Source organism: Janibacter terrae NBRC 107853 (assembly GCF_001591405.1).
In the GTDB taxonomy this organism is placed as follows: domain Bacteria; phylum Actinomycetota; class Actinomycetes; order Actinomycetales; family Dermatophilaceae; genus Janibacter; species Janibacter terrae.
Genome location: NZ_BCUV01000006.1, coordinates 112,016 through 169,686, shown reverse-complemented (window position 1 = coordinate 169,686; position 57,671 = coordinate 112,016). Strand labels below are relative to the sequence as shown.

The window sequence follows — 57,671 nt, the reverse complement described above, 5'->3', positions numbered from 1 at the left end:
TGGCGGGGGTGCCGGAGCCGTCGCGGCGCCCCTCCGCCTCCGGGAGGGTGATCGCGACGCCGTTGGGCTGGGCGGCGCGAGCGCCGGAGCGGCCGACCCAGGCCGTGGTCAGGGCGTCCTCGCCCTTGAGGAACCTGTGGGCGCGCACGCCCCCGGTCGCCCGGCCCTTGCCCGGGTACTCGTCGAAGGGGGTGACCTTCCACGAGCCGGGGTCGGTGCCGGGCAGCGCGGCGGAGGAACCGGAGACGGTGACGACGATGTTGTCGTAGTTGAGGTCCACCGCCCCGAAGAAGACGACCTGCGCCCCGTCGGTCAACCGGACGCCGGCCACGCCGCCGCCGCCGCGGCCCTGCGGCCGCACGTCGCTGGCGGGGAAGTGCAGCAGGCTCGCCTGGCTCGTGACGAAGACGAGCTCCTCCTCGCCCGTGGTCAGCTCGACGGCCCCGACGACGCGGTCGCCGTCCTTGAGCGAGATCGCCTCCCAGGAGCTGCCCCTGGGGTAGTCGGTGCCCACCCGCTTGACGACGCCGTGGGCGGTGCCGAGCGCCAGGCCGGGGGAGTCGGGCGACAGGCTCATCAGGGTCAGCGGGGCCTCGTCGCCGGGCAGGTCGACGTAGGCCGCGAGCGGTGCGCCGCCGGAGAGGTTGGGGGCGCCGTTGGAGGGCGGCAGGGTGGGCAGCTCGAGGGCGCCCAGGCGAACGACCCGGCCGGTCGAGGTGACGACGGCGACCTCGCCGCGCGCGCTCGTGCGGACCGCGGCGACGATCGCGTCGTGCTTGCTGCGGCCGCCCTCGCGGCTCAGCGGCTCGTCCCCGCTCGTGCGCGCGAGGAGCCCGGTGCTCGACAGCAGGACCCAGCACGGGTCGTCGGCGACCTCCAGCGGGGACGTCGCGGTGGCCGGGGCACCCGCGGACTCGAGCAGCACCGTACGGCGCGGGTCGCCGTGCTCCTTGGCGACGGCGGCTAGCTCGGAGGAGATGAGGCGGGTCATGACCTTGGGGTCGCCGAGGATCTCCTCGAGCTCGGCGATCTGCTCGAGGAGCTCCCCCTGCTCCTTCTCCAGCTCGAGCCGGGAGAACTTCGTCAGGCGGCGCAGCTGCAGGTCGAGGATGAAGCTCGCCTGCACCTCGGACAGGTCGAAGACCGCCTGCAGGCGCTCCCGGGCGATCGTCGCGTCGTCGCTGGAGCGGATGACCTGGATGACCTCGTCGATGTCGAGGATCGCGATGAGCAGGCCCTCGACGAGGTGCAGCCGCTCGCGCCGCTTGGCGAGTCGGTACTCGCTGCGGCGGCGCACGACGTCCCGCCGGAAGTCGACGTAGACGGTGAGCAGCTCCTTCAGCCCCATGGTCCGGGGCTGGCCGTCGACGAGCGCGACGTTGTTGATGGAGAAGGAGTCCTCCATCGGCGTGAGCTTGTACAGCTGCTCGAGGACGGCGTCGGGGTTGAAGCCGTTCTTGATCTCGATCACCAGCTGCATGCCCGAGACGCGATCGGTGAGGTCCTTGACGTCGGCGATGCCCTGCAGCTTCTTGGACTGGACGGCGTCCTTGATCTTCTCGATGACCTTCTCGGGGCCGACGAGGTAGGGCAGCTCGGTGACGATGATGCCCTGGCGGCGGGGTGAGACCTTGTCGATGCGGGTCGTCGCCCGGGTGCGGAAGCTGCCGCGCCCGGTGAGGTAGGCGTCCCGGATGCCGTCGAGCCCGATGATCCGTCCGCCACCGGGCAGGTCGGGGCCGGGGACGAACTTCATGAGGTCGTCGAGGCTCGCGTCGGGGTGGGTCAGCAGGTGCCGGGCGGCACCGACGACCTCGACGAGGTTGTGCGGGGGCATGTTGGTCGCCATGCCGACGGCGATGCCGGTCGTGCCGTTGACGAGGAGGTTGGGGTAGGCGGCGGGCAGGACCTCGGGCTGGAGGAGCTGGTCGTCGTAGTTGGGGACGAAGGGGACGGTGTCCTCACCGAGCCCGGTGACCATGAGCAGCGCGGCCGCGGCCATGCGGGCCTCGGTGTAGCGGCTCGCCGCGGGGCCGTCGTCGAGCGAGCCGAAGTTGCCGTGGCCGTCGACGAGGGGCAGGCGCATCGAGAAGGGCTGGGCGAGGCGCACGAGCGCGTCGTAGATCGCGGTGTCGCCGTGGGGGTGGTACTTGCCCATGACCTCGCCGACGACGCGGGAGGACTTCACGTGGCCGCGCTCGGGTCGTAGGCCCATCTCGCTCATCGAGAAGAGGATCCGTCGGTGCACCGGCTTCAGGCCGTCGCGGGCGTCGGGGAGTGCGCGAGCGTGGATCACCGAGTAGCTGTACTCGAGGAAGGCATTGCGCATCTCGTCCGCGACGTCGATGTCGACGATCCGCTCGGGGGCGTCGGCGGGCGGAGTGGCGGCAGGACGGCGGGCCATGCGGGTGGGGGGCTCCTCGTGGGGATGGTGCTCGAACCGTCCCATCCTCCCCCCTTCGTCCCCGTACGGGCGGCACCGACACACGTGGGGGACCGACCACGCCGCACGGGAGCCCGTGGCAGGATTGAGCCATGACCGAGCTCCCCGCGGGCTACCCGGTGCTGGCCGAGGCCGATGTCGTCCTGCGCGACGGCTCGGTGTGCCGGCTGCGGCCCATCAGGCCCTCCGACGCGGACGCCGTGCGCCGCTTCCACGCCGGGCAGTCCGACGAGTCGATCTACCTGCGCTTCTTCGCGCCGATGCGCAACCTCAGCGACCGCGACGTCAAGCGGTTCACCGAGCTGGACTACCACGACCGCATGGCGCTCGTGGCGACGATCCGCGACGACATCATCGGCATCGGCCGCTACGACAGGGTGAGCGAGCACTCCGCCGAGGTCGCCTTCAACATCTCCGACCACTACCAGGGCAAGGGGATCGGCTCGGTCCTGCTCGAGCACCTCGCGGCGATCGCGCAGTCGCACGACATCACCGCCTTCGAGGCCGAGGTCCTGCCGCACAACCGCAAGATGCTGCGCGTCTTCTCCGACGCCGGCTACCAGGTCACCCGCCACCTCGAGGACGGCGTGGTGTCCGTCCACTTCGACATCGAGCCGACCGCGGAGTCGCTGTCGGTGCGCTTCGCCCGCGAGCACCGCGCCGAGGCGCAGAGCGTGCGGGCCATGCTCCACCCGCAGTCGGTCGCCGTCGTCGGCGCCAGCCGGCGCGAGCGCGCCATCGGCCACCAGGTGCTCAAGCAGATCCTCGACGGCGGCTTCACCGGCGCGGTCCACGCGATCAACCCCGAGGCCGGCGAGATCCTCGGTCTGGACGCCGTCCGGTCGGTGGGCGAGGTCGAAGGGGGAGTGGACCTGGCCGTCATCGCCGTCCCGGCGGAGCGGGTCCCGCGGATCGTCGGCGAGTGCGCGGCGGCCGGCGTCAAGACCCTGCTGATCATCTCCTCCGGCTTCGCGGAGGTCGACGAGCACGGCGCCCGGATGCAGCAGGAGGTGCTGCGGCTGGCCCGCAGCAACGGCATGCGCGTCGTCGGGCCCAACTCCTTCGGCCTCATCAACAACGACCCCGCGGTGAGCCTCAACGCGACCCTCACGTCGGTGATCCCGCGACCCGGCTACCTCGGTCTCTTCTCGCAGAGCGGCGCGCTGGCCATCGCCAACCTCGACTCGGCCGCCCGCCGCAACCTCGGCATCTCGGTCTTCGCCTCCGCCGGCAACCGGGTCGACGTCTCCGGCAACGACCTCATGCAGTACTGGGTCGACGACGAGCGGACCCACGCGGTCGGCCTCTACCTCGAGTCGATGGGCAACCCGCGCAAGTTCTCGCGCATCGCCCGCCACCTCGCCACCAACAAGCCGGTCATCGTCGTCAAGCCGGCGTCTGCGGGCTACGGCGCCCCTCCCGGGCACAAGGTGCGCAAGCCCAAGGTCAAGCAGCACGCCTTCGCGGCCATGCTCGAGCAGGCCGGTGTCATCCACTGCGAGAACGTCCACCAGATGTTCGACGTCGCCCAGCTCCTCGTGCACCAGCCGCTGCCGGCCGGTCGCCGCGTGGCCATCGTCGGCAACTCCAGCCAGCTCGCGGCGCTGTGCGCGGACAACGCCACCGAGCGCGGGCTCGAGGTCACCCACGGGCCGGTGGCCGTGCGCACCGAGGCGACGGCCGCGGAGTTCCGCGAGGCGGTCGGTGCGGCCTTCGCCGACCCCGAGGTCGACTCGGTCGTCGTGTGCTTCATCCCGCCGGTGGGTGCGCTCGACCAGGAGGTCGTCGAGGCCCTGCGCGAGGCCGCCTCCACCTCCGACAAGCCCTGCGTCGCCACCCTGCTCGGCATGCGCGGTGTCGACATGGCCGGCGACCCGAGCTTCCTCCACGAGCTCGGTGAGTTCCCGGACGACGCCCCGCGGCAGGCGGTGCCGCTGTACGCCATGCCCGAGGAGGCCATCCGGGCGCTCGCGGCCGCGACCGACTACGGCGCCTGGCGCGACAAGGACAAGGGCGAGACCGTCGTGCGCGAGGGCATCGACCGCTGGGCGGTGCGCCACCTGCTCGACCGGGTCCTCGAGGAGGACCCGGAGGGCCGTGCGCTCACGACCGACGAGGCCCATGAGCTCCTCTCCGCGTACGGCATCCAGGTGTGGCCGCGGATCGAGGTCGACAGCGTCGAGGAGGCCGTCGCCGCCGCGGAGCAGGTCGGCTACCCGGTCGTCGTGAAGTCGCTCTCGCCGCTCGTCCGGGGCCAGGCCGTGCTCGAGGGCATCCGTGTCGACCTGCCGGACGCCGACGCGGTGCGGGTGGCCTACGAGACCCTCGACCGTCGGCTCGCCCCGATGGACGCCAACTACCTCGTCGTGCAGCGCATGGCCGGTCCCGGCGTCGCGACCGTGCTGTCGACGATCGAGGACCCGCTCTTCGGGCCCGTCGTCTCCTTCAGCATCGCCGGTGCCCCGACCAAGCTGCTCGACGACATCGCCTACCGCATCCCGCCGCTCACCGACGTCGACACCCGCGAGCTCATCCAGGACATCAAGACCGCGCCGCTGCTCATGGGGCACGGCGGCGCCGCCCCCGTCGACCTGGCCGCGCTCGAGGACGTCCTCGGCCGGCTGTCGGTCATGTCCGACGACTTCCTCGAGCTGTCGTCCGTCGAGCTCAACCCGGTCATCGCGCACCCGAGCGGGGTGACCGTGCTCGGGGCAGACATCATGATCACGCCGGCCCACCGGCGCATCGACCCCGACGCGCGGAGCATGACCTGAGGCTGGGGCACAATGGCGAGCATGCCCGCTCCTTCCGACCTCACGGCCATCACGCTGCCTGACGAACTCACCGCCGACATCGAGCGCGCCGGCTACTACCCGGCGCTCGTCGCGGACGTCATCAAGGCGGCCGTGGGTGCAGAGGAGGTCCACGGGCACCTGGTGCACCAGGAGACGACCTTCGACCAGGACACGGTCCGGCGCCACATCACCGTCTTCGCCCGGACCGCGTCCCGACTCGTCATCGCACACGCCGACGACTACCCCGACCACTTCTCGGGTGCCCAGGAGATCGCGACGGCGACGACGGAGTGCATCCCGCTGTCGTCGGTGCGTGGCGTCATGCTCACCCACGTCGTCGGCGACCCCTCGAGCTATGTCCACGGCTCGCTCGGCCGCGAGCTGACGCTCACCGTCGGCTGGGGCGCGGTCAGCCGCGTCGACCTGCTCCCCGCCCAGTGCTCCGACCCGGACTGCGACGGGGGCGACCACGGCTACGAGGGCACGGTCACCAGCGACGACATCGCGCTGCGGATCAGCGCCGAGGCCGAGGGCCGGACGGCGCTGGACCGGGCCACCGAGTTCGCCAGGGACCTCTCGGCGAGCATCGGGCGCTGACGTCGTGGGCGCGACGCCGCTGCTCGTGACCACCCCGCGCCTCGACCGGCTCCTGCCCGCCGTCGCCACCAGCCTGGCGGTCCCTGCGCTGGCGAAGGGGGGAGACCGCCCCCTGCGACCCGCCCGCCGGTCCGTCGTCGTCCTCGTCGACGGTCTCGGCGCCCAGCTCCTCGCGCGCCGGGCCGGGCACGCCCCCTTCCTGCGCGGGCTGCTGCAGCAGCCGGACGCCGCGATGACCCTCGACTGCGGCTTCCCGTCGACCACGGCGACGTCGATGGGCACCTTCGGCACCGGCGCGCTCGCCGGCACGCACGGCCTCGTCGGCTACGAGGCCTACGACCCCGAGACGGACACCGTCTTCAACGAGCTGTCCTGGGAGGACGGGCCCGAGCCGCACCGCTGGCAGCCCGCCCCGACCGTCTTCGAGGCCGCGGACGCCGCGGGCGTCGCGGTGACCCGCATCGGTCCGGGCTACTTCGACGGCTCCGGGCTCACCGAGGCGGCGCTGCGCGGTGGTCGGTTCGTCGCCGCCCGCGGTCTGGCCGCCAGGGTGGACGCGACGGTGACCGCCGTGCGTGCGCAACCACGCTCGCTCGTCTACCTGTACTGGGGCGACCTGGACAAGATCGGCCACGTCCACGGCTGCGACTCGCAGGAGTGGGTCGCCGAGCTCGAGGAGGTCGACGCCCAGCTGGCGCGCCTGGCCGCGCTGCTCCCCGCGGACACCTCCCTGCACATCACCGCCGACCACGGGATGGTCGACGTGCCGCTCGACGCCCGCCCGGACATCGCGACCGATGGCGAGCTCGACGCCGGGGTGCGGCACGTCGCGGGCGAGCCCAGGTGCGTCCAGCTGCACGTGCGCCCCGGGGCCCTCGACGACGTGCTCGCCACCTGGCGGGCCCGGCTCGGGCAGGACGCCCTCGTCCTCACGGCGGACGAGGCCATCGCCGCGGGGTGGTTCGGGACGGTGAGCGAGACGGTGCGGCCGCGCATCGGTGACGTCATCGCCGCCATGACCGGCCCGATCGCCGTGCAGGACTCGCGCCGGCACCGACCGGAGCTGCGCGCCCTCCTCGGTGTCCACGGCTCGATCACCGCGGACGAGGTCGCCATCCCGTGGCTGGCGCTCGACGCCCGGGAGCAGTGACGTGGCCGAGCTGACCTTCTTCGCGGGGACGATGGACTGCGGCAAGTCGACCCTCGCGCTGCAGATGGACCACAACCACCGGGCCCGCGGACGCGTCGGGCTGGTCTTCACCCGGCTCGACCGCGCGGGGGAGGCCCGACTGTCCTCCCGGCTCGGGCTCGACGTCCCTGCGATCGAGGTCACCGAGGACCTCGACTTCTGGGAGACCGTCGTCGGGCACCTCACCGCAGGCGGTCGCGTGGACCACCTCATCTGCGACGAGGCGCAGTTCTACACGCCGGGTCAGGTCGAGCAGCTCGCCCGGGTCGTCGACGAGCTCGACATCGAGGTCTTCGCCTTCGGCATCACGAGCGACTTCCGCACCGAGCTCTTCCCCGGCAGCCGTCGGCTCATCGAGCTCGCGGACCGCACGCAGGCCCTGCAGGTCTCGGCGCTGTGCTGGTGCGGCCGCCGGGCGACGCACAACGCCCGGGTCGTCGACGGCGTCATGGTCGTCGAGGGCGACCAGGTGGTCGTCGGTGACACGGCCACGGTCGAGCCCGGGGCCGCGGAGCCGGAGGTCGAGTACGAGGTCCTCTGCCGCCGCCACCACATGCGCCGGATGAACTCCGTCGCCGCGCAGGCGGCCGCGCTCTCCGCCGATGTGCTGCCCTTCGACCTCGACGCCTGCCCGGTCCGGCCGCCGGGCTGACGAGCCGCGCTCAGTCGCGCGTCGTCCCGAACATCACGTCGTCCCAGCTCGGCACCCTCGGGCGTCCCTTGCGACCGCGCGCGCCCTTGCCCGCGTCGCTCGTGTCGTCGGCCGGCGCGTCGTCCCCGGACGTCGCCTCGGGCTGCGTCTTGGTCTTCGGCTCGGTGGTCTTCGGCTCGGTCTCCGGCTGCGCCTTCGCAGCAGCGGTCGCTGCCGGTTCCGCGACGGCCTCGGGCTCGGGCTCGGGTACGACCTCGGCCTCGGGCTCGGGATCCGCGGTCGGCATGGGCGTGGCCACCTGCTCCGGCTCGGCCTTCATCTCGGCGGCCGGGGCTTCCTCGTCGCGCTCCTCCGGCTCCGGCTCAGCGGCAGCGGGTGCGGGCGCGGGTGCGGGCGCGGCGGACGGGGCGAGGGTGGCCCCCTTCGCCTCCTCGAGGTCACGCGGGTGGGTGCCGCGTGCGGGCGGGGGGACCTCCTCGGCGGTCTCGAGCGGTAGCGGCTCCTCGGTGGACGTCGGTCCGGCCTCGGCGCGCGGTTTGCGCCGCCCGCCGCGACGACGGTTCTTGGCGCCCGAGTGCTCGCGCATCGAGGTGACGAGGTCGTCGGTGCCGACGCGGGTGGTGCGCTCGACCTTGGTCTCCTCGACCTCGACGTCGAAGACCGCGGTCGGTCGGTGCACGGCGGTCGGGACCGGGCCGGACGGGGTGTCGGCCTCGGAGAGCCACTTGGCCTCGTCGTTCCGGGCGACGACGCTCATGCCGGCGAGGTCGAACCACCACGTCGCCGTGCGCTCGCGACCGCCGGCGGCGAAGGTCGCGGACACCGTCCACTGGCCCTCCGCGTCGCGGGAGGCGTCCCACAGCACCGACGACGCCTCGACGCCGCGCCCGGTGAGCCGCGTCGCGGCGCGCTGCGCGAGCGTCTCGGGGGAGCCGGCCTGGTTGGTGCCGCGCAAGCGGACGGCCTGGGCGCGCGAGGCGACGTGCTCGCGCTCGGCGAGCACCGGACCCTCGAAGCGGGCGATCTTGTCCAGGTCCCACCCCGTGCGCGCGGAGACCTCGTCTGCGGAGGCGCCGGCCCGGATCATCGCCTGAACCTCGGCCGGGCGCACGTTGTTGTCGATGGCGATCTGCAGCTGACCCAGCCTGGGTCGGTCCCGCCGCGCGGCGGCACGCAGCGGCTCGTCGATCCGCAGCCGGAACTCCTCGCCGGTGTCGTCGGTCACGACGAGGTGCTCACCGTCGTCGTGCACCCCGATGAGTCGTAGGTCGCGCATCACAGATCCCTCTCGTCCAGCCGTACTGCCACGACTCTGCCACCTGCCCGGGGGGATCCGGCAACGCACACGCCGCGCGTTACCTTGTCTGCATGCCCAACGATTCCTCCGAGCACCCCCTCAGCCCCTATGACGGCGTGCTGCTCCAGTCCTTCGGTGGTCCGGAGGGGCCGGACGAGGTCCTGCCCTTCCTCCGCCGCGTCACGGCCGGGCGGGGTGTGCCCGACGAGCGCCTGGTCGAGGTGGGCTCCCACTACGAGCGCGTCGGTGGCGTCAGCCCGCTGCCCGCCCTCAACCGTCGGCTCGTCGCCGACCTGACCGCCGAGCTGGTGGCCCGCGAGTGCCCGCTGCCGGTCGTCCTCGGCAACCGCAACTCCGCCCCCTTCGTCACGGACGCGCTCGACGAGCTCCAGGCGCGGGGTGCCCGGCGGGTCCTCGTCGTGCCGACCAGTGCCTGGCGCAGCTACTCCTCCTGCCGCCAGTACCGCGAGGGCCTGGCCGACGCGGTCGACGGGAGGGACGGGCTCGTCCTGGACAAGGTCCGACCCTTCGGTGAGCTGCCGGGGTTCGTGGCGACCGTCGCGCGCGACACGGTCGCGGCGGCCCGCGCCGCGGTCGCCGACGTCGGTGCCGATGCCGTCGCCCTGCTCTACGTGACCCACTCCATCCCGGACGCGATGGACGAGACCTCCGGGCCGGGTGACGGTGACGGGCGCGCCTACTCGGGCGACCAGGCGGAGGCCGCCGCGGCGATCACCGCCGAGGTCGACTCGGTCCTCGGCACCGACCTGCCCGCGGGCCTCGCCTTCTGCTCGCGCTCGGGCTCCCCGCGCACCCCGTGGCTCGAGCCGGACGTCAACGACCGCCTGCGCGAGCTGGCCGACGAAGGGGTGCGCCACGTGGTCGTCGTGCCGATCGGCTTCGTCTCCGACCACATGGAGGTCACCCACGACCTCGACTTCGAGGCCGCCGCGACGGCCGAGGAGGTCGGCTTGGGCATGACCCGCGTCGCGACGCCGGGGACCGACCCCGCCTTCGTCGCCGGTCTCGTCGACCTGATGCTCGAGCGCGCGGCCCAGGCCCGCGGCGAGCAGCCGGTGCGTGCGACGTGGCGCGACCTCGACTCCCACCCGGCCGTCTGCCCCGTCGGGTGCTGCCCCAACCTGCGCGAGGCCCGCCCCGCGCTCTGCGGGTCGGACTGACGTGGACCAGCTGCCCGCCGGCGTGGACCCCGCCGAGCTCGCCGACATCGCCCTGGCGGTCGCCGTGGAGGCCGGCGTGCTCGTCGTCGACGACCGCCCCCGCGACCTCGGCGTCGCCGAGACCAAGTCCTCGGCGACCGACGTCGTCACGGTCATGGACCAGCGCAGCCAGGACCTGCTCCTGCGCCGGCTCGGGGAGCTGCGCCCGCAGGACGGCTTCCACGGTGAGGAGCGCGGCGCACGGACCGGTACCTCCGGGATCACCTGGGTCGTCGACCCGATCGACGGCACGGTCAACTACCTCTACGAGATCCCTGCCTACTGCGTCTCCGTCGCCGCGGTCCTCGGCGACCCCTCGGTCGACGGGGCGTGGCGCCCGGTCGCCGGCGCCGTCGTCAACCCGCTGACGGGGGAGCGGTACACCGCCGCCCTCGGTGGGGGCGCGTGGCGCCGTGTCGGGGACGGGCCGGCGCAGCGGCTCACGGTCGCCGACACCTCCCTCGACCAGGCCCTGTGCGGGACCGGCTTCGGCTACGACGCCGACCGGCGGGCGTGGCAGGCCGCGGTGCTCACCCACGTCCTGCCGCGGGTGCGCGACATCCGCCGGATCGGCAGCGCCGCGCTCGACCTGTGCCGCGTGGCCGACGGGAGCCTCGACGTCCACTACGAGCGCGGTCTCAACCCCTGGGACATGGCCGCCGGGTGGCTCGTCGCGACCGAGGCCGGGGCGGTCGTCACCGACCTCGACGGTGATGACCCGCGGGCGGGGTTCACGGTGGCCGGGCCGCCGGCCGCCCAGGACTCGCTGCGCACCCTCCTGCGGTCCGCCGTGGAGCAGGTCGGACCCGAATCGGCCCGTTAGCGCGGAACGAGGTGGCGTCCCGCCGGTGGATGGGGCACAATCCGGCGCGCCGGGCACAAATTCAGCACCTGCTGCGTTGATGACGGCGCACGACCCACACTGCCCCGCTGACCCCCAAGGAATCAGGAGAGATGGCGACCGATTACGACGCCCCTCGCAAGACCGACGACGACCTGTCCGAGGACTCCATCGAGGAGCTCAAGTCCCGTCGCGGTGACGCGACCTCCGCAAACGTCGACGTCGACGAGACCGAGATGGCCGAAGGCTTCGAGCTGCCCGGCGCCGACCTCTCCGGTGAGGAGATGTCGGTGCGGGTCGTCCCGCGCCAGGCCGACGAGTTCACCTGCACGAGCTGCTTCCTCGTCCACCACCGCAGCCAGCTGGCGAGCGACGGCAAGAACGGCCCGGTCTGCACCGAGTGCGCTGCGTGACCCGTGGCTGACGGACCCCGTCAGGTCGCGGTACCGGTGCAGCTGCTGCACCGGCACGCCGTCGTGCCCGCGTACGCCAAGCACGGCGACGCGGGCGCGGACCTCAGCTCCGTCGCGGAGCTGACCCTCGAGCCCGGGGAGCGGGCCCTCGTGCCCACCGGGGTCGCGCTCGCGCTGCCCCACGGGTGGGTCGGCCTCGTGCACCCGCGCTCGGGACTGGCCGCGCGCCACGGGATCTCGGTCGCCAACGCCCCCGGGACCGTCGACTCCGGCTACCGGGGCGAGGTCCTCGTCAACCTCGTCAACCTCGACCCTCGGGAGTCCTTCACGGTGCGGGTCGGCGACCGGATCGCCCAGCTCGTGCTCCAGCAGGTGGGCGAAGGGGAGTTCCTCCCCCTCGATTCGCTTCCACCCAGCCCACGGGGCGAGACTGGACATGGATCAAGTGGGGGCTTCGGCCCACCCTCGAGGACAGGACGAGAGTGATGTTCGGGCGCAAGAAGAAGACTGCCGATGCCGACGTGGTGTCGACCGAGCAGGACACGACCACGCAGACCGCGGCCACGAGCGAGCCGGGGTCCTCGTCGCAGCCGCTGACGGCCGGTCCGCACGACATCTCCGACGTCGCTGACACGAGCACCCGGGTCGACCTGGGTGCCCTGCACCTGACGCCCGCGCCGGGCACCGAGCTGCGGCTCGAGGTCGACCAGAAGAACGACGAGGTCTCGGCCGCCCAGGTCGGCGACGACCACGGCGCCGTCCAGCTGCAGGTCTTCGCCGCCCCCCGCTCCTTCGGCATCTGGGACGAGATCCGCGAGGAGATCGCCGAGATGATCGGCGGCAACGGGGGCACCGTCGAGGAGGTCACCGGCCCCTTCGGCACCGAGCTGCGCGCCCGGCTGGCCCAGCCCGGACCCCAGGGACGCACCGTCTTCGCCCCGGTCGTCTTCGCCGGCGTCGACGGGCCGCGCTGGTTCCTGCGCGCCGTGTACTCCGGCGCCGCCGCCGTCGACGAGTCGGCCCGGGCGGCCCTCGACGAGGTCGTGCGATCGGTGGTCGTCGACCGCGGCGAGGAGCCGCGCGCACCGCGCGAGATGCTGCCCCTGACCATGCCGAGCACCCAGCGCGCGGCGCGCCCCGCCGCGGACGAGCCGGCCGACGCTCCCGCCGAGGACGACCTCAGGCCCTTCGAGCGCGGCCCCGAGATCACCGAGGTCCGCTGATGTCCACCCTGCTGCGACGACTGGTCGACCTCACCCGGTCCGACGACGACCTCGCGGCGGGGGAGCTGCGCGAGGCCGCCCACGCCCACGGCTGCCGGCCCATCACCGACGAGACCGACCGCGAGGTGGTCACCGTGGCGGGCACGATCACTGCCGTCACGCTGCGCCCGCGGGCCACGGTCCCGGCCCTCGTCGCCGACCTCTACGACGGGTCGCACACCGTGCAGCTCGTGTGGCTCGGACGACGCAGCATCCGGGGGATCGACCCGGGGGCCTACCTCAAGGCCAGCGGCCTCATCTGCCGTCCCGAGGGGGAGCCGACGATCTACAACCCCGCCTACGAGCTGCTGACCCACCATGGCTGAGAGCGCCGGCGTCTCGATGCCGGCGCACCCGACCGTCGAGGCACTCATCCGCCATCGCCTCGGCGAAGCGCTCGGGGGGTTGCGCGGCTCGATCGAGACCGCGCTGCCGATGCTCGTCTTCGTCATCGCCTGGGCCGCGACGACGGACCGCGCCATCTCGCTCGGCTCGGCCGGGGCCGTGACGGCGGTGCTCGCCATCGCCCGGCTCGTGCAGCGGCAGACGCTGCAGTTCGTCCTCGGCTCGCTCGTCGCGACCGGCCTCGCAGCCTTCTTCGCCCTGCGCTCGGGGCAGGCTGAGGACGCCTTCCTGCCCGGCATCCTCACCTCGTGCGCCTACCTCGTCGGCTCGCTGCTCTCGGTCGTCGTGCGGTGGCCGGTCGTCGGGATCATGGTCGGCGTGGCCGACCAGGCGGCCGTCGCCGCGGGCGACCCCTTCCGCTGGCGGCGCAACGACGCCGCCGTGCGGGTCTGCACACGCCTGACGCTCGTGCTCGTCGCGGTCTACGTCATCCGCGTCGGGATCATGGGTCCGCTCTACCTCGCCGACAACCTCGCCGGGCTCACCGTGGCCAAGGTGCTCCTCGGCTGGCCCCTCTGGGCCGGAGCCGTGGCGGTCATGGGCGCGATGCTCCTCAAGGGGCACACGCCGATCGACCCCGACGACGAGCTCGTCCAGCCGGTCGACGTCCGCCGCGCCTGACCCTCAGGGGGCAGGACGCCGGCGCGCCTTGGCGCCCGGCCGCAGCATCGCCTCGAGCTCCGGCTCGGCCTCGGCGGTCGTGAGCAGCAGCAGCTCGTCGTGCGCCTCGAGCGAGTCGTCCGCCGTCGGGCCGAAGGGCCGGCCGTCCCGGATGATCCCGACGAGCAGCGTGTCCGCCGGGAAGGTGATGTCGCCGACGCGCCGACCGACGTTGGGGTTGTCCGCCGGGAGGGTGATCTCGGTCATCGACGCGCTGCCCTGCTGGAAGTCGAAGATCCGCACGAGGTCACCCACGCTGACGGCCTCCTCGACGAGCGCCGTCATCAGGCGCGGTGTCGAGACGGCGACGTCGACGCCCCAGGACTCGTCGAACATCCACTCGTTCTTCGGGTTGTTGACGCGCGCGACCGTGCGCGGCACGCCGAACTCGGTCTTGGCGAGCAGCGAGACGACGAGGTTGGCCTTGTCGTCACCGGTCGCGGCGACGACGACGTCGCAGCCCTGGATCTCGGCCTCCTGGAGGGTCGAGATCTCGCAGGCGTCCCCCGAGAGCCAGCTGGCCTGCGGCACCTTGGCGACCCGGGCCTCGTCGGCGTCCCGGTCGATGAGCAGGATGGCGTGGTCGTTCTCGAGCAGCTCCTTGGCGATGGAGCGGCCGACCGACCCGGCGCCGACGATGGCGACGCGCATCAGATCTCCTCCGTGGGGGCGGCGTCGAGGACGCGCTCGACGTCGTGGACGCGATCACGTGGGATGACCAGGTGCACGAGGTCGCCTTCCTGGTGGACGGTCTCGGGCGAAGGGAGCATCCCCTCGCCGAGTCGGGTGATGTAGGCGACCCGCGACCCGGTCGCCTCCTCGAGCGACGTGAGGCGGCGGCCGACCCACGCGGGGGAGACGTGGATCTCGGCGACGACGAGTCGCCCGGAGGCATCGGTCATCTCGGGGGCCTGGCCCTGGGGGAGCAGCCGGCGCAGCACCTGGTCGGCGGTCCACCGGACCGTCGCAACCGTGGGGATGCCGAGGCGCTGGTAGACCTGCGCGCGGTCCGGGTCGTAGATGCGCGCGACGACGTGCTCGACGCCGAAGGTCTCGCGGGCCACCCGGGCCGCGAGGATGTTGGAGTTGTCACCGCTGGAGACGGCGGCGAGGGCGTAGGCCTGCTCGACCCCCGCCTGGACCAGGGTGTCCCGGTCGAAGCCGACGCCGGCGACCCGGCGGCCGCTGAAGTCGCTGCCGAGGCGGCGGAAGGCCGCGGGGTCCTGGTCGACGACCGCGACGTCGTGCCCGATGCGTTCGAGTGAGCGGGCGAGCGAGGCGCCGACGCGGCCGCAGCCCATGATGACGAAGTGCACGGGACGACGGTACCCCCGGGAGCAGGCCTACACTCGCGTGGTGTCTTCCGGACGACTCATCAAGCGCGTCCTCGTCGGCCGCGCCATGCGCAGCGATCACCTCGGCGAGACCCTGCTCCCCAAGCGCCTTGCGCTCCCCGTCTTCGCCAGCGACGCGCTCAGCTCCGTCGCCTACGCCCCTGACGAGATCCTGCTGACCCTCGGCCTGGCCGGTGGGGCGCTGGCGATGACCCACTCGTGGCCCGTCGCGCTCGCCGTCGTCGCCGTCATGGTGGTCGTCGTCGCGAGCTACCGGCAGAACGTGCACGCCTACCCCTCCGGGGGCGGCGACTACGAGATCGCCAGCACCAACCTCGGCCCCCGGGCGGGTCTGACGGTCGCGAGCGCCCTCCTCGTCGACTACGTGCTCACGGTCGCGGTCTCGATCTCCTCGGGCGTGCAGAACGCCGCGGCCGCCTTCGCCTGGTTGCGTGGCCACGAGGTCCTGGCCGCCGTCGTCCTCATCGCGGCGCTCACCGCGATGAACCTGCGCGGCGTGCGCGAGTCCGGCACGGCCTTCGCCGTCCCCACCTACCTCTTCATGCTGTCGGTCCTCGCGATGGCCCTCGTCGGCATCGTGCGTCGCACGACCGGCACCCTACCGTCGGCCGAGAGCGCCTCCCTGACGCTGGCGCCCGAGCCGGGGATGGAGCAGCTGGGCACACTGGCGATGGCCTTCCTGCTGCTGCGTGCCTTCAGCTCCGGCGCGGCGGCCCTGACCGGTGTCGAGGCGATCAGCAACGGTGTCCCGGCCTTCCGCAAGCCCAAGAGCAAGAACGCGGCGACGACCCTGCTGCTCATGGGCGCCGTCTCGGTGACGATGCTGCTGTCGATGATCGCGCTCGCCAGGTGGACCGGCGTCAAGATCGCCGACGACCCGGCCCAGCAGCTGCTCCGGGACGGTGTGCCGGTCGGTGACGGCTACGAGCAGCACACGGTCATGGCCCAGGTCGCGACCGCCGTCTTCGACGGCTTCCCCGCGGGCGTCGTCATCGTCTCGATCGTCACCGGCCTGATCCTCGTGCTCGCCGCCAACACCGCCTTCAACGGCTTCCCCGTGCTCGGCTCGATCCTGGCGCGTGACGGCCTCCTGCCCAGGCAGCTGCACACCCGGGGCGACCGGCTCGCCTTCTCCAACGGCATCATCCTGCTCGCGGGCGCGGCGGGGTCCCTCGTCATCATCTTCGACGCCAGCGTCACCCGGCTCATCCAGCTGTACATCGTCGGTGTCTTCGTCTCCTTCACGCTCAGCCAGATCGGCATGGTGCGGCACTGGAACCGCCACCTGGCGGTCGAGAAGGACCGGGCAGAGCAGCGGGCGATGCTGCGCCGTCGGGCGATCAACGCCGTCGGTGCCGCGATGTCCGGCACGGTCCTCGTCGTCGTCATCCTCACGAAGTTCATGCACGGCGCCGGGTTCGCCATGGCGGCCATGGCCGTCCTCTTCGTCCTGATGAGCGCGATCAGCCGCCACTACCAGCACGTCAGGGAGGAGCTCGCCGTGCCGGAGGGGGACACCAAGCACCAGCTCCTCCCTTCGCGCGTCCACGCGATCGTCCTCGTGAGCACGATCCACCGGCCCACGCTCCGGGCGGTCGCCTACGCCTCCGCGACGCGCCCCTCCCGCCTCGAGGCGGTGACGGTCGACGTCGACCACGAGGCGACCAAGGCCCTGCAGGCCGAGTGGGACCGGCGGGGGATCCCCGTGCCGCTCAAGGCCCTCGACTCGCCGTACCGCGAGATCACCCGGCCGGTCGTGGACTACGTCAAGTCGATCCGCTCGGGCAACCCGCGTGACCTCGTCGTCGTCTACATCCCGCAGTACGTGCTCGGCCACTGGTGGGAGCAGGCCCTGCACAACCAGTCCGCGCTGCGGCTGCGCAGTCGGCTGATCTTCACCCCGGGTGTCATGGTGTCCTCGGTGCCCTGGCAGCTCGCGAGCTCCGAGGGTGCCGAGGACAAGATGGACGGCCCGGTGGCCGGCGACGTGCGACGAGGTGGACTGTGACGAGTGCGGACGAGCTCACGACGGGCGACGAGGTGGAGGTCGAGGTCGGGCCGGTGGCCCACGGCGGCCACTGCGTGGCGCGGTACGAGGGGCGGGTCGTCTTCGTGCGGCACTCCCTGCCCGGTGAGCGGGTGCGCATCCGGGTCACCGAAGGGGGGCCCGGCGACCGCTTCCTGCGCGCCGACGCCATCGAGGTCCTTCAGGCCTCGCCGCACCGGGTCCCGGTGCGCTGTCCCGTCGCCGGACCCGGTGGGTGCGGCGGCTGCGACTTCCAGCACGTCTCCACCGCGTACCAGCGCGAGCTCAAGGCCGACGTCGTCGCCGAGCAGCTGCGCCGCCTGGCGGGGGAGGAGCGCCCGGTCGTCGTCGAGCCCCTCGACGACGACGACGGGCTGCGCTACCGCACCCGGGTCGAGTTCGCGGTCGCCGACGGGGTGGTCGGCCTGCGCCGGCACCGCAGCCACGACGTCATCCCGGTGACCGGGTGCCCGATCGCCGTGCCGGACGTCGACGCGGCGCTCGCGGAGACCCTCGCCGAGCTCGCGGTCGCCCCGTCGCAGCTGCGCGGCATCAGCGCCCTGGACGTCGTCGCGGCGTCGGGCGAGGCCGACACGGTCGTCGTCGAGGTGCCGACGGACCAGCCGACGCCGCCCATCGACATCACCGAGGTCGTGCGCACCGACGCGGGGGAGCGCGCGATGGGCGTCGACGCCCGCGGCTTCTGGCAGGTCCACCGCGACGCCCCGCGCGCCTTCGTCGAGACCGTCCTCGCCGCGGCCGGTGTCCGCGAGGGCGAGCGCGTGCTCGACCTCTACAGCGGCGTCGGCCTCTTCTCCGTCCCCCTCGCCGAGGCCGTCGGCCGGGACGGCCAGCTCGTCGCCGTCGAGTCCGACCGGCGCGCGGTGGACCACCTGCGCGACAACCTCGCCGGCCACCCCTGGGCGCTCGTCGTGCCGGGCCGGGTGGACGACCTGCTCGGTGTGGCCCGCAAGGGCCGTCGTCGCGGGCCGCGCCGGCCGGCGCGCTCCGACCTGCTGCCGCCGAGCGCGGACGTCATCGTCCTCGACCCGCCCCGCACGGGGGCCGGCCGCGAGGTCGTCGCCGCGCTCACCTCCCTTCGTCCCCGCCGCCTGGTCTACGTGGCCTGCGACCCGGCGGCCCTCGCCCGCGACACCGCCTACCTCGCCGACCTCGGGTACGCGCTGGTGGGCCTGCGCGCCCTGGACGCCTTCCCGATGACCCACCACGTCGAGTGCATCGCGACCTTCGAGACGAAGGGGGAGGACGCGCAGCCGTGACGTGCGGCCGGGTTTGCGCAAGAGTGGCAGGGAGCGGCGGGCGGCCCCGGGGCCGTCGACGCCCTGTGATAGTTTTATCTTGACGTCAAGATAACCACGACAGAGGAGTCGACTGTGGCCAGTGCGAACACCTTCAACGCCAAGGACCAGCTCACCGTCGGTGACGAGTCCTACGAGATCTACCGGATCGACGCCGTCGAGGGGTCCAAGGACCTGCCGTACAGCCTCAAGGTCCTGCTGGAGAACCAGCTGCGGACCGAGGACGGCGAGAACGTCACCGCCGATCACATCACCGCGCTCGGGTCCTGGGACAAGGACGCCCAGCCGAGCACCGAGATCCAGTTCACGCCCGCCCGCGTGATCATGCAGGACTTCACGGGCGTGCCCTGCGTCGTCGACCTGGCCACCATGCGCGAGGCCGTCGCCGAGCTCGGTGGCGACCCGACGAAGATCAACCCGCTCGCGCCCGCCGAGCTGGTCATCGACCACTCCGTGCAGATCGACGAGTTCGGGACCGCCGGGGCCTTCGCGCACAACGTCGACCTCGAGTACGAGCGCAACAACGAGCGCTACCAGTTCCTGCGCTGGGGCCAGACCGCCTTCGACGACTTCAAGGTCGTCCCGCCGGGCACCGGCATCGTGCACCAGGTCAACATCGAGCACCTGGCCCGCGTCACGATGACCCGTGACGGCGTCGCCTACCCCGACACCTGCGTCGGCACCGACTCGCACACGACGATGGAGAACGGCCTGGGCGTCCTCGGCTGGGGCGTCGGCGGCATCGAGGCCGAGGCCGCGATGCTCGGCCAGCCGGTCTCCATGCTCATCCCGCGCGTGGTCGGCTTCAAGCTCTCCGGGGCCATCCCGGCCGGCGCGACCGCGACCGACGTCGTCCTCACGATCACCGAGATGCTGCGTGACCACGGTGTCGTCGGCAAGTTCGTCGAGTTCTACGGCGAGGGCGTCGCGGAGGTGCCGCTCGCCAACCGCGCCACCATCGGCAACATGAGCCCCGAGTTCGGCTCGACCGCCGCGATGTTCCCCATCGACGACGTCACCCTCGAGTACCTGCGCCTCACCGGCCGCTCCGAGCAGCAGGTCGCGCTCGTCGAGGCCTACGCCAAGACGCAGGGCATGTGGCTCGACCCGTCCGTCGAGCCGCGCTTCTCCGAGTACCTCGAGCTCGACCTGTCGACGGTCGTGCCCTCGATCGCCGGCCCGAAGCGTCCGCAGGACCGCATCGAGGTCAGCCGCGCCAAGGAGCAGTTCCGTGGCGACCTGAAGAACTACGTCGTCGACGGCAACGGCATCGAGAAGTCCTCGGTCGACCAGGAGCTCGTCGGCACCTTCCCCGCCTCCGACTCCCCGAGCCACGACGCGCTCGAGTCCTCCGAGAGCGCCGGACGGCCGTCGCACTCGCAGCCCCGGTCCAACGGTGACCGCGCCACCAACCCGGCGAAGGCCGTCATCGACGGCACCGAGGTCGAGATCGACCACGGCCACGTCGTCATCGCCTCGATCACGAGCTGCACCAACACGTCCAACCCGTCGGTGATGATGGCGGCCGCGATGCTCGCCAAGAACGCCGTCGAGCGCGGCCTGCAGGTCAAGCCGTGGGTCAAGACGTCGATGGCGCCCGGCTCCAAGGTCGTCACCTCGTACTACGAGAAGGCCGGCATGTGGCCCTACCTCGAGAAGCTGGGCTACCACCTCGTCGGCTACGGCTGCACGACCTGCATCGGCAACTCGGGCCCGATCATCGAGGAGGTCTCCGAGGCGGTCAACGCCAACGACCTCGCGGTGACCTCGGTCCTCTCGGGCAACCGCAACTTCGAGGGGCGCATCAACCCCGACGTGAAGATGAACTACCTCGCGTCGCCGCCGCTCGTCATCGCCTACGCCCTCGCCGGCACGATGGACTTCGACTTCGAGACCGAGGCCCTGGGCCAGGACCCCGACGGCAAGGACGTCTTCCTGCGTGACCTCTGGCCGGCCCCGGCCGACGTCCAGGGCGTCATCGACGAGGCCGTCAACCAGGAGATGTTCGTCGAGAAGTACGCCGACGTCTTCGCCGGTGACGAGCGCTGGACCTCGCTGGAGACCCCGGAGGGCAACACCTTCGAGTGGGCGCAGGAGTCGACGTACGTGCGCAAGCCCCCGTACTTCGACGGGATGACCAAGGAGGTCGACGCGGTCGAGGACATCTCGGGTGCGCGCGTGCTCGCCAAGCTCGGCGACTCGGTCACGACCGACCACATCAGCCCGGCCGGCGCGATCAAGGCCGACAGCCCGGCGGGCGTCTACCTCGCCGAGCACGGTGTCGAGCGCAAGGACTTCAACTCGTACGGCTCGCGCCGTGGCAACCACGAGGTGATGATCCGCGGCACCTTCGCCAACATCCGTCTGAAGAACCTGCTGCTCGACGGCGTCGAGGGTGGCTTCACCCGCGACTTCCTGAACGGTGGCGAGCAGACGACGATCTTCGAGGCCTCCGAGAAGTACATCGAGGCCGGCGTCCCGCTCGTCGTCCTGGCGGGCAAGGAGTACGGCTCCGGCTCCTCGCGTGACTGGGCCGCCAAGGGCACCCGTCTGCTCGGCGTCCGCGCCGTCATCGCCGAGTCCTACGAGCGCATCCACCGCTCCAACCTCATCGGCATGGGCGTCATCCCGCTCCAGTTCCCGGAGGGCCAGAACGCCGACTCGCTCGGCCTGGACGGCACCGAGACCTTCGACTTCACGGGCATCACCGAGCTGAACAACGGCTCGACCCCGAAGACCGTCAAGGTCACGGCGACCAAGGGCGATGCGGACGGGAGTGCTGTGACCTTCGATGCCGTCGTGCGCATCGACACCCCCGGCGAGGCGGACTACTACCGCAACGGCGGCATCCTGCAGTACGTGCTGCGCTCGCTCGTCGGCTGACGAGGCGCGCACGGCGAAGGGGGACGTCCATCGGGCGTCCCCCTTCGTCATGTCGCCACGACGGCGTACACTCGAACACATGTTCGATCAGCAGGTGCGTCCGCCCGTGCGGACCGCGCTGCCCGGGTCACCCGGCGCGCAGACCGCCGCGGCCGGGACGAAGGGGGGACCGCCCGGCTGGCCGGACCGGGTCCCGCCGCCCGGCGTCCGCGGGTGGCAGCCGGCGATCACCTCGTGGCTGCTCGACCTCTGCCCGTCCGAGTACCGCGGTCACGCCGTCCTGCGTCGGCACCCGGTCGCCCTGGCCTGGCTCGCCGAGCTGCACGTCCAGGCGCAGGTCGAGGCGATGCGGCAGGCGTACCGGACGGTCCGCGTCGACCTCGCCGAGGTGCTGCCCGACGGCACCGTCGACGCCCTGCTCGTCTGCCTCGAGCACGAGGGGCTGCGGCTGCGCTCGGCGCAGCGCTCGATCGTCCTCGTCCGGGAGGCGCTCGACGGCAACGTCTTCGTCGAGCGGTTGTGACCCCCTTCGTCCGATGCGGTGACAGGCTGGGCAGGTCACAGCCACTACCCAGCCCACGAGACGTAGACTCGGGCGGTCCCCGACACCGGAAGGAAGCCCAGCGTGGCAGTCCTCGAGACGATCACCTCACCCGCAGACCTCAAGCGGGTCCCCGCGGAGCTGCTCGACACCCTCGCGGAGGAGATCCGGGCCTTCCTCGTCGCCGAGGTCTCGCGCAGCGGTGGCCACCTCGGGCCCAACCTCGGGGTCGTCGAGCTGACGATGGCGATCCACCGGGTCTTCGACTCCCCGCACGACACGGTCGTCTTCGACACCGGTCACCAGACCTACGTGCACAAGCTGCTCACCGGCCGCCAGGACTTCGCCGCGCTGCGCACGCGCGGCGGGATCTCCGGGTACCCGAGTCGCGCCGAGTCCGAGCACGACGTCGTGGAGAACAGCCACGCCTCGACCGCGCTGTCGTGGGCCGAGGGCATCGCCACGGGTTACCGCCTGCGCGGCGAGGAGCGCCACGCGGTGGCCGTCATCGGCGACGGCGCACTCACCGGCGGCATGGCCTGGGAGGCGCTGAACAACATCGCCGCGGACAAGGACCTGCCGCTCGTCATCGTCGTCAACGACAACGAGCGCTCCTACGCCCCGACGATCGGCGGGCTCGCCGACCACCTGGCGATGCTACGCACCAACCGCCAGTACGAGCAGGTGCTCGACTGGGGCAAGGACCGGCTCAACCGCACCCCCGTCGTCGGCCGCGCGGTCTACCAGGCCTTCCACTCGATGAAGAAGGGCGCCAAGGACTTCTGGGCTCCGCAGGGGATGTTCGAGGACCTCGGCATCAAGTACCTCGGGCCGGTCGACGGCCACGACGAGCCGGCCGTCGAGCAGGCGCTGCGCCGGGCGCGGGCCTTCGGCGGGCCGGTGCTCGTGCACGTCATCACCCAGAAGGGGCGCGGCTACGAGCACGCGGTGGGCGACGTCGCCGACCAGTTCCACGCCGTCGGCAAGATCAACCCCGAGACGGGCCTCCCGCTGGAGATCGCCGGCAGGTCGTGGACCGACGAGTTCAGCGACGAGATGGTCGCGCTCGGCGCGGAGCGGCCCGATGTCGTCGCGATCACGGCGGCGATGATGATGCCGGTCGGGCTGCAGCCCTTCGCCGACGCCTACCCGGAGCGGATCTTCGACGTCGGGATCGCCGAGCAGCACGCGGCGACGATGTCCGCCGGCCTGGCCTACGCCGGCATGCACCCGGTCGTCGCGATCTACTCGACCTTCCTCAACCGCGCCTTCGACCAGCTCCTCATGGACTGCGCGATGCACCGGGCCGGGGTCACCTTCGTCCTCGACCGCTCGGGCGTCACCGGCCCGGACGGTGCGAGCCACCACGGCATGTGGGACATGTCCCTCGTCGCCCTCGTGCCCGGCCTGCGCCTCGCGGCGCCGCGCGACGGGTCCCAGGTCCGCCGCGCCCTGCGCGAGGCGGTCGGCGTCGAGGACGGGCCGACGGTGATCCGCTTCCCCAAGGGGAGCGTCGCCGCCCCGCTCGAGGCGATCGCCACGGTCGACGGCCTCGACGTCCTCGCCGGCGACCTCTCCGTCGACCCCGAGGTGCTCATCGTGTCGGTGGGCTCCATGGCCGGGACGGCGACCACCGTCGCCGAGAAGCTCGCCGCCGAGGACCACCCGACCCTCGTCGTCGACCCGCGCTGGGTGCTGCCGGTGCCCGACGCCGTCGTCGAGCTGGCTCGCCGCGCCGGTCGCGTCGCGGTCATCGAGGACAACAACGTCGCGGGCGGGGTGGGGGCCGAGGTGGCGCGGGCGCTCGACGAGGCGGGGGTGGCCGTGCCGGTCCACCGCTTCGGGCTGCCCAAGGAGTTCATCCACCACGCCTCCCGGGCCCAGGTGCTCGAGTCCGTCGGGCTCACCCCCGACCCGATCGTCGAGCGGTTGCGCAGCCACCTCTGAGGTGAGGGGGCATGGCCCCGCAGGACACCCCCTTCGCCCGAATGTGGTCTGACCTCACACACCTCGCTCGGGCTCCGACGGCTTGACTTCCCTCACCGGTCGGACGTCAACGGTTCTCGTTGCAGCAAAGGCGCGAGCGTCCGCCGGAGGTGGAGGTCTTCCCATGTCGACGAAGCGTTGGAGTCTTGCCCTCGCGGGCGCAGCCCTGAGCCTGTCCGTTGCCGCGTGCGGCACCCCCGGTCAGGCGGGAGGTGGCGGGGCGGAGGGTGACGGAGGCGCGGACGGGCCCCACAAGGTGGGCCTCGTCTACAGCAAGTCCGGGCCGCTCGCCCCCTACGGCGCGCAGTACAAGGCCGCCTTCGAGGTGGGCCTGGACTACGCCACCGACGGGACCGGCGAGGTCGGCGGGCAGAAGATCGAGATCACCGAGAAGGACGACGCGGGTGACCCGGCCAAGGCCGTCTCCGCCGTCACCGACCTCATCGGCCAGGACAACGAGATCATCGCCGGCTCGACCGCCTCGGGCGTCGCCCTGCAGGTCGCGCCGCTCGCCCAGGACAACAAGACCCTCTTCATCTCCGGGCCCGCCGCGGCCGACGCGGTCACCGGGGCCAACGACTACACCTTCCGCTCGGGCCGGCAGACCTACCAGGACGTCGCGACGGCCGGCACGATGCTCGGCGACGTCAAGGGCAAGCGGGTCACCGTCCTCGCCCAGGACAGCGCCTTCGGCACCGCCAACATCGACGCCGTCAAGAGCGTGCTCGGGACGAAGGGGGCGAAGGTCACCGCGATCGAGGCGCCGGCCGGCGCGAAGGACTTCACGCCCTACGCGACGAAGATCAAGAGCCAGAAGCCGGACCTGCTCTTCGTCGCCTGGGCCGGTGACAACGCGACCTCGATGTGGGGCACGCTCTCGCAGCAGGGTGTCTTCGACACGACGAAGGTCGTGACGGGCCTCGACATCAAGGCGACCCACGCGCTCTTCGGCGAGGCCGGGACCAAGATCGACTTCCTCTCGCACTTCTTCGCCGGCGCGGCGGACAACGAGGCGTACACCGCGCTCGAGGAGGGCCTGAAGGAGGACGGCGAGGAGGTCGACCTCTTCAGCACCGACGGCTTCGTGGCCGCGCAGATGGTCGTCCGGGCGCTCGAGGAGGGCGACGGTGACGTCGACAAGATGGTCTCCTCGCTCGAGGGCTGGAAGTTCGAGGGACCCAAGGGGCAGATGGAGATCCGTCCCGAGGACCACGCGATGCTGCAGCCGATGTTCACCGTCTCGCTGAAGAAGGAGGGCAAGCAGTTCGTGCCCGAGCTCGGCGAGACCATCGACGCAGCCGACGTGGCCCCGCCCGTCGCGACGAAGAAGTGATCGCCGCCACCGACGTCGGGTGGCGGGTCGGAGGGGCACGGATCCTCGAGGGCATCACCCTCGGCGTCGGGGCCGGTGAGCTGCTCGGCATCATCGGCCCCAACGGCGCCGGGAAGTCCTCGCTCGTCAACATCCTCTCCGGCGTCACCCGACCCACCGAAGGACGGGTCACGCTCGGGGAGCAGGACGTCACCCGGCTCAGCTCCACCCGCCGCGCGCGGCGCGGGCTGGCCCGGTCCTTCCAGACTTCGGCGCTCTTCGACGGGCTGAGCGCTCACGAGAACGTGCGCCTGGCGATCCAGGCGTCGGGCGCCGCGCCGTTCTCCCCCTTCCGGCCCGCGGGCTCGGTGGGCGGGGAGCGGATCGCGGAGCTGCTGACCCTGGTGCGGATGCCGGGCAAGGAGACGGTCCTGGCCCGCGACCTGTCGCACGGAGACCGGCGCAAGCTCGAGCTCGCGATGGCCCTCGCCTCCGAGCCGAGCGTCCTGCTGCTCGACGAACCGATGGCGGGGGTCTCGGCCGAGGACGTCGACGGGCTCACCGAGATCATCGGTGAGGTCAGGGACAGCGGGGTCGCCGTCGCCATGGTCGAGCACCACATGCACGTCGTGCTCGGCCTGGCCGACCGGGTCGCCGTCCTGCACCACGGACAGCTCCTCGCCGTCGGCAGCCCCACGGAGGTCACCTCCGACGACCGCGTGCAAGAGGCCTACCTGGGAGAAGCGCTGTGACCGACACCGACACGACGGGACCGAGAGCGGTCCTCGCCGTCGACGACCTGCACGTCCGCTACGGCGGCTCGCACATCCTCCAGGGCGTCTCCTTCGAGGTGCCGTCGACCGGCGTCACCGCCCTGCTCGGGCGCAACGGCGTGGGCAAGACGACGACGCTCAAGGCGATCCTCGGGCTCGCCCCGCGCACGGGTCGGATCGCCCTGCAGGGGACCGAGATCCAAGGACGGGCCACGACCCGGATCGTGCGCGACGGCATCGGCTACGTGCCCGAGGACCGCGAGGTCTTCGGCGGGCTGACCGTCGAGGAGAACCTGCGCCTCGTCGAGCCCGCTCTCGGCACCGACGCGCCCATCGTCCAACGGCTCTTCCCCGACCTGGTGGCGCGTCGCGCGCAGCGCGCCGGCACGCTCTCGGGGGGACAGCAGCAGATGGTCTCGCTCGCGCGGGTCCTGCTGCGGGACAACCGGTTGCTGCTCATCGACGAGCCGACCAAGGGCCTGGCGCCCAAGCTCGTCACCGAGGTCGCCGACGTCCTGGCGGAGGTCGGGCGGCAGACGCCGATCCTCCTCGTCGAGCAGAACCTGCCGCTCGTGCGGCGGATCGCGGACACGGTCGTCGTCCTCGACGCCGGGGTGGTCGTCCACACGGGGTCGGCGGCCGAGCTCGTCGCCGACCAGGAGCTGACGCGCGAGCTGCTCGGCGTCTCGATGCGACGGGAGGGTGTGGCATGAGCGAGTTCACCCTGATCCTCGCGACCGGTCTCGGGCTGGGCGCGCTGTACTTCCTGGCGGCCAGTGGCCTGAGCCTGATCTACGGCCTCATGGGCGTGCTCAACTTCGCCCACAGCGCCTTCATGATGGCCGGCTCGTACGCTGGCTGGGAGACGATGCAGCGGCTGCCTGAGAGCATGTCGACCTCGCTGCGCCTCGGCGTCGCGGTCCTCGTCGCGCTCGTCGTCGGCGCCCTCATCGGCGTCGTCGTCGAGGTCTGCCTCATCCGGCCGCTCTACAAGCACCACATCCAGCAGGTGCTCGTCACCGTCGGTCTCTCCCTCGCGGCGGTCGCCGCTGCGCAGGCGGTCTGGGGCGCGGACCCCAAGGCGATCGACAAGCCCGGCTGGATGGCCGCCACGACCGACCTCGGCGGGGCACGCCTGCCCAACGACCGGCTGCTCTTCGTCGTCATCGCCATCGCCGTCTTCGTCGGGCTGCTCGCGCTGCTGAAGTACACGCGGCTCGGCCTGATCATCCGGGCCGGTGTCGAGAACCGCACGATGGTCGAGGCGCTCGGCATCAACGTGCGCACGACCTTCACCATCGTCTTCGCGATGGGTGGGGCGGCCGCCGCACTGGCGGGCATCCTGTACTCGCAGTACGCGGGCTCGGTCTCGCCCGCCCAGGGCGGGTCGCTGCTCATCTACGCCTTCATCGTCGTCGTCATCGGCGGCATGGGCTCGCTCGTCGGGACCGCGGTCGCCGCCGTCGCCGTGGGCCTGGTGCAGCAGCTCGCGAACTACTACGCCGTGAGCGGCGTCGGCGACCTCTCGGTCGTGCTGCTCCTCGCCCTCGTCCTGCTCCTCCGTCCCGCATCGCTGAAGGGTGGTCACGGATGAGCTCCCGGTCCCTGGTCAAGGCCCTGCCGGGTCTGGTCCTCCTCCTGGTCCTCCTCGTCCTGCCCTACGTCAGCGCGACCATCCCCGGAGTCCTGCCGGGGCGGGTCAACGGACCGGGCTCGCTGCAGCTGCTCTCCGTCTGCTTCGTCATCGCGGGCATCGCCCTGAGCTACGACGTGATCTTCGGGCGCACGGGGCTGCTGAGCTTCGGTCACGCGCTCTTCGTCGCGGCGGGCAGCTACCTGCTGACCATCTCGCTGTCGTCGTGGTCGCTCCCGCTGCCGCTCGCGATCCTCGTCGCGCTCGGTGTCACGACGCTGCTGGCGCTCGTCGTCGGGGGCATCGCGCTGCGGGTCGGTGGCATCGCCTTCGCGATGGTCACGCTGGCCTTCGCCCAGGCGGCGTCGATCATCGTGCTGCGCAACCCTGGCGATGTCACGGGTGGCGAGGAGGGGCTGGCACTCAACCGCGAGGCGATCCCCGCGATGCTCGTCGGGGTGCAGAACGCGCCCTACCGCTACTGGCTCGCCCTCGGGTTCGTCGTCCTCGCCTGGGTCCTCGTGGCGCTGCTCGTGCGCTCACGGGCCGGGCACGCGATGGCCGCGGTCCGGGAGAACGAGGCCCGCGCGGCCGTCCTCGGTTACGAGGTCTACCGCGTCAAGCTGCTCGCGATCGTCGTCGGGGCCTTCATCGGCGGCCTCGGGGGAGTGGTCCACGCGATCGTCCTCGGCGGCTCGAGCCCGCACGTCACGACGACCGAGTTCACCCTCTCGCTGCTGCTCATGGTCGTGCTCGGCGGCGCGGGCAAGATGTGGGGTGCGGTCGTGGGAGGGTTCCTCTACCACTACGCCGACGCCCGACTCGTCGAGCTCAGCGGGTCCACGATCCTCGGTAGGCTGCCCGACCTCGTCCAGCGACTGCTGGGGGAGCCGCTCTTCATCCTCGGCATCCTCTTCGTCGCGATCGTGTACTTCGCGCCGCAGGGCATCACGGGCCTGGGAGCGCGGCTGCTCCGGCGGGAGCGGGCATGAGCACCGCGGCGAGCTTCGTCATCGAGCTGCCGGTCGGCAGCCTCGCGATCCACGACCTCACCGTCGGGACCGCCCGGCCCGGGGCGCCCGTCGTCCTGCTCGTCCACGGCATCACGGCCAACGGCCTGTCGTGGCGACGGGTGGCCGACGAGCTGCACCACCGTCACGGGGCGGGGGCCGTGCGGGTCCTCGCCCCGGACCTGAGGGGGCGGGCGGCGAGCCGCGAGGCGCCGGGGCCGTACGGGCTGGCGACCCACGCCGCCGACCTACGCACGGTCATCGGTGTCTTCGGTGCCCATCCGGTGCTCGTAGGGCACTCCATGGGCGGCTTCGTCGCGGCGCTCGCCGCCGCCGCGGACCCCGACCTGTACCGCTCGCTCGTCCTCGTCGACGGCGGTCTGGCCTTCCCGCCGCCACCGGACCTGGACATCGACGCGGCGCTGACGGCCGTCATCGGTCCAGCGATGGCGAGGCTGTCGATGCGCTTCGCCGACGAGGCGGCGCACCTGGGGTTCTGGCGCCAGCACCCGGCCCTCGGCGCGCTGCTGGCCGGCGGCCCGGTCGCCGACGCCGTCCGGCGCTACCTCGACCACGACCTCGTCCCCGCTCCCGACGCACCGGGGCAGTGGATGAGCTCGTGCCTCCTCGAGGCCGTCCGCGCCGACGGTGCCGACGTCCTCACCGACGAGGCCGCGCACTCGGCCGCCGCCCGCGCGGTCGCGGCGGGCCTGCCCGTCGAGCTCGTCTGGGCGCACCGCGGCCTGTTCGACGAGCCACAGGGGCTCTACGACGAAGGGAGGATCGACGCCCTTCGGCTGCCACCGGAGATCGCGGTGCACGGTGTCGACGCCAACCACTACGACGTCATCCTCCGTGGTGACGGTCTGGCGGCCGTCGTCGACGCGATCGACCGGGGCCTGGCCTGAGCGCACCCCCCCGCTCTGCACGACAAACCTCGCCTTCGCAAGAGTTTCAAACTCTTGCGAAGGCGAGGTTTATCGGGTCACCCGAGAATCTTGGGGCGCGCGGGACGACGCTCAGGCAGCGAGCAGACGGCGCAGGCGCAGGGCGAGCTGGATCTCCAGGGCGCGGTCGGGGTGCTGCCAGTCGTCGCCGAGCAGCGCCGCGATGCGCGAGAGGCGCTGGGCCACGGTGTTGACGTGGACGTGCAGCTCGGTGGCCGCGTGCCGCGGGCTGGAGCCCGCCGCGAAGTAGGCCGCCAGGGTCCCGACGAGGTCGCTGCCGCGCTCGCGGTCGTAGTCGAGCGCGGGTCCGAGGACCGAGTCCACGTAGTCCTGCACGTCCGGGTCCGACCCGACGATGAGCCCTGCGAAGCCGAGCTCACGGGCCGCCGCACCCGTGCCGGCGCGCCCCAGCGCGCTGAGCGCCGCGACGGTGCGGGCGCCGTCGTCGTGGGCAGCGGGCAGGTCGTCGACGTCCCGGACCGGGCCGCAGCCACCGACCGTGATCCGCGGACCGCGCGTCACCCGCTCGGCGAGCGAGCCGGCCAGGCGGTCCGGGTCGTCACCCGGCACGAGGGCGACGATCGAGTCCTCGTGGGTCCCGACGAGGCTGCCCTCGCCGAGCAGGGTGCTCACGGTGAGGGCGAGCGCGCGCTGCTGGGTCGGGTCACCCCCACGGACGACGAGCAGGCAGTAGGGCTGTCGGTGGTCCAGACCCGCTGAGCGGAGGTACCCGGTGCGGTCGTCGTGGCTGCCCCGTGCCGTGAGGAGGTCGGCGACGACGCGGTTGCGCGCGCTCTGCCGGGCGTCGTCGGCCTGGCGCTCGAAGAGGAGGACGAGCGCGGTGACGACGGCCGCACGCTCGACCGTGCGCTGGTCGCTGTCCTCCAGCGTGCCCTGGCCGCCCACGACGAGCGTGCCGAGCTGCTCGCGCGACGCCGTGACGCCGATGGCGTGGACCCCGGCGTGCTCCGCGAGCCGGGCCGGTTCGCTCCGCGCGCGGTCGACCGCCGCGTTGGCGAGCAGCTCGTCCTCGTCGTCGGCGGTGGGCGCCGGGCCGAAGACGCTGCGGCGCTCCCCGCTGTCGGAGTAGAGCACCGCCCAGCCGCCGAGCAGCTCGACGAGCGCGCGGGTGACGTCCTCGACGCCACCCCCTTCGAGCACCACGGAGGCGAAGCGGTCGTGCGCCGCGGCGGCCCGCTGGACGCCGTGGGACTGGTGACGCATCGTCTCGTGGGCCGCGGAGAGGGCAGCGAGCGCCTCCCGGGCGTCGGCGAGCGCACGGGTCTGCACGATGGCGACCGCCGCGAGCGCGGCGAGGTTGCCGAGGAGCCCGACCTCGTCGTGGGAGAAGGGTCGTGGCGTCCGGTTGGCGGCGAAGAGCACCCCGACGAAGTTGGACTCGACGATGAGCGGCGTGCCGCAGATGGCGATGATGCCCTCGTCGCCCACGCCGTGGTCGATGGTCGACGTGTGGCTGAACCGCAGGTCCGAGGGGTAGTCCGCGGTCCAGTACGGCTTGCGGGTGGAGGCGACGAGCCCGCCGAGCCCGTCGCCGAGGGAGAGCCGCAACGACTGGAAGTCCGCCGACACGGAGCCGTCGGTCACGCGCATGAAGGTGTCGCCGGCCTCCGGGTCGTACAGCGTGAGGTAGGCCAGGTCCGTGCCGAGCAGGGTCCTGGCCCGGCGGACGATCGCCTCGAGGACCAGAGCCGGGTCGATCTCCGAGGCCAGCTCCCGGGCGATGTCGAGCAGAGCGCTCTGCGCGGCCTCCCGCCGCCGGTGGGTCTCGCGCGCACTGCCGATGCGCAGCGCGAGGTCCCGGGCCTGCTCGGGGGCCGGACTGTCGGCGAGCAGGGACAGCGGGGCGTCGGCGGCCAGGAGCTCGAGCAGGCGGATCACCTGCTCCAGGGGCGCGTCCTCGCTCGACATGGGGTGCATCCTAGGCACCGGGCTCAGTGCGCGGTCCAGCCGCCGTCGACCGGGAGCGAGGACCCGGTGATGCTCGTCGCGGCGGGGGTGCACAGGAAGAGGGCCATCGCCGCGACCTCGTCGACCTCGACGAGCCGCTTGATCGCCACGGGCGCGAGCATGATCTGCTCGAGGACCTCGTCCTCGGGGATGCCGTGGGTGCTGGCCTGGTCCGCGATCTGCTTCTCCACGAGCGGGGTGCGCACGTAGGCCGGGTTGAGGCAGTTGCTCGTCACCCCGTGCGGCGCGCCCTCCAGCGCGACCACCTTGCTCAGCCCCTCGAGGCCGTGCTTGGCGGAGACGTAGGCGGACTTGAAGGCGCTGGCGCGCAGGCCGTGCACGCTCGAGACGTTGATGATGCGTCCCCAGCCCTGCGCGTACATGTGCGGCAGGTTGTCGCGGATCAGCCGGAAGGGTGACTGGAGCATCAACCGGTGGATGAGATCGAAGCGCTCCACCGGGAACTCGTGCACGGGGCTGACGTGCTGGATGCCGGCGTTGTTGACGAGGACGTCGACCTCGCCCGGCAGGTCCGCCAGCGCGTCGAGGTCGGCCAGGTCGGCGGCGCGCGTGTCCACGACCAGGCCCGGGAGGCCCTCGACGAGGTGCGTGAGACCCCCTTCGTCCAGGTCGACGGCGGTGACCCGCGCGCCGGCGGCGGCGAACCCGGCCACGCAGGCGGCGCCGATGCCGCTCGCGGCGCCGGTGACCAGGACGTGACGGCCGGACAGGTCGGGGACCAGGGAGGTGTGGGGGGAGCTCATGACGAGCAAGGTACGAGCCGTCCGGTCGGTGGCATGTGGGGCCGGACCACGTGATCTGGGTGAAAGGGTGTGCCGACACACCGAAGGTCCGCCCCGGACGTGGTGCCACGATCGGGGACGCCACACTGGCGTCGGCAGGGCCGACGTCGTCCCTGAATGACGAAAGTAGGAAGACCGATGTCCCTAGGACTCGTCGGCATCGTCCTGTCGCTCGGCCTGCTCATGTACCTGGCCTACCGCGGCATCAACGTGCTGATCCTCGCCCCGATCCTCGCCCTGCTGGCGACGCTGCTGGCCGGCGGGCCGCTGCTCGCGACGTACACGCAGGTCTTCATGCCGGCCCTGGGCAAGTACGCCATCACGTACTTCCCGCTCTTCCTCCTCGGAGCGATCTTCGGCAAGGTCATGGATGTCAGCGGCTCCGCCAAGGCGATCGCCGACTTCATCGTCGACCGGATCGGCGCCTCGCGCGCGATCCTCGCCATCACCCTGGCCTGCGGCATCCTCACCTACGGCGGCGTCTCGCTCTTCGTCGTCGCCTTCGCGGTCTTCCCGATCGCCGCAGCGCTGTTCAAGGAGTCCGGCATCCCCAAGCGGCTCATCCCCGCGACGATCGCCCTGGGGTCCTTCACCTTCACGATGACCGCCCTGCCGGGCACGCCCGCGATCCAGAACGCGATCCCGTCGCCGTACTTCTCGACGAACGCCTTCGCGGCCCCCGGCCTGGGTCTCGTCGCCGGCCTGATCATGTTCGGCGGCGGTGTCGCGTGGCTGAACCACCGCTCCCGCAAGCTCGTCGCGGCGGGCGAGGTCTACGAGCCCCCGGTGATGCCGGGCGGCGGCGGCTTCCTCGGCCTCGGTGGCAGGAAGCGCGACGACGACGCCCCGCTCGACGGCGGTGACGGCAGCGCCGGCGCCACCGTCGCGGTCAAGGAGAAGGCCCCGGCACTCGAGGTCAGCGAGACCGACGAGGACCTCATGGACCGTCCCGAGGTCCCGTGGGCCATCGCCTTCCTCCCGATCTTCGTCGTCATCGCGCTCAACTACGCGCTCGTCAACTGGATCTTCCCCGCGATGGACTTCGAGTACCTCAAGCAGGAGGCCTACGGGTCGGTCGGCATCGACGACGTCGCCGGCATCTGGGGCATCATCGTCGCGCTCGTCGCGTCCATCGTCATCGCGCTGGGCGCCAACTGGACCCGGATCGCCGACGTCAAGGGTGCGGTCAACGAGGGCACGATGGGTTCGCTGCTCCCGATCTTCAACACCGCGTCCGAGGTCGGCTACGGAGCCGTCATCAGCTCGCTGGCCGCCTTCGCCACGATCAAGGACGCCGTCCTGGGCATCTCGGGCAACCCGCTCGTCTCGCTGGCCCTCTCGGTCAACGTCCTCGCCGGCATCACCGGGTCCGCGTCCGGCGGCATGAGCATCGCCCTCGAGGCCCTCGGCGACCAGTTCAAGACGATGGCCATCGAGCAGGGGATCAGCCTCGAGCTCGTCCACCGCGTCACCGCGATCTCCTCGGGTGGCTTCGACGCCCTGCCGCACAACGGCGCGGTCATCACGCTGCTCGCGATCTGCGGCCTGAGCCACCGGCAGTCCTACAAGGACATCGCGGTCGTCGCGATCGCCGTCCCTGTCCTCGCGCTGGTCGTCGTGATCCTGCTCGGCACGATCTTCGGCAGCTTCTGACCGACCTGAGGACGACGGGCGCCGCCCTGAGGAGCCTGCGCAGCAAGCGTCTCGAAGGGCGCCGCCCTGAGGAGCTTGCTCAGCAAGCGTCTCGAAGGGGGAGGCCCCACCGGTGATCCGGTGGGGCCTCCCCCTTCGTCGTGCGCGGGAACGTCAGCCGATGTCGCGGAAGGGCTGCACGCTGGCCCCGAGCGCGTTGAGGCGCTCGGCCAGGTCCTCGTAGCCGCGGTTGATGACGTAGACGTTGCGCAGGTAGGACGTGCCCGGCGCGGCGAGCATCGCGAGCAGCACGACGACGCCGGGACGCAGCGCCGGCGGGCAGGTGACCTCGTTCGCGCGCCACCGGTTGGGGCCCTCGACGAGCACGCGGTGCGGGTCCATGAGGGTGACCTTGCCGCCGATCTTGTTGAGCTCGGTGAGGTAGATCGCCCGGTTGTCGTACACCCAGTCGTGGATCGTCGTCGTGCCCTCGGCGCAGGCGGCGATGAGGGCGAAGAAGGGCAGGTTGTCGATGTTCAGACCGGGGAAGGGCATCGGGTGGATCTTGTCGATCGGCGCCTTGAGCGGCCCGGGGTGGGTGGTGATGTCGACGAGGCGGGTGCGGCCGTTGTCGGCGAGGTACTCCTGCGAGAGGGAGTACTTCATGCCCATGCCGGCGAGGGTCGCCAGCTCGATCTCGAGGAACTCGATGGGGGAGCGGCGGATCGTGATCTCGGACTTGGTGACGACCGCGGCGGCGATCAGGCTCATGGCCTCGATCGGGTCCTCGCTCGGTGCGTACTCGACGTCGACGTCGATCTCGGTGAGCCCGATGACCTCCAGGGTCGTGGTGCCGATGCCCTTGACCTGGACACCGAGCTTCTCGAGGAAGAAGCACAGGTCCTGGACCATGTAGTTGGGCGAGGCGTTGCGGATCGTCGTGCGACCCGGGTGACGGGCGGCAGCCATGAGCGCGTTCTCCGTGACGGTGTCGCCGCGCTCGGTGAGGATGATCGTCGTGTCGGTGGCGTCCTGGTCGGTGACCTTCGCCTCGTACCAGCCCTGCGTGGCGGTCACGTCGAGGCCGAAGTGGGTCAGCGAGGTCATGTGCGGCTCGACGGTGCGGGTGCCGAGGTCGCAGCCGCCGGCGTAGGGCAGCCGGAAGCTGTCGAACTCGTGCAGCAGCGGGCCGAGGAACATGATCACCGTGCGGGTGCGCCGTGCGGCCTCCTCGTCCATGGCGTCGAGGTTGATCCGCGCCGGAGGGGTGATCTCGAGGTCGGAGCTGTCGGGGAGCCAGCGGGTCTTGACCCCGATGGAGTCGAGGACCTCGAGGATCCGGTTGACCTCCTCGATGCGGGCCAGGTTGCGCAGGGTCGTCGTGCCCTTGTTGAGCAGCGACGCGCAGAGCAGGGCGACGGCGGCGTTCTTGCTCGTCTTGACGTCGATCGCTCCGGAGAGGCGACGTCCCCCCTCGATCTTCAGGTGGACCGCGCCACTGGTCGGGGTGCGGGTCAGGGCGACGAGCTCGGTGTCGAGCGTCTCGCTGATCCGGGCGAGGTTGTCGAGCGTCAGGTTCTGACCGCCCGCCTCGATGCGGGCGACCGCGCTCTGGCTGGTCTCCAGCTTCACCGCGAGGTCCGCTTGGGAGAGGCCGGCGCGGTGACGCGCCTCCTTGATGGTGGTGCCGATACGGGCCAGGTAGTCATCAGACATGCGCTCAACCGTAACCCATATATGAGATAGAAGCAGATCCTGGAATCCCGTGCGTGTCGTGACGAAGGGGGAGGTCCCGCCCAGCGGCGGGACCCCCCTTCGAGACGCTTGCTGAGCCCGCGCCTCAGGCCGGGACGCTGGCAGCGCCGCGGGGCAGGAAACGCTGGCCGGTGACCTGCTCCGAGACGCCCTCACGGTCGAGGAGCGGGGTGAGGCCGCCGTTCCAGAACTGGAACCCGGCGCCGGTGATCATCGCCAGGTCGATGTCCATCGGGGCCTGGGCGACACCGTCGTCGAGCATCGTGCGGACCTCTTCGGCGAGGACGCCGAGGACGCGCTCGCGCACCTGCTGGGAGGTCAGCTCGACCGGGGAGGCGGGGGCCGTGAGCAGCTCCGCCACGCCGTCGTCGTCGTAGCCACGCTTGCCCGCCTCGACGATCGCCCTGAGGTTCGGCGAGACGTAGAACCGCTCGCCGAGCTCGCGGTGGAGCGTCTGGCTGTTGTGCAGCGCGATCGCCGGCCCGACGAGGCCGACGAGGACCTGCGGGGGCATCGGGGCCAGGCCCGCGATGCCTTCGTTCGCGACCTCGACGGGGGTGCCCTCGTCGACGATCCGGCTGAACTCGCCCATGAACCGGCCGAGCAGGCGGTTGGCGATGAAGGACGGCGAGTCCTTGACGAGGATGCACGTCTTCTTCAGGCCCTTGCCGGTGGCGAAGGCCGTCGCGAGCGCCGCGTCGTCCGTCCGCTCGCCCGGGATGATCTCGAGCAGCGGCATGACCGCGACCGGGTTGAAGAAGTGGAAGCCGACGACCCGCTCCGGGTGCCGCAGCCGCGACGCCATCTCGGTGATGGACAGCGACGAGGTGTTGGACGCGAGCACGCACTCGGGCGTGACGATCTGCTCGACCTCGGCCCAGACCTGCTGCTTGACGCCCATCTCCTCGAAGACGGCCTCGATGACGAAGTCCGCGTCGGCGAACCCGTCCTTGCTCGTGGAGCCGGTGATGAGCGCCTTGAGCTGGTTGGCCTTGTCCTGCGTGATCCTGCCCTTGGTCAGGGACGTGTCGATCTCGGCGTGGACGTACGCGACGCCCTTGTCGACACGCGCCTGGTCGAGGTCGGTCATGACGACCGGCACCTTGAGCGAGCGGATGAAGAGCAGCGCCAGCTGGCTGGCCATCAGGCCGGCGCCCACGATGCCGACCTTGCCGACGGGACGGGCGAGGGCCTTGTCCGGGGCGCCGGCAGGACGCTTGGCGCGCTTCTGCACGAGGTCGAAGGAGTACAGGCCGGCGCGCAGCTCGTCGCCCATGAGGAGGTCGGCCAGGGCCTCGTCCTCGGCGGCGAAGGCGGCGTCGCGTCCGGCCGTGCGGGCGGCGGTGACGAGCTCGATGGCACGGTAGGGCGAAGGGGACTTCCCCGCGGTCTTCGCGTCGGCGAGCTGGGTGGCGGCCGCGGCAGCGGCCTCCCACACGGCGGCGTCGTCGCTGACCGGCTCGCGCTCGACCGTCGTCTCCCCGGAGAGGACCCCGGCCGTCCAGATGATCGACTGCTCGAGGAAGTCGGCGCCGTCGAGGAGGACGTCGGCCAGGCCGAGAGAGGCGGCCGCCGGGCCGCTCAGCATCCGGTTGGTGCTCAGCGGGTTCTCGATGATGACCCGCAGCGCCTTCTCCGGTCCGACGAGGCGGGGGAGGAGGTAGCAGCCGCCCCAGCCCGGCACGAGCCCGAGGAAGACCTCCGGCAGGGCGATCGCGGGCACGGCCCTGCTCATGGTGCGGTAGTCGCAGGCGAGCGACAGCTCGACGCCGCCACCCATCGCGGCCCCGTTGACGAAGGCGAAGGTCGGCACCGGCAGGTCCATGACGGCCGCATAGGCGGCGTGGCCGGCGCGGGCGATCTCGAGGGCCTGCTCGCGGGTGGCGACACCCGGGACGCCGGAGAGGTCGGCACCGACGGCGAAGACGAAGGGCTTGCCGGTGACGGCGACCGCGACGATCTCGCCCGCCTCCGCACGCTGCTGCAGGGTCTCGACGACGGCTGACAGGCCGGCCAGGCCCTCGGGACCGAAGGTGTTGGGCCTGGTGTGGTCGTGGCCGTTGTCCAGGGTGATCAGGGCCAGCGTGCCGCCGTCGGCGGGGAGCTGGACGTCCTGGACGAGGGCCCGGGTGACGACCTCGGGGGTGGTGGGGCTCATGCTCGGTCCTCCTTGCCGTAGTCGGCGTGGTGCGGGTTCTCCCAGATGACGGCGCCGCCCATGCCGATGCCGATGCACATGGCGGTCATGCCGTAGCGGACGCTCGGGTCCTCCGTGAACTGCCGGGCGAGCTGGGTCATCAGGCGCACGCCGGAGGAGGCGAGCGGGTGACCGGTCGCGATCGCGCCGCCGTAGCGGTTGACCTTGTCGGAGTCGTCGTCGATGCCGAAGTGCTCGAGGAAGGCGAGCACCTGCACGGCGAAGGCCTCGTTGAGCTCGAAGAGGCCGATGTCGTCGATGCCCAGGCCGGCCTTGGCCAGGGCCTTCTCCGCGGCGGGGACGGGGCCGTACCCCATGACCTCCGGCTCGACGCCGACGAAGGCGAACTCGACGAGGCGCATGCCGATCGGCAGACCCAGCTCGTGGGCCGCGTCCTCCGCGGCGAGGAGGCACGCGGTCGCGCCGTCGTTGAGCCCGGCGGCGTTGCCCGCGGTCACGTTGCCGTGGGGGCGGAAGGGGGTCTTGAGACCGGCGAGCGACTCGAGCGTCGTCTGGGGGCGCGGGGGCTCGTCCGTCGTGGCCAGGCCCCAGCCCTTGTCTGCGTTGCGGGTCGCGGTCGGCACGAGGTCGGGCTGGATCCTGCCGTCCTCGTAGGCCCGGGCGAGCTTGCGCTGGCTGTTGACGGCGAACTTGTCCGAGCGCTCCTTGGTGAGGCTCGGGTAGCGGTCGTGCAGGTTCTCGGCCGTCTTGCCCATGACGAGGGCGGACGGGTCGACGAGCTTCTCGGCGACGACACGCGGGTTGGGGTCGACGCCCTCGCCCATGGGGTGACGGCCCATGTGCTCGACGCCCCCGGCCACGGCGATGTCGATGGACCCGAAGGAGATCGCGCCAGCGACATTGGTCACCGCGGTCATCGCGCCCGCGCACATGCGGTCGATCGAGTAACCGGGGGTCGTGGTGGGCAGGCCCGACAGCAGCGCGGCCATGCGACCGAGGGTGAGGCCCTGGTCCCCGATCTGGGTGGTCGCGGCGATCGCGACCTCCTCCACGCGCTCGGGCGGCAGCTGCGGGTGGCGCCGCATGAGCTCTCGGATGCAGTTGATGACGAGGTCGTCGGCGCGGGTCTGGGCGTACATGCCCTTGTCCCCGGCCTTGCCGAACGGTGTGCGGACGCCGTCGACGAAGACGACCTCACGAGAAGTGCGGGGCACGGTTGGCCTCTCTGTCGTGGTGCAGGTGGCCTCAGGCTACTAAGCGCTTGCTTATCTGCCATCAGCTCGTGCAGTGACGCGTCCCACAGGCGGGCAGACAGCCACGTCCTGGAGGGAGCGGCCGGGCAGACACGTCCTCCTGAGGCAGCAACCGGGCAGACACGTTCCCTGAGGAGGTTGCGCAGCAACCGTCTCGAAGGGACGGTCGCACCAGACGCGCAGGTCAGGCGTCGGGGTGGGCGGCGAAGGCGTCGGCGATCATCGGCGCGACGATCTCGCGCTGCCAGGGGCGCACGCCGAGGTCGGCGAGCGCGGAGGCGAAGGCCTCGGGACTGCGCTCGGCAGGCGGCGACCAGATGACCCGGCGGAGCGGGTCGGGCGAGCAGACGTTCTCGATCGGGATCGTGTGCTCCTCGGCGAAGGCGCCGAGGCTCTCGCGCGTCGTCGTCAGCCGCTCGGCCGCGATCGGGTCACGGTTGGCCCACGAGCGTTGCGGTGGGGGGCCGTCCGACTTCAGCGAGGGTGCGGGCAGCTCGTCGTCGCCGAGGTTGCGGGCGCGCTGGACCGCGTCGAGCCAGGCGCGCTGGCTGCGCTGGATCGCGCGGTGGCCCCGTGGCAGGTCGCTCGCGGACTGCGGGTTGGCCAGCGCGATGTCGACGAGGGAGGTGTCGGGGATGACGCGGCCGGGAGAGGTGTCGCGGTCCCGGGCGATGCGGTCACGCTCGTACCAGAGCTCGCGCACGGTCGCGAGGACCCGGGGCTGACGGATCTTGTGCAGACCCGAGGTGCGGCGCCACGGGTCCTCCTTGACGGCCGGCCGCCAGGCGAGCAGCGCCTCGAACTCCTGGCGAGCCCACTCACTCTTGCCCTGCGCGGCCAGGTCGATCCCCATGAGGTTGCGCAGCTCGGTGAGGACCTCGACGTCGAGGGCGGCGTAGCGCAGCCACGGCTCGGGCAGCGGACGCGTCGACCAGTCGACGGCCGAGTGCTCCTTGGCCAGGCTGATCCCGAGGTAGTGCTCGATGACGGCGGACAGGCCCACCCGGGGCAGCCCGAGGAGCCGGGCGCCGAGCTCGGTGTCGAAGATCTGGCGGGGCGACAGGCCGAGGTCCTGCAGGCAGGGCAGGTCCTGGGTGGCCGCGTGCAGGATCCACTCGCCGGTGCCGATGGCCCGGTCGAGGGGGTCGAGGTCGGGCAGCGTCACCGGGTCGATGAGCCAGGTGCCGGCGCCGTCACGGCGCACCTGGACGAGGTAGGCGCTCTGGCCGTAGCGGTAGCCGGAGGCGCGCTCGGCGTCGAGGGCCACCGGGCCGGTGCCCGAGGCGATCGCCGCTGCGCAGTCGTCGAGCTCGGACTCGGAGGTGATGACCGGCGGCACCCCGTCGGCGGGGGCGGTGAGGACGGGGAGCGGGGCCTCCTCGGCGGAGCTCCCGTCCGGTGCGGGCGGCTGGCTCAACGACGCCGCCCCGGGAGGGCCACCACTCCGGGCGGCAGGGGCGGCAGGCCCCCGACGGTGGCGAGCATGTCGATCCAGGCGAGCAGGTGGGTGCCGACGGAGGCGTCGGCGGGACTCCACGACGCACGGATCTCCATCTCGACGCCGACCTCCCGGTCCTCCAGGTCGCCGAAGGACTCCGACACGACGTGCGTGACGGTGCCCGCGAGGTTGGCGTCGCCGACCCCGTGCGCCTCGAGCGCGTCGGTGAGCCAGGACCAGCCGACGGCACCGAGCATCGGGTCACCGGCGACCTCGGCCTCGAGCTCGGCCCGGGCGAAGGTCACGACCCGCCACGGACCGCCCCAGGGCTCGGGCTCCGCCGGGTCGTGCAGCAGGACGAAGCGTCCGGTCGCGAGGTCCTCGCCGTCCTCGGAGTCGACGATGTCGGCGGTCATCGCGACGGCGTCGGGGGCGAGCCGGGTCGGCGCGGGCACCTCGGTGAGGCGGACCTCGGGGCGCAGGCGGGTCTCGTGCAGGCTCCGCAGTGCGCGGGCGAAGTCCGGCGACGGTGCGTCGGAGATCTCTCGGGTGGCCACCTCGTGAGACTAGGTCGCGCGGGGCCGTTCGCGCGGGAGGGCACGCCGAGGGGCGGCGACGAAGGGGGAGACCCCCCTTCGTCCTGCGGTCACCGTGGGAGGATGCGAGCGTGACCACCACTGCCTCGCCCTCCGACAGCCCCCTCGTCCGCGCGGCGCGTGGCGAGTCCGTGCCCCACACGCCGGTGTGGTTCATGCGCCAGGCCGGGCGGTCGCTGCCCGAGTACCGGGAGATCCGTCGCGGGACGGACATGCTTCAGGCCTGCCGCACCCCCGACCTCGTCACCGAGATCACCCTGCAGCCGGTCCGCCGGCACCGTGTCGACGCGGCGATCTTCTTCTCCGACATCGTCGTGCCGCTCGAGGCCACGGGCATCGCCATCGACATCGAGCCGGGGGTCGGGCCGGTACTCGACCAGCCCTTCGAGTCCCGCGCCGACCTCGACCGCATCCCCGAGCTGACGCCGGAGATGATCCCGGACATCACCGAGTCCGTCCGGCGGATCGTCCTCGAGCTCGGTCCGACGCCGCTCATCGGTTTCGCCGGGGCGCCCTTCACCCTCGCCTCGTACCTGATCGAGGGCGGGCCGAGCAAGAACCACGAGCTGACCAAGTCGCTCATGCACGGGGACCCGCAGCTGTGGAACGACCTGTGCGAGCGCCTGACCCAGATCTCGACCGCCTTCCTCCAGGTGCAGGTCGAGGCCGGCGCCAGCGCGATCCAGCTCTTCGACAGCTGGGCCGGGTTCTTGTCCAAGGCCGACTACCGCAGGTACGTCCTACCGCACAGCCGCGCCACGCTCGCCGCCCTCGCCGACTCGGGTGTGCCGCGCATCCACTTCGGCGTGGGGACCGGTGAGCTGCTCCCCGACATGGCCGGCGCCGGGACCGAGGTCATCGGTGTCGACTACCGCGTCAACCTCGCCGAGGCCATCGAGCGGGTCGGCAGCACCCACCCGGTCCAGGGCAACCTCGACCCGGCGCTGCTCTTCGCCCCCTGGGAGGTCGTCGAGCGCGAGGTGCGGCGCATCCTGCAGGAGGGCCGCGCCGCACCCGGTCACATCTTCAACCTCGGCCACGGGGTCCTGCCCGACACCGACCCGGTGGTCCTCACCCGCGTCGTCGAGCTCGTGCACGACGTCAGCGCGCGGTAGTCCCCGTCAGTCCCGGCCGGCGGGCGCGGCGACGCAGCCACCACACGAGCGGGCCGCCGAGCACCAGGCCGGTCACGGCGAAGGGGGTCACCGCGCCCAGCACGGTCGCGCCCACCTCGAGCGCCGAGGTGAAGGCCCGCCAGCCGTCCTGCAGGCCGGCGCCGAAGCCGGTCTCGTCCTCGGCCGGTCCGTCCGCAGGAGGCGGCTCGGTCGACAGGCTCACCGTCACGGGGGCCGTCGTCGTCCGCCGCTCCAGGGCCGTGCGCTGGCTGACCATCGACTCGAGGTCCGCCTCGCGCGTGGACAGCTCGTCCTCGAGCGTGACGATCTGGCTCAGGTCCTCGGTGGAGGCGATGAGCTTGCGCAGGCGCTCGACCGACCGCGTGAGGGTCCGCACCCGCGAGGACGTGTCCGTGTACTGCGAGCTGAGGTCCTCGGCCGTGCTCGTGCGCTGCGTGACGTGGCCGACGTCGGCGAGCGTCGTCATCGTCGCGTCCAGCTCGGCGACGGGCACGGTGACGGTGATCTCGGCCCAGGCGCGGCCCCCTTCGTCGGTCGCGGCCCGCGAGTCCTCGGACGAGACGTAGCCCTCGACCTCGCTCGCCGCCGAACGCACCTTGGCGCTGGCCTGCTCGACGTCCTCGACGGTGATCGACATGCGGGCCGTCCGCGCGACGTGGGCGTTGCTCGGGGCCTTGTAGCTGCCGGCGTTCCTGACGTCCTTCGCGGCCTCGCCCGACCCGGCTGCGGAGTCCGACGCCGCGCTCGCCCCACTCTCCGGCCCGACGGCGTCGCCGCCCTCGGAGCCGCCGGCGCTGCAGCCGGCGAGGGCGATCCCGCCCGCCGCCACGAGTGCCGCCCAGGTCCTCGTCTGCGTGGTCCTCATCGTGCTGCCCCCTGCTGCTGGCGCGGTCGGGCGGTCCCGACCGTCTCGTGCCTCAGACGCGACGAGGGCACCGATCGGTTCCATCTGCGCGGGTGGGAGACTCGGGGCATGGGTTCGCGTGTCGTCGTCGTCGGTGGGGGCCTCGCCGGGCTGGCCACGGCCCACCACCTCCTGTGGGCGCGACCCGACCTCGAGCTCACCCTCCTCGACGGGGGCGACCGCCCCGGCGGCAAGGTCCGTCGGGCGGAGGTCGGGGGAGTGCTCGTCGACGTCGGTGCCGAGTCGGTCGTGGCCTCGAGCGCCGCCGCGCGCGCCCTCTTCGCCGACCTCGGTCTCGCCGACCGGGTCGTGCACCCCGAGCCCGTCCCCGCCGCCATCTGGTCGCGTGGCGCGCGGCACGCCGTGCCCGGCCGCAGCTTCCTCGGCGTCCCCGGCCCGGAGACGGATCTCGCCGGCCTGCTCGACGAAGGGGAGGTCGCCCGCGCCGCGCGACCGGCTCCCTTCGTCCTCGACGCCGACGACGTGAGCGTCGCCGCGTCCGTGGGCGCCGTGTACGGCCGGGCGGTCGTCGACCGGGTCGTCGAGCCGCTCCTCGGGGGCGTCTACGCCGGCCGGGTCGACCGGCTCTCCCTGCGCGCGACCATGCCGGTGCTGTGGGCCGCGATGAGTGAGGGGCTGGCGATGCCCGAGGCCGTCGCGTCGCTGCTCCCACCCGCCGACGCACCCCCGCGCCCGCGCGTGATGGGACTCGTCGGGGGCATCGGCACGCTCGCGGACGCCCTGGCACGCAGCGTCACCGACGCCGGTGGGCGGATCGACAGCGGTGCCCTCGTGCGCCGCATCCGCCGCACGAGCACCGGCTGGCAGGTCGTCGCCGGCGCGACCAAGGCCCCCGTGGTCCATGACGCCGACGCCGTCGTCCTCGCCGTGCCGGCCGCCCCGACGGCCCGCCTGCTCACCGACCACGCCCCGGCAGCCGCCGCTGCGCTCGCAGGGATCGAGTACGCGTCGATGGCGGTCATGACCTTCGCGCTGCCGCGCGCCGGCGCCCCCGACCTGCCGGGGAGCGGGTTCCTCGTGCCGGCCGTCGACGGGCGCACCATCAAGGCCAGCACCTTCGCCGCGACCAAGTGGGCATGGGTCGGCGAGGCGAGCGAGGACGTCCTCCTCCTGCGCGCCTCAGCCGGCCGGGCCGGCGACGTCGCCGCGCTGCAGCGCGACGACGACGAGCTGACCGCGATCGCCCTGACCGAGATCGGCGCGGCCGTCGGCGCACCCCTGCCCGAGCCCGTCGACGTCCACGTGCAGCGCTGGGGCGGCGGGCTGCCGCAGTACGACCTCGGGCACACTGACCGGGTCGCCGCAGTGCGCGCCGCCGTCGCCGCCCTGCCCGGGCTCGAGGTCGCCGGTGCCGCCTACGACGGCGTCGGCATCGGCGCCGTCCTCGCCGGCGCAGCCGCGACCGCCACCACGGTCCTCGACGCACTGCCCCCTTCGTCCACCACCCGACAGGAGTCCGCATGACCACCCGGCCCGCACCCGAGAAGCCCACCCGCGAGCAGCTCGAGGCGATCAACAGCAGCATCCACTACGCGATGTTCTCCGCCTTCGCGCTCACCACCCCGCTCGGCGACACCGACCGGGATGCGCTCGTGCAGGAGGTCGAGGCCCTCTTCGCCGAGGTGACCGACGGCGGCGTGCGCATCCGCGGCGTCTACGACGTGGGTGGCCTGCGCGCCGACGCCGACCTGCTGGTCTGGTGGCACGCCGACGAGATCGAGCTGCTCCAGGACGCGTACAAGCGGCTGCTGCGCACCGAGCTCGGCGCCCACCTCGAGCCGGTGTGGTCCAACGCGGCCGTGCACCGCCAGGCCGAGTTCAACCGCAGCCACGTCCCGGCCTTCATGGCCGGCGAGGAGCCGCGCGACTACGTGTGCGTCTACCCCTTCGTGCGCTCCTACGACTGGTACGTCCTCGACGACAAGGACCGCCGCTTCATGCTCGCCGAGCACGGCGCGATGGCCAAGGACTTCCCGGACGTGCGTGCCAACACCATCCCCGCCTTCGCCCTCGGCGACTACGAGTGGATCCTTGCCTTCGAGGCCGACGAGCTGCACCGCATCGTCGACCTGATGCGCGAGCTGCGCGCCTCCAAGGCCCGCCTGCACGTGCGCGAGGAGATCCCCTTCTTCACCGGCCCGCGGGTGAGCGTCTCGGCGCTGGTGGGTGGCTTGCGCTGAGGGGGGCGCCCCACCTGCCCCAGGATTCTCGGGTCACCCGATAAACCTCGCCTTCGCAAGAGTTTGAAACTCTTGCGAAGGCGAGGTTTCTCTTGCTGAGGCACAGCTGCGTCGCTCGATCCACATCCGGGCACTGCGAGCGGCGACTGTCCCCAGCCCGAAGACCGGCCGGTCAGGTCCTGGTCGGCGACATCAGGGTGAGCCCATGATCGACGTCACCGAGACCCCCTTCGCGCAGCTGCTGACACTGCCCGACGGCATCTTCACGCGGCAGGAGGCGCTGGGCGTCGGCCTGCGCGACGAGGTGCTGATCGCGGGCGTGCGCCGCGGAGTCATCCGTCGCCTCTGTCGTGGCGCGTACACCTCACCCGGGGCACGGACGAAGGGGGAGGAACGTCGCCTGCTCGCCCGGGCGGCCCTGCGAATGTACCCAGACGCGGTCCTCGTCGGTGTCACCGCGGCGGCCGCCCACGGGATCCCGCTCTTCGAGGTGCCCGTCGTGCCTGCCGACCTGGCACGCCCGATCCAGCGGGAGGCGAGTACCCGACACATCCGGCTACGCCCCCTGCGTGACACACCCCTGGACACGCCCTGGGGACCGGCTACCGACACGGCGACGGCGCTCATCCAGATCTGTCTGGACCACGGGGTCCTGCCGGGGGTGGCCTCGATCGACGCAGCCCTGAACGCGCAGAGGGTCGACGTGCAGCAGCTGCAGACGGCGTTCGAGCGGGTGTCCGGGTGGCCGCACGCCGGACGGGCCCGGTGCGCGTTGGCGTGGTCCGACGGTGACGCGGAGTCGCTGGGGGAGAGCGTGACGCGGGCGATCCTCCTCGGGGCCGGCTTCCGGGTGGTCTCCCAGCTGCCCATCGCCGATCGCGACGGGGTGGTGTTCGCCCGCGTCGACCTGGGCATCGAGGACACTCCCGTGCTCCTCGAGTTCGACGGCAAGGTCAAGTACAGCGACGGCGGGCCGGACGCCCTCTTCAGGGAGAAGAAGCGTGAGGACCGCATCCGCGCCCGTGGCTACATCGTCATCCGCGTGGTCTGGGCCGATCTGTTCCACCCGGAACGGATCATCCGTGCCGTCATGGAAGCGCTCGCCCGGGTCGCGTGAGCGCTGGGCAAGAGAAACCTCGCCTTCGCAAGAGTTAGAAACCCTTGCGAAGGCGAGGTTTATCGGGTGACCCGAGAATCCTGAGGCGGGTGAGGCGTTCGCTCAGCCCTGAGCGGGCCGCAGCGTCATCGAGATCGAGTTGATGCAGTAGCGCTGGTCGGTGGGGGTGTCGTACCCCTCTCCCTCGAAGACGTGACCCATGTGGCTGCCGCAACTGGCGCAGCGGACCTCGATGCGGGGGCGGCCGGGCAGGGAGTCGTCCTGGATGTACTCCACCCGGTCCCCGGCGAGGGGGGAGTAGAAGGAGGGCCAGCCGCAGTGGCTCTCGAACTTGGTGTCGGAGGCGAAGAGCTCGCTGCCGCAGGCACGGCAGGCGTAGACGCCCTCCGTCTGGGTGTCGGTGTACTCACCGGTGAAGGGCCGCTCGGTCCCCGCTGCGCGCAGCACGGAGAACTCGTCGGGGCTGAGCTCGGCCCGCCACTGCTCGTCGGTCTTGGTGACCGCGTAGTCGCGGTCGGTGGGCTCCATCATGCGAAGGCTCCTTCTGGCTGGGTGCGTCCATCATGCAACGACGTGGCCCCCGCAGAACTTCCGGGGGCCACGTCGCGCCCGGTCACCTCTTGAGGTCCAGGTGCACGACCTGCGGGTCGTGGTCGCTGTCCTGGTCGGCGAAGGGGGAGTTGGTGTGCACGATGTCGTACGTGAACGCGGGGCGCGTGCCCCGGCCCGTGCCGCTGCCGCTGCCGCTGCCGTCGAGCGTCGCGAGCGCCGGCGAGAGCAGGATGTGGTCGAGCACCTGGCTGTTGCCCTCGTAGACATAGGTCCACTGCTCGTGCTCGGGCAGCGTCCGCGGCAGGTCGGTCATCGCCGTCGGGCCCGAGCCCTCGAGGATGTCCGTGGTCTCGCTGAACTCGAAGTCGTTGACGTCACCGGCGACGACGAGCTTCGCGTCCGGGTCGGCGGCGAGCAGGTCGTCGGTCAGCGCGCGGACCTCACGGGCCTGCGCGTGGCGGTCGTCCTCGCTCGAGCGCACCGGCTGCTGCCAGCGACCGAAGAGCGGGTCGTCGCCCCCCTTCGAGCTGAAGTGCACGGCGGCGACGAAGACGCGCTCGCCGCGGTACCGGTACTCGGCGATGAGCGGCTTGCGGCTGCCGTCGAAGGCGGGCGAGGACGGCGCGATGCGGCCGGGGGACTCGGTGAGGTAGGCGCCCTTCTTGTCCGTGCCGACGCTCGTGGCGTGGTCGGCCGCACCCCTGCTGCGCTGGACGAAGTCGATGTCGCGGTCGGTGCGGTGCAGCAGGACGTTGCGGATGTTGCCGCCGGGCTGGCCGCCGTCGGCCTTGTCCTGGGGGTCGACCCAGTGCGCCTCGTAGGTCGGGCCACCCTGCGCCTCGATGGCCGCGATGAGCTTGTCCGTGGTCGCCGTCGAGTCGACGGTGCCGTCGTCGGCCGGGCCGCTCGCGTCCTGGACCTCCTCCATCGCGATGACGTCGGGGCTGCGCAGGTTGTCGACGACCTGCCCGGCGAGCCGGTCGAACTTGTCCTGCGGGTTCTGCGGCGCGAGGTTCTCGACGTTGAACGCGGCGACGGACAGCTCGCGGTCGTGCTGCTGCGGCGCGACCTCGCGCTCGAGGCCGCCGTCGGCGACCGTCGGGACCTGCGTCGCCAGCAGCTTGACGTTGGCGAAGGAGTAGTCGAGCGGTCCGGCGACGAGACCGGGGAGGGTGTCGCGCACGTCGGCGTCCGGGAGCGATCCCGCGGGCAGCAGGGCGTCGTCGACGAGGACGCGCATCGCGTTGGGGTGGTCGTAGCCGGAGTACAGGACGCCGCCCGCCTCGGTGCGGGTCGCGTCGACGCCGGAGCCGGGGACGACCGGGATCTCGTAGCCCGTCGGGCCGACGACCTGGGCGTCGCGGACGCCGACCTGCATGCCCTCCATCGACTCGTAGAAGTCGATGGCGTCGCGGTCGGGGCGGAAGTCCGCGTCGTCGTACTCGACGCTCTTGGGGTCCTCGGCGTCGACCGTCTGCTGCGGTGCGGTGCGGTCCTCGCCGAGCACGACGGGGACAGGGACCTCACCTCGGCCGGTGACGGTGACCGCGGGGGAGACGATCTCGGTGGTCGTCAGGTTGTCCCAGCCACCCGAGCCCCCGGGACGGAACTCGTCGACGAAGCCGTCGACGCTCACCGTGTCCCCGACGGCCACCGACGGGGCGGAGCGGGTGTAGGTGAGGATGCCCTCAGAGGTCGCGGCGTCGTCGTCCGGCGTGGTGCTCTGCATCCAGAACCCGTTGCGCGAGACCGCCGTGACGACTCCCTCCACCTCGTTGACGGCGGTGCCGTCGAGCTCGCTGAGGTGGTGGCTGCCCTGGATCCGCGCGATGGTCTCCGGCTCGTCGACCGGCGGCTCGCCGCCGTCGTCGGGCTCGCAGACCACCGGAGCCGTGCTGGAGCTCTGCGGGGTCGGTGCACCGACGACGAAGTCGGCCGCGTTGTTGTCCGTGTCCGTGCAGATGTCCCGGCGCGCGACCGAGGTCGCGTTGTTCGTCGCGTCCGCGGAGGCGCCCTCGGCCGGGCTGGCCCCGCCCCAGCCGAGGCGGTCCACGACCTGCCCGTCGGGCCCCACGACCTCGACGCGCGCACCGGAGGAGGACATCGCGACGGTGCCCGTGGCGTCCGCCGTCGGCAGCGGCAGCGCGGTGCCGCTCTGGTTGGCCCCGTCGGCCTGCTTGACGAGGTAGCGCCCGCCGGCGACGACCGTGCCCGACAAGGGCGTGGTCTGCGCGGTGGTGCCGCTCGCCGAGTAGTAGCGCAGCGTCCAGCCGGTGAGGTCGACGTCGCTCTGCGCGCGGTTGGCGAGCTCGACGAAGTCGCTTCTGTGGGTGGCGCCGGAGTTGCCCCCGCCCCCGTAGGCCTCGGAGACCACGAGGTCGGGCGAGGCGGCGGACGCGCTCGGCGCGACGACGGCCAGCCCGGTGAGGGCGAAGGGGGCGAGGGTCAGGGCCGCGAGGGCGCGGCGTCGACGAGAGGGCATCTGGGCGGGCTCCTGGGAGGGATGGGGTGTGGCCCCCGCGACCCTAGGCCGCGCAGGTGCTGCGCGCAGCGCGACGAGGTGAACGTCGGACGTCCATCTCACCGCGCGGCGGTGACCGCCGTGGCCCCCGCGCTGCGAGGAGGGATCCCGACGAGGAGACTCGTGCCCGTGACCGACCAGCCCCGACGTCGTCCCCGACGTGCCCGCTCCCTGCTCGCCGCCGTCGCGGCACTCGCCCTGCTCGTCGCCGTGGGCGGCTACTGGTGGACCCACCGCGACGACGGCACGGATGCCGCGCGCGAGCTGGGTGACCGGGTCGCTGCCGACCTCGCCGCCGGTCGCGTGCCCGCGGCCCTGCAGGTCGATGACCGGACGACCGCCCAGGAGGATCTCGACGACGTCCTCGCCGGGATGGGGCGGCTGCGCCCCGAGGTGGACGTCACCGACGTCGCGGTCCCCGACGAGGGCGACGCCGCGACCGTGCGCCTCGACGTCTCGTGGACCGTCCACGAGGGCAAGGAGCCGTGGCGGTACACCTCCGACCTGCCCCTCACCCGCTCCGGGGAGACGTGGACGGGCGACTGGGCCCCGAGCGTGCTCGCTCCCGACCTGGCCGAAGGGGAGGTCCTGCGCGCCTCGCGCGTGGTCGCCGAGCGCGGCGAGGTGCTCGGCGACGGCGGCGACAGGATCGTCACCCCGCGGGCGGTCGTGCGGGTCGGCATCGACCGGGGCCGGGTGCCGGCCGGGTCGGCCGGCGAGTCCGCCGAGGCGCTCGCCGAGGCAGCCGACGTGACGGTGGCTCCCTTCGTCCGGGCCGTGGAGTCGGCCGGCGACGAGGCCTTCGTCGAGGCGATCGTCCTGCGCGCCGACGCCCGGGAGCTCGACGCGGTGCGCCGTGCCGTGCCCGACATCGAGGGTGCCCGGCTCATCGACGGGACGATGGACCTCGCCCCGTCCTCCGGGTTCGCGGCCCAGGTCCTCGGCCGCGTCGGCCCGGCGACCGCCGAGGTCATCGAGGCGGACCCGCAGGTGCGCGAGGGCGACGTCGTCGGGCTGAGCGGCCTGCAGGCCTCGCGCGACAAGCAGCTGCGCGGCAGGTCCGGCTTCACCGTCGAGGCCGTCGCCGAGGACGGGACCGCGCGCGAGCTGCACCGCGTCGACGCGGTCGACGGCACGGACCTGCGCACCACCCTGAGCATCACCCACCAGGCGGCGGCCGAGGACTCGCTGGCCGACCTGCGCAAGGCCGGGGCGATCGTCGCCGTCCGACCGTCCGACGGGCACGTCCTCGCGCTCGCCAACGCGGAGGGCGGCGGAGGCCAGACGACGGCGACCCTCGGGCAGTACGCGCCCGGCTCGACCTTCAAGCCGGTCACGGCCCTGGCCCAGCTGCGTGCCGGCGCGACCCCGCGCACACAGCTCGACTGCCCGCGCACGATCGAGGTCGACGGGCGCGAGTTCAAGAACCACGACGACTTCCCCTCCGGCCGCAACGGCGCGATGAGCCTCCAGGACGCACTCGCCACCTCGTGCAACACCGCTCTCATCGGTGCCCGCGACCGGCTCCCGGCCGACGGGATCGGCTCTGCCGCATCGGCGCTCGGCATGACCCAGCGGCCCGCCCTCGGCGTCCCCGCGGCCATGGGTGAGGTGCCCTCGGCCCCCACGGGCACCGAGCTCGCGGCCACGAGCATCGGCCAGGGGGAGGTCGTCGCGACGCCCCTGTCGATGGCGACCGTCATGGCGAGCATCGTCGCCGGTCACCGGGTCGCCCCCGTCCTGCTCCCGGGCCGCGCCAAGTCGCCGGCGAAGGGCGGCTCCGTCACCTCCGCGGAGGCCGATCAGCTGCGTCGGATGCTGCGCGCCGTCGTCACGGACGGGTCGGCCACCTTCCTCGCGGACAACACGGGCGGTCCGGTCATCGCCAAGACCGGCACCGCCGAGTACGGCTCGGACTCGCCCCCGCGCACGCACGCCTGGATGATCGTCGCGCAGGACGACCTGGCGGTCGCGGTCTTCGTCGAGGACGGCGCCGGCGGGGCGTCGGTCGCGGGGCCCATCGCCGATCGCTACCTGGAGCTCGTGCGTCGGTAGGGCGAAGGGGGTCCCGCGCGCCTCCCTTCGCCCGCCCGTGGTCCTACGCTGACCGCATGGCCAAGACCCCCGCCGAGATGGTGCCCGCCGGCGACCGGGAGGTGCGCGTCTCGAGCCCCGACCGGGTCATCTACGAGGCGACCGGTCGCACCCCCGAGCTGACCAAGCTCGACGTGTGCCGCTACGTCGCCGACGTCGGCGAGGCGATGATGCGCACGATCGGTGACCGGCCCACGGCCATGGAGCGCTGGCCGGACGGGTGGCGCGAGGGCATGCGGCTGGCGGTCGGGCCGCGGGACAAGGACGCCGACGGCTTCTACCAGAAGCGGCTCCCGCGGGGCGCGCCCGACTGGGTCGAGACGGTCGAGATCGCCTTCCCCAGCGGGCGGACCGCCGACGAGCTGTGCCCCACGGAGCCCGCCGCACTGGTGTGGGCCGCGCAGATGGGGACGCTGACCTTCCACCCGTGGCCGGTGCGCCGGCCCGAGGTCGACCATCCCGACGAGCTGCGGATCGACCTCGACCCGCAGCCGGGGACGAGCTTCGTCGACGCGCAGCGCGTGGCCGACGTCGCTCGCGAGCTGCTCGAGGAGCTCGGGATGCGCGGCTACCCGAAGACGAGCGGCAACCGTGGCGTGCACGTCTACGTCCGGGTCGAGCCACGGTGGTCCTTCGAGGAGCTGCGGCACGCGGCGATCGGCTTCGGCCGTGAGCTCGAGCGGCGCGACGACGGCGTGACGACGGCCTGGTGGAAGGAGGAGCGGGGGAGCCGGATCTTCGTCGACTTCAACCAGAACAACCGGGACCGCACGATCGCCGGCGCGTGGAGCCTGCGCGCCCGCCCCGGCGCCCCCGTGAGCACCCCGATGACCTGGGCGCAGCTCGCGGCCGTCACCGACCCGGCCGAGTACAACCTCACGACCGTGCGCGACCACCTCGCCGAGGGCGACCCGTGGGCGGACATGGACGAGCAGGCGTACTCGCTCGATCCGCTCCTGCAGCTCTGGGAGGACCTGCCCGGCGGCGAGCTGAACTTCCCGCCCGACTACCCGAAGATGCCCGGCGAGCCACCGCGCGTGCAGCCGAGCAAGAAGGTCGCGGAGCACTGGGACAGCGAGGGGAACCGGATCGAGTGACTCAGTCCAGGACCTCGCCCAGGTCGTAGGCCAGCGCCCGGTCGATCTGCTCGAGCGTGCACGACTCGGGCTCGCGGTCGGGCCGCCACCGCAGGAACTGCACGGTGTGCCGGAAACGCGACCCCTCGAGCTGGTCGAAGGCGACCTCGACGACCCGTTCGGGCCGCAGCGGCACGAAGCTCACGTCCTTGGCCGAGGAGAAGCGCGAGCGGTCGGTCTCCGCGTGCTCGACCTCCCCGCTCGCGTCCCGCTTGACGAGCGGCTCGAGCTCCTCGACGAGATCGAGGCGGCGCTGCGCGGTGAAGGCCGCGATGCCGCCGACGTTGAACAGCTGTCCCTCGTGGAAGAGCCCGAGCAGCAGCGACCCCACGCCCTGCCCGGACTTGTGCACGCGGTAGCCGGTGACGACGGCCTCGGCGGTGCGCTTGTGCTTGATCTTGAGCATTGTCCGCTTGCCGGGCGAGTACGGCGAGTCGAGCGCCTTGGCGACGACCCCGTCGAGCCCCGCGCCCTCGAAGCGGGTGAACCAGTCCGTCGCCTCGTCCGCGTCCCGCGTCACCCGCGTGAGGTGCAGCGGCGCTCCCTTCGCCATCCCGTCGAAGAGCGACTCGAGCCGCTCCCGGCGCCGGGCGAAGGGGAGGCTCGTCACGTCCTCGCCCCCCACGGCGAGCAGGTCGAAGGCGATGAGCTCGGCGGGCGTCTCGTCGGCGAGCCTGGTGATGCGCGACTCGGCGGGGTGGATGCGCTGCCCGAGCGCCTCCCAGTCCAGGCGCTGCGCGCCGGGCTCGCCGCTGCGCACGACGATCTCGCCGTCGACGACCGCGCTCCCGGGCAGGTGCTCCCGGATGGCCACGACGAGCTCGGGGAAGTACCGGGTCAGGGGCTTCTTGCCCCGGCTGACGAGCTCGACCTCGTCGCCGTCCTTGCGGACGAGGCAGCGGAACCCGTCCCACTTCGGCTCGTACGAGTAGCCGCCGTCGACGGCGTCGGCCGCGGGGACCTCCTTGACGGCCTTGGCGAGCATCGGGTCGAGGGCCACGTCGGGCAGTTGTGGTGTCACTCGTCACATTCTGCCTGTGGCGCAGGACTTTTGAGACGATGAGCGCGTGAAGAAGCGCACGGTGGCCGAGCGGGCCCTGACCTACGGCGCCGTCGCTGCCGGATCGGCGCTCGCCGGGGCCGGTTCCGTGTGGGTGGGCAGCGCGTCCTACTTCGCCCGCCGGGTCCTCACCCCCGAGCTGGTGCGCCCTGACGACACGGTGATCCACGTCGTCCACACCGACAGCGTCACGCTCTCCGGCGGGCCCGACCTGCTGGTCCCCGGCCGCTACGGACTGTGGTTCGACGGCGGACGCGGTCACGCGCGCATCGGCGGCGTGCTCGAGGTCGACCACCGGCTCCAGCGGGTGCGGCGCCAGCTCCTCGCCGTCGACGAGGGGATCCTCCAGCCGGGCCCGGCCCGGTTCAACAGCTACTACTACGCGCGGGACCCGGAGCTCGACCTCGGGCTGGCCACCGAGCACGTCCACGTGCCCTCCGACCTCGGTCCCATGCCCGCCTGGGTCGTGCCGAGCGAGCACGGGGACGGGTCGCGGTGGGCCGTGCTCGTCCACGGTCGGGGCGCCCGTCGCCACGAGACGCTGCGCGGCGTCCCCGCCCTCCACGCCGCGGGACTCACCTGCCTCGTGCCGAGCTACCGCAACGACGGTGACGCGCCCCAGGGGCCCGACGGCCGCTACAACCTCGGCCTGTCCGAGTGGCGCGACATCGAGGACGCGGTCACGCTCGCGCGGGCCCGTGGCGCCAAGGAGATCGTCCTCGTCGGCTGGTCGATGGGCGGAGCGATCATCCTGCAGTTCCTCGACCGGTCCGACCTGGCCAGCGTCGTCTCTCGCGCGGTGCTCGACGGGCCCGTCGTCGACTGGGGCGACGTGCTGACCCACCACGCGGACCTGCACCGGGTCCCCTCACCCGTCTCCCGGCTGGGCAATGCCCTCATGGGCCAGCCCTGGGCCCGCAGGCTCGTCGGCGTGTCCGAGAGCGTCGACGTCGCGCGCACCAACTGGGTCAAGCGCGCCGACGAGCTCTCCCACCGGATGCTGCTCATCCACTCGCGCGACGACGAGTTCGTCCCCGTCGGGCCGAGCGAGGCGCTGGCCGCCGCGCGGCCGGACCTCATCACCTTCGAGCCGTGGTCCCTGGCCCGGCACTGCAAGGAGTGGAACGTCGACCCGCGGCGCTGGGACGCCGTGGTGACCGACTTCGTCCGCTAGCGGTCCACGCGCCACAGGCCGAGGAGCGTCCCGCCCTCCTCGAGGAGGTGCCGACTCGACAGCTGCACGTCGAGGTCCGCGCCGTCGAGGATCCGCGGGTGCTCCCCGCGACCACCCCCGACCAGGCGCGGGGTCCACGAGAGCGCGAGCTCGTCGACGAGCCCGGCGGCGACCAGCTCGGCAGCGAGCGTCGGGCCCCCTTCGCACAGGACGTGGGGGCCGAAGGACGACCGGGCGCGCTCGACCACCGTGGCCGGGTCGACGGTGTCCTCGCCGCACAGCCACACGGTCCCGCTCTCGGTGGCGCCGCAGGACGAGCTCGTCGCGAGCACCACGCCCTGCGAGCCGCGGACCGTCTCGGGCAGCTGCGCGGACCGCGAGACGACGACCATTGGCACGCGCGCCGGCCCGTACTCCTCGGCCCGCACCGTCCCGGCACCGATGAGCAGGACGTCGGCGGCCCGGCGCATCGCGGCGAAGCCCCGGTGGTCGGGGGCGGAGTTGATCGTCCCCGACAGGCCGTCACCCCCCGTCGCCGCGCCGTCGAGCGTGGTGACGAAGTTGAGCCGGAGCAGGTCCCCGGTGTGCCCGTAGAGGGCGTCGAGGGTGGCGTCGTCGACCTCGTCACCGGGGGAGCACGGCACCGCCGCGTCGTCCGCGCTGAGGATCCGCATACCCGGCAGTCTGCCGCACGACGCGCCGGGCTGACATGATGCGCAGATGGCCAAGAAGACGTCAGCCACGAAGTCCGGTTCGTCGACCGAGTCGCCGGACACCCCCTTCGGTGACGCCCTGCGCGCGGGCGAGGGCACCGACCTCGGCGCGATCGACCCCCGCAGCACCCCCGGTTTCGACGGGGACAAGGCGGCCGGCCAGGAGGCCCTGGCGGACCTCTCGGACGAGGTCTCGCACCTGCAGGAGCGGTTCTACGCGGAGGCGAAGGGAGGTGGCCAGCGCAGCGTCCTGCTCGTCGTGCAGGGGATGGACACCGCGGGCAAGGGCGGCATCATGCGCCACGTCGTCGGCGCGGTCGACCCGCAGGGCGTGCAGATCCACGTCTTCAAGCAGCCGACGGCGGAGGAGAAGAAGCACCCCTTCCTCTGGCGGATCCGCAATGCCCTGCCCGAGCCGGGCGTGATCGGCGTCTTCGACCGCAGCCACTACGAGGACGTCCTCATCGTCCGCGTCCACGACCTCGTGCCCCGCGCGCAGTGGTCGCGCCGGTACGGCCAGATCAACACCTTCGAGAAGGCCGTCGCCGACAAGGGCACGACGATCATCAAGGTCATGCTGCACATCAGCAAGGACGAGCAGAAGGCGCGCCTCACCGAACGGCTGGAGCGCCCCGACAAGCACTGGAAGTTCAACCCCGGCGACATCGACGAGCGCGGTCACTGGGCGGAGTACCAGGAGGCCTACCAGGCCGTCATCGACCGGACGTCCACGGACGTCGCCCCCTGGTACGTCGTGCCCGCGGACCGCAAGTGGTATGCCCGGCTCGCGGTGATGAACCTGCTCAAGGAGCACCTCACGGACCTCGACCCGCAGTGGCCCGAGGCCGACTTCGACGTCCTCGCCGAGCAGGCCCGGCTCAGGAAGAGCTGACGTCCGAGCGGTCGATCGCGCTCGGCCCGGCCAGCGCGACGAGGCCGGCGTCGAGGGTGCCGAAGGTGTCCCCCTTCGCCCCGCCGAGGCGCGAGGCGACGAAGGCCTCGGCCAACTCCGCGGGGGAGTGCAGCACCATCAGGCTGCCCTGCAGCGTGAGGGCGAGTCGCTCGACCAGCCGTCGGCTGCCCGCCGCGAGCTCGACCGGGTCGACCGACGCCAGCCTGGCGCAGTCGCGCTCGAGGTCGTCGAGCGCGGTGTCGAGCACCGCGATCCGTCCGCGGGCGGCCGACGACTCCTTGAGCAGTGCCATGAGCGCGGCCGGCTCCTTGCCGAGGGCGCGCAGGACGTCGAGTGCGTTGACATTGCCCGAGCCCTCCCAGATCGAGTTGAGCGGGGCCTGGCGGAACAGCCGCGCCATGCCGTGCTCCTCGACGTAGCCGTTGCCGCCCAGGCACTCGAGCGCCTCCGCGACGAAGGGTGCGGTCCGCTTGCACACCCAGTACTTGCCGACGGCGACGCCCAGCCGCGTCAGCTCGCTCTCGCCCTCGTCGAGCGCGTGCGCCAGCCGCAGGCCGAGCAGGGTCGCGGCCTCGGACTCCAGTGCCAGGTCGGTGAGGACATTGCGCATGAGCGGCTGGTCGACGAGTCGCGCACCGAAGGCCGACCGGTACCGCGTGTGGTGCACGGCCCGGGTGAGCGCCGCGCGCATCGTCGCGGCGGAGCCGAGCACGCAGTCCAGGCGCGTCGTCGAGACCATGTCGATGATCGCGCGGACCCCCCTTCCCTCCTCCCCGACGAGCGCGCCCCAGGTGCCGTCGAGCTCGATCTCGGAGGAGGCATTGGACCGGTCGCCGAGCTTGTCCTTGAGGCGTTGCAGGGCGAAGGGGTTGCGCGTCCCGTCCTCGAGGACCCGGGGGACGAGGAAGCAGCTCGGCGCCGCGTCCTCGGCGGTCTTGGCCAGGACGAGGAAGACGTCGCTCATGGGTGCCGAGCAGAACCACTTGTG

Annotated in this window: 48 protein-coding genes (2 of these 48 running past the window's edge); 31 read left to right on the top strand and 17 right to left on the bottom strand. The window is 72.3% G+C overall.

Features of this window, described 5'->3' with window-relative positions:
- Window positions 1-2,404 carry the 5' portion of a DNA gyrase/topoisomerase IV subunit A gene (locus JT1_RS06085; protein ID WP_068324688.1) on the bottom strand. The gene continues 32 nt to the left of window position 1, outside the view, so 2,404 of the gene's 2,436 nt are visible here — the first part of the coding sequence; it begins with the start codon at window positions 2,402-2,404; the stop codon falls past the left edge of the window.
- A 131-nt stretch (window positions 2,405-2,535) separates the two neighbouring features.
- On the opposite strand from JT1_RS06085, the gene JT1_RS06080 reads away from it, so the two are divergent.
- The 4 genes from JT1_RS06080 to JT1_RS06065 are packed head-to-tail and all read left to right on the top strand — an operon-like array spanning window position 2,536 to window position 7,676.
- Window positions 2,536-5,217, top strand: a complete 2,682-nt coding sequence (locus JT1_RS06080) for a bifunctional acetate--CoA ligase family protein/GNAT family N-acetyltransferase (protein WP_068324685.1) — start codon at window positions 2,536-2,538, stop codon at window positions 5,215-5,217.
- Window positions 5,218-5,229: 12 nt separating this feature from the next.
- The gene (locus JT1_RS06075) at window positions 5,230-5,835 is read left to right on the top strand and encodes a DUF5998 family protein (RefSeq protein ID WP_068324683.1); all 606 of its coding nucleotides are present in this window, start codon (window positions 5,230-5,232) and stop codon (window positions 5,833-5,835) included.
- A gap of 4 nt (window positions 5,836-5,839) precedes the next feature.
- Window positions 5,840-6,985 (top strand): alkaline phosphatase family protein, encoded by a 1,146-nt coding sequence (locus JT1_RS06070; RefSeq protein WP_068324680.1) that lies wholly within the window; start codon window positions 5,840-5,842, stop codon window positions 6,983-6,985.
- A gap of 1 nt (window position 6,986) precedes the next feature.
- Entirely contained in the window at window positions 6,987-7,676 is a 690-nt protein-coding gene (locus JT1_RS06065) for a thymidine kinase (protein ID WP_068324676.1), read from the top strand.
- 10 nt (window positions 7,677-7,686) lie between these two features.
- On the opposite strand, the gene sepH is transcribed toward JT1_RS06065, so the two are convergent.
- Window positions 7,687-8,952: a septation protein SepH gene (gene sepH / locus JT1_RS06060; protein WP_068324674.1), complete on the bottom strand. Its 1,266-nt coding sequence runs from the start codon at window positions 8,950-8,952 to the stop codon at window positions 7,687-7,689.
- 92 nt (window positions 8,953-9,044) lie between these two features.
- On the opposite strand from sepH, the gene JT1_RS06055 reads away from it, so the two are divergent.
- From JT1_RS06055 to JT1_RS06025, 7 genes are all read left to right on the top strand, one after another.
- Window positions 9,045-10,154 (top strand): ferrochelatase, encoded by a 1,110-nt coding sequence (locus JT1_RS06055; protein WP_068324671.1) that lies wholly within the window; start codon window positions 9,045-9,047, stop codon window positions 10,152-10,154.
- A gap of 1 nt (window position 10,155) precedes the next feature.
- Window positions 10,156-11,016 carry an inositol monophosphatase family protein gene (locus JT1_RS06050; protein ID WP_068324668.1) on the top strand — a complete coding sequence of 287 codons (861 nt, stop codon included), beginning with the start codon at window positions 10,156-10,158 and terminating at the stop codon, window positions 11,014-11,016.
- Window positions 11,017-11,147: 131 nt separating this feature from the next.
- On the top strand, window positions 11,148-11,447 hold the full coding sequence (locus JT1_RS06045) for a DUF4193 domain-containing protein (RefSeq protein WP_068317285.1): 300 nt from the start codon (window positions 11,148-11,150) through the stop codon (window positions 11,445-11,447).
- Window positions 11,448-11,450: 3 nt separating this feature from the next.
- A complete protein-coding gene (gene dut, locus JT1_RS06040; RefSeq protein ID WP_068324665.1) occupies window positions 11,451-11,933 on the top strand; it encodes a dUTP diphosphatase in 483 nt (160 codons plus the stop codon).
- On the top strand, window positions 11,933-12,670 hold the full coding sequence (locus JT1_RS06035) for a DUF3710 domain-containing protein (protein ID WP_068324662.1): 738 nt from the start codon (window positions 11,933-11,935) through the stop codon (window positions 12,668-12,670). Before dut ends, JT1_RS06035 begins: the two co-directional genes overlap by 1 nt.
- Window positions 12,670-13,035, top strand: a complete 366-nt coding sequence (locus JT1_RS06030; protein WP_068324659.1) for an OB-fold nucleic acid binding domain-containing protein — start codon at window positions 12,670-12,672, stop codon at window positions 13,033-13,035. Before JT1_RS06035 ends, JT1_RS06030 begins: the two co-directional genes overlap by 1 nt.
- Entirely contained in the window at window positions 13,028-13,735 is a 708-nt protein-coding gene (locus JT1_RS06025; protein WP_068324656.1) for a DUF3159 domain-containing protein, read from the top strand. Before JT1_RS06030 ends, JT1_RS06025 begins: the two co-directional genes overlap by 8 nt.
- Window positions 13,736-13,738: 3 nt before the next feature.
- Here JT1_RS06025 and JT1_RS06020 read toward each other — a convergent pair whose 3' ends face one another.
- Together JT1_RS06020 and JT1_RS06015 are read right to left on the bottom strand one after the other, a co-directional pair.
- A complete protein-coding gene (locus JT1_RS06020) occupies window positions 13,739-14,425 on the bottom strand; it encodes a potassium channel family protein (RefSeq protein WP_068324654.1) in 687 nt (228 codons plus the stop codon).
- A complete protein-coding gene (locus tag JT1_RS06015) occupies window positions 14,425-15,090 on the bottom strand; it encodes a potassium channel family protein (RefSeq protein ID WP_068324651.1) in 666 nt (221 codons plus the stop codon). The genes JT1_RS06020 and JT1_RS06015 overlap by 1 nt, the downstream gene beginning before the upstream one ends.
- Window positions 15,091-15,175: 85 nt before the next feature.
- On the opposite strand from JT1_RS06015, the gene JT1_RS06010 reads away from it, so the two are divergent.
- From JT1_RS06010 to JT1_RS05960, 11 genes are all read left to right on the top strand, one after another.
- On the top strand, window positions 15,176-17,137 hold the full coding sequence (locus tag JT1_RS06010; protein WP_068325417.1) for an APC family permease: 1,962 nt from the start codon (window positions 15,176-15,178) through the stop codon (window positions 17,135-17,137).
- Window positions 17,134-18,435, top strand: coding sequence for a class I SAM-dependent RNA methyltransferase (locus JT1_RS06005; RefSeq protein ID WP_068324648.1), 1,302 nt, complete (start codon window positions 17,134-17,136; stop codon window positions 18,433-18,435). Before JT1_RS06010 ends, JT1_RS06005 begins: the two co-directional genes overlap by 4 nt.
- Before the next feature lie 114 nt (window positions 18,436-18,549).
- A complete protein-coding gene (locus JT1_RS06000) occupies window positions 18,550-21,357 on the top strand; it encodes an aconitate hydratase (protein WP_068324646.1) in 2,808 nt (935 codons plus the stop codon).
- A 79-nt stretch (window positions 21,358-21,436) separates the two neighbouring features.
- Window positions 21,437-21,880 (top strand): hypothetical protein, encoded by a 444-nt coding sequence (locus JT1_RS18885; RefSeq protein WP_255218271.1) that lies wholly within the window; start codon window positions 21,437-21,439, stop codon window positions 21,878-21,880.
- A gap of 102 nt (window positions 21,881-21,982) precedes the next feature.
- Window positions 21,983-23,845 carry a 1-deoxy-D-xylulose-5-phosphate synthase gene (gene dxs, locus JT1_RS05990; RefSeq protein ID WP_068324642.1) on the top strand — a complete coding sequence of 621 codons (1,863 nt, stop codon included), beginning with the start codon at window positions 21,983-21,985 and terminating at the stop codon, window positions 23,843-23,845.
- A gap of 163 nt (window positions 23,846-24,008) precedes the next feature.
- A complete protein-coding gene (locus tag JT1_RS05985; protein ID WP_068324638.1) occupies window positions 24,009-25,217 on the top strand; it encodes a substrate-binding domain-containing protein in 1,209 nt (402 codons plus the stop codon).
- Window positions 25,214-25,948 (top strand): ABC transporter ATP-binding protein, encoded by a 735-nt coding sequence (locus JT1_RS05980; RefSeq protein WP_068324634.1) that lies wholly within the window; start codon window positions 25,214-25,216, stop codon window positions 25,946-25,948. Before JT1_RS05985 ends, JT1_RS05980 begins: the two co-directional genes overlap by 4 nt.
- Window positions 25,945-26,682, top strand: a complete 738-nt coding sequence (locus JT1_RS05975) for an ABC transporter ATP-binding protein (protein ID WP_068324631.1) — start codon at window positions 25,945-25,947, stop codon at window positions 26,680-26,682. Before JT1_RS05980 ends, JT1_RS05975 begins: the two co-directional genes overlap by 4 nt.
- Window positions 26,679-27,563, top strand: coding sequence for a branched-chain amino acid ABC transporter permease (locus tag JT1_RS05970; protein WP_068324628.1), 885 nt, complete (start codon window positions 26,679-26,681; stop codon window positions 27,561-27,563). The genes JT1_RS05975 and JT1_RS05970 overlap by 4 nt, the downstream gene beginning before the upstream one ends.
- Entirely contained in the window at window positions 27,560-28,594 is a 1,035-nt protein-coding gene (locus tag JT1_RS05965) for a branched-chain amino acid ABC transporter permease (protein ID WP_068324625.1), read from the top strand. The genes JT1_RS05970 and JT1_RS05965 overlap by 4 nt, the downstream gene beginning before the upstream one ends.
- A complete protein-coding gene (locus tag JT1_RS05960) occupies window positions 28,591-29,520 on the top strand; it encodes an alpha/beta fold hydrolase (RefSeq protein ID WP_068324621.1) in 930 nt (309 codons plus the stop codon). The genes JT1_RS05965 and JT1_RS05960 overlap by 4 nt, the downstream gene beginning before the upstream one ends.
- A gap of 111 nt (window positions 29,521-29,631) precedes the next feature.
- Here the strand turns inward: JT1_RS05960 and JT1_RS05955 are convergent, their stop codons facing one another.
- A complete protein-coding gene (locus JT1_RS05955) occupies window positions 29,632-31,488 on the bottom strand; it encodes a helix-turn-helix domain-containing protein (protein WP_255218270.1) in 1,857 nt (618 codons plus the stop codon).
- Window positions 31,489-31,511: 23 nt separating this feature from the next.
- Complete coding sequence (locus tag JT1_RS05950; RefSeq protein ID WP_068324615.1) at window positions 31,512-32,291, bottom strand: 3-hydroxybutyrate dehydrogenase; 780 nt, start codon at window positions 32,289-32,291, stop codon at window positions 31,512-31,514.
- A 177-nt stretch (window positions 32,292-32,468) separates the two neighbouring features.
- Here JT1_RS05950 and JT1_RS05945 point away from each other — a divergent pair, with 177 nt between their 5' ends.
- Window positions 32,469-33,983, top strand: a complete 1,515-nt coding sequence (locus tag JT1_RS05945; protein ID WP_068324612.1) for a GntP family permease — start codon at window positions 32,469-32,471, stop codon at window positions 33,981-33,983.
- 153 nt (window positions 33,984-34,136) lie between these two features.
- On the opposite strand, the gene JT1_RS05940 is transcribed toward JT1_RS05945, so the two are convergent.
- The 5 genes from JT1_RS05940 to JT1_RS18655 all read right to left on the bottom strand — a co-directional run bounded on the left by JT1_RS05940 (window position 34,137) and on the right by JT1_RS18655 (window position 41,123).
- Window positions 34,137-35,678, bottom strand: coding sequence for a UDP-N-acetylglucosamine 1-carboxyvinyltransferase (locus JT1_RS05940; protein ID WP_068324609.1), 1,542 nt, complete (start codon window positions 35,676-35,678; stop codon window positions 34,137-34,139).
- Between the two features lie 124 nt (window positions 35,679-35,802).
- Window positions 35,803-37,875, bottom strand: a complete 2,073-nt coding sequence (locus tag JT1_RS05935) for a 3-hydroxyacyl-CoA dehydrogenase NAD-binding domain-containing protein (RefSeq protein ID WP_068324606.1) — start codon at window positions 37,873-37,875, stop codon at window positions 35,803-35,805.
- Window positions 37,872-39,089 carry a thiolase family protein gene (locus tag JT1_RS05930; protein ID WP_068324603.1) on the bottom strand — a complete coding sequence of 406 codons (1,218 nt, stop codon included), beginning with the start codon at window positions 39,087-39,089 and terminating at the stop codon, window positions 37,872-37,874. Before JT1_RS05930 ends, JT1_RS05935 begins: the two co-directional genes overlap by 4 nt.
- A gap of 223 nt (window positions 39,090-39,312) precedes the next feature.
- A complete protein-coding gene (locus JT1_RS05925) occupies window positions 39,313-40,545 on the bottom strand; it encodes an HRDC domain-containing protein (RefSeq protein WP_068324600.1) in 1,233 nt (410 codons plus the stop codon).
- On the bottom strand, window positions 40,542-41,123 hold the full coding sequence (locus JT1_RS18655) for a DUF3000 domain-containing protein (RefSeq protein WP_068325413.1): 582 nt from the start codon (window positions 41,121-41,123) through the stop codon (window positions 40,542-40,544). Before JT1_RS18655 ends, JT1_RS05925 begins: the two co-directional genes overlap by 4 nt.
- A 110-nt stretch (window positions 41,124-41,233) precedes the next feature.
- Here JT1_RS18655 and hemE point away from each other — a divergent pair, with 110 nt between their 5' ends.
- Window positions 41,234-42,277: a uroporphyrinogen decarboxylase gene (gene hemE, locus JT1_RS05915; RefSeq protein WP_169701877.1), complete on the top strand. Its 1,044-nt coding sequence runs from the start codon at window positions 41,234-41,236 to the stop codon at window positions 42,275-42,277.
- Here the strand turns inward: hemE and JT1_RS05910 are convergent.
- A complete protein-coding gene (locus JT1_RS05910; protein ID WP_169701876.1) occupies window positions 42,264-43,163 on the bottom strand; it encodes a DUF4349 domain-containing protein in 900 nt (299 codons plus the stop codon). The genes hemE and JT1_RS05910 overlap by 14 nt on opposite strands.
- Window positions 43,164-43,271: 108 nt before the next feature.
- Between JT1_RS05910 and hemG the strand changes: the two genes are divergently transcribed.
- The 3 genes from hemG (at window position 43,272) to JT1_RS05895 (ending at window position 46,520) form a co-directional block, all read left to right on the top strand.
- Complete coding sequence (gene hemG / locus JT1_RS05905; RefSeq protein WP_068324594.1) at window positions 43,272-44,687, top strand: protoporphyrinogen oxidase; 1,416 nt, start codon at window positions 43,272-43,274, stop codon at window positions 44,685-44,687.
- Window positions 44,684-45,403 carry a hydrogen peroxide-dependent heme synthase gene (gene hemQ / locus JT1_RS05900; RefSeq protein ID WP_068324591.1) on the top strand — a complete coding sequence of 240 codons (720 nt, stop codon included), beginning with the start codon at window positions 44,684-44,686 and terminating at the stop codon, window positions 45,401-45,403. Before hemG ends, hemQ begins: the two co-directional genes overlap by 4 nt.
- Window positions 45,404-45,608: 205 nt before the next feature.
- Entirely contained in the window at window positions 45,609-46,520 is a 912-nt protein-coding gene (locus JT1_RS05895) for a hypothetical protein (protein ID WP_068324588.1), read from the top strand.
- Window positions 46,521-46,622: 102 nt separating this feature from the next.
- Here the strand turns inward: JT1_RS05895 and msrB are convergent, their stop codons facing one another.
- Complete coding sequence (msrB, locus tag JT1_RS05890) at window positions 46,623-47,048, bottom strand: peptide-methionine (R)-S-oxide reductase MsrB (protein WP_068325408.1); 426 nt, start codon at window positions 47,046-47,048, stop codon at window positions 46,623-46,625.
- Between the two features lie 85 nt (window positions 47,049-47,133).
- A complete protein-coding gene (locus JT1_RS05885; protein ID WP_068324585.1) occupies window positions 47,134-49,554 on the bottom strand; it encodes a DUF8508 domain-containing protein in 2,421 nt (806 codons plus the stop codon).
- Between the two features lie 168 nt (window positions 49,555-49,722).
- Between JT1_RS05885 and JT1_RS05880 the strand changes: the two genes are divergently transcribed.
- Entirely contained in the window at window positions 49,723-51,648 is a 1,926-nt protein-coding gene (locus JT1_RS05880; protein WP_169701875.1) for a penicillin-binding transpeptidase domain-containing protein, read from the top strand.
- 56 nt (window positions 51,649-51,704) lie between these two features.
- Window positions 51,705-52,784 carry a DNA polymerase domain-containing protein gene (locus tag JT1_RS05875; RefSeq protein ID WP_068324579.1) on the top strand — a complete coding sequence of 360 codons (1,080 nt, stop codon included), beginning with the start codon at window positions 51,705-51,707 and terminating at the stop codon, window positions 52,782-52,784.
- Between the two features lies 1 nt (window position 52,785).
- Here JT1_RS05875 and JT1_RS05870 read toward each other — a convergent pair whose 3' ends face one another.
- Entirely contained in the window at window positions 52,786-53,808 is a 1,023-nt protein-coding gene (locus tag JT1_RS05870; RefSeq protein WP_068325406.1) for an ATP-dependent DNA ligase, read from the bottom strand.
- 82 nt (window positions 53,809-53,890) lie between these two features.
- Here JT1_RS05870 and JT1_RS05865 point away from each other — a divergent pair, with 82 nt between their 5' ends.
- Entirely contained in the window at window positions 53,891-55,057 is a 1,167-nt protein-coding gene (locus tag JT1_RS05865; RefSeq protein WP_245634691.1) for an alpha/beta hydrolase family protein, read from the top strand.
- On the opposite strand, the gene JT1_RS05860 is transcribed toward JT1_RS05865, so the two are convergent.
- Window positions 55,054-55,731, bottom strand: coding sequence for a dihydrofolate reductase family protein (locus JT1_RS05860; protein ID WP_068324576.1), 678 nt, complete (start codon window positions 55,729-55,731; stop codon window positions 55,054-55,056). The two genes, JT1_RS05865 and JT1_RS05860, sit on opposite strands and share 4 nt — an antisense overlap.
- 46 nt (window positions 55,732-55,777) lie before the next feature.
- Between JT1_RS05860 and JT1_RS05855 the strand changes: the two genes are divergently transcribed.
- A complete protein-coding gene (locus tag JT1_RS05855) occupies window positions 55,778-56,662 on the top strand; it encodes a polyphosphate kinase 2 family protein (RefSeq protein WP_068324573.1) in 885 nt (294 codons plus the stop codon).
- Here JT1_RS05855 and JT1_RS05850 read toward each other — a convergent pair.
- Window positions 56,649-57,671, bottom strand: the 3' portion of a protein-coding gene (locus tag JT1_RS05850; RefSeq protein ID WP_369407437.1) for an acyl-CoA dehydrogenase family protein. It continues 513 nt past the right edge of the window; the window shows 1,023 of its 1,536 coding nt (coding positions 514-1,536); its start codon lies beyond the right edge, outside the window; its stop codon occupies window positions 56,649-56,651. The genes JT1_RS05855 and JT1_RS05850 overlap by 14 nt on opposite strands.

What these genes read in the sequence shown, in the direction of transcription:
- JT1_RS06080 (WP_068324685.1), top strand. Translation starts at nt 2,536, where the DNA reads ATGACCGAGCTCCCCGCGGGCTACCCGGTGCTGGCCGAGGCCGATGTC.
- JT1_RS06075 (WP_068324683.1), top strand. Translation starts at nt 5,230, where the DNA reads ATGGCGAGCATGCCCGCTCCTTCCGACCTCACGGCCATCACGCTGCCT.
- sepH (WP_068324674.1), bottom strand. Translation starts at nt 8,952, where the DNA reads ATGCGCGACCTACGACTCATCGGGGTGCACGACGACGGTGAGCACCTC.
- JT1_RS06055 (WP_068324671.1), top strand. Translation starts at nt 9,045, where the DNA reads ATGCCCAACGATTCCTCCGAGCACCCCCTCAGCCCCTATGACGGCGTG.
- JT1_RS06045 (WP_068317285.1), top strand. Translation starts at nt 11,148, where the DNA reads ATGGCGACCGATTACGACGCCCCTCGCAAGACCGACGACGACCTGTCC.
- JT1_RS06035 (WP_068324662.1), top strand. Translation starts at nt 11,933, where the DNA reads ATGTTCGGGCGCAAGAAGAAGACTGCCGATGCCGACGTGGTGTCGACC.
- JT1_RS06030 (WP_068324659.1), top strand. Translation starts at nt 12,670, where the DNA reads ATGTCCACCCTGCTGCGACGACTGGTCGACCTCACCCGGTCCGACGAC.
- JT1_RS06025 (WP_068324656.1), top strand. Translation starts at nt 13,028, where the DNA reads ATGGCTGAGAGCGCCGGCGTCTCGATGCCGGCGCACCCGACCGTCGAG.
- JT1_RS06020 (WP_068324654.1), bottom strand. Translation starts at nt 14,425, where the DNA reads ATGCGCGTCGCCATCGTCGGCGCCGGGTCGGTCGGCCGCTCCATCGCC.
- JT1_RS06010 (WP_068325417.1), top strand. Translation starts at nt 15,176, where the DNA reads ATGCGCAGCGATCACCTCGGCGAGACCCTGCTCCCCAAGCGCCTTGCG.
- JT1_RS18885 (WP_255218271.1), top strand. Translation starts at nt 21,437, where the DNA reads ATGTTCGATCAGCAGGTGCGTCCGCCCGTGCGGACCGCGCTGCCCGGG.
- JT1_RS05985 (WP_068324638.1), top strand. Translation starts at nt 24,009, where the DNA reads ATGTCGACGAAGCGTTGGAGTCTTGCCCTCGCGGGCGCAGCCCTGAGC.
- JT1_RS05970 (WP_068324628.1), top strand. Translation starts at nt 26,679, where the DNA reads ATGAGCGAGTTCACCCTGATCCTCGCGACCGGTCTCGGGCTGGGCGCG.
- JT1_RS05965 (WP_068324625.1), top strand. Translation starts at nt 27,560, where the DNA reads ATGAGCTCCCGGTCCCTGGTCAAGGCCCTGCCGGGTCTGGTCCTCCTC.
- JT1_RS05960 (WP_068324621.1), top strand. Translation starts at nt 28,591, where the DNA reads ATGAGCACCGCGGCGAGCTTCGTCATCGAGCTGCCGGTCGGCAGCCTC.
- JT1_RS05955 (WP_255218270.1), bottom strand. Translation starts at nt 31,488, where the DNA reads ATGTCGAGCGAGGACGCGCCCCTGGAGCAGGTGATCCGCCTGCTCGAG.
- JT1_RS05950 (WP_068324615.1), bottom strand. Translation starts at nt 32,291, where the DNA reads ATGAGCTCCCCCCACACCTCCCTGGTCCCCGACCTGTCCGGCCGTCAC.
- JT1_RS05945 (WP_068324612.1), top strand. Translation starts at nt 32,469, where the DNA reads ATGTCCCTAGGACTCGTCGGCATCGTCCTGTCGCTCGGCCTGCTCATG.
- JT1_RS05940 (WP_068324609.1), bottom strand. Translation starts at nt 35,678, where the DNA reads ATGTCTGATGACTACCTGGCCCGTATCGGCACCACCATCAAGGAGGCG.
- JT1_RS05935 (WP_068324606.1), bottom strand. Translation starts at nt 37,875, where the DNA reads ATGAGCCCCACCACCCCCGAGGTCGTCACCCGGGCCCTCGTCCAGGAC.
- JT1_RS05910 (WP_169701876.1), bottom strand. Translation starts at nt 43,163, where the DNA reads ATGAGGACCACGCAGACGAGGACCTGGGCGGCACTCGTGGCGGCGGGC.
- hemG (WP_068324594.1), top strand. Translation starts at nt 43,272, where the DNA reads ATGGGTTCGCGTGTCGTCGTCGTCGGTGGGGGCCTCGCCGGGCTGGCC.
- hemQ (WP_068324591.1), top strand. Translation starts at nt 44,684, where the DNA reads ATGACCACCCGGCCCGCACCCGAGAAGCCCACCCGCGAGCAGCTCGAG.
- JT1_RS05895 (WP_068324588.1), top strand. Translation starts at nt 45,609, where the DNA reads ATGATCGACGTCACCGAGACCCCCTTCGCGCAGCTGCTGACACTGCCC.
- msrB (WP_068325408.1), bottom strand. Translation starts at nt 47,048, where the DNA reads ATGGAGCCCACCGACCGCGACTACGCGGTCACCAAGACCGACGAGCAG.
- JT1_RS05885 (WP_068324585.1), bottom strand. Translation starts at nt 49,554, where the DNA reads ATGCCCTCTCGTCGACGCCGCGCCCTCGCGGCCCTGACCCTCGCCCCC.
- JT1_RS05875 (WP_068324579.1), top strand. Translation starts at nt 51,705, where the DNA reads ATGGCCAAGACCCCCGCCGAGATGGTGCCCGCCGGCGACCGGGAGGTG.
- JT1_RS05870 (WP_068325406.1), bottom strand. Translation starts at nt 53,808, where the DNA reads ATGCTCGCCAAGGCCGTCAAGGAGGTCCCCGCGGCCGACGCCGTCGAC.
- JT1_RS05860 (WP_068324576.1), bottom strand. Translation starts at nt 55,731, where the DNA reads ATGCGGATCCTCAGCGCGGACGACGCGGCGGTGCCGTGCTCCCCCGGT.
- JT1_RS05855 (WP_068324573.1), top strand. Translation starts at nt 55,778, where the DNA reads ATGGCCAAGAAGACGTCAGCCACGAAGTCCGGTTCGTCGACCGAGTCG.